This is a genomic window from Pseudomonas sp. GL-B-12 (assembly GCF_019955895.1).
GTDB lineage: Bacteria > Pseudomonadota > Gammaproteobacteria > Pseudomonadales > Pseudomonadaceae > Aquipseudomonas.
In genome coordinates, this window is record NZ_JAHBCX010000077.1 from 114,283 (window position 1) to 170,410 (window position 56,128).

The 56,128-nt window shown below is 59.4% G+C and carries 53 protein-coding genes, 4 tRNA genes and 1 pseudogene (1 of these 58 cut by a window edge); 40 read left to right on the top strand and 18 right to left on the bottom strand.

All coding sequences use genetic code 11. The annotated features are described in order from the left end of the window. Positions 1-304 precede the first annotated feature (304 nt). A complete protein-coding gene (locus tag KGA85_RS29065) occupies positions 305-511 on the bottom strand; it encodes a LuxR C-terminal-related transcriptional regulator (RefSeq protein WP_223456113.1) in 207 nt (68 codons plus the stop codon). 38 nt (positions 512-549) lie between these two features. Further along, a complete protein-coding gene (locus KGA85_RS29070) occupies positions 550-1,830 on the bottom strand; it encodes an HlyD family secretion protein (protein ID WP_223456114.1) in 1,281 nt (426 codons plus the stop codon). Between the two features lie 342 nt (positions 1,831-2,172). Here KGA85_RS29070 and cysM point away from each other — a divergent pair, with 342 nt between their 5' ends. The 6 genes from cysM to KGA85_RS29100 all read left to right on the top strand — a co-directional run bounded on the left by cysM (position 2,173) and on the right by KGA85_RS29100 (position 9,492). Then, on the top strand, positions 2,173-3,075 hold the full coding sequence (gene cysM / locus KGA85_RS29075) for a cysteine synthase CysM (RefSeq protein WP_046043004.1): 903 nt from the start codon (positions 2,173-2,175) through the stop codon (positions 3,073-3,075). Further along, on the top strand, positions 3,075-4,427 hold the full coding sequence (gene rlmD, locus KGA85_RS29080; RefSeq protein WP_223456115.1) for a 23S rRNA (uracil(1939)-C(5))-methyltransferase RlmD: 1,353 nt from the start codon (positions 3,075-3,077) through the stop codon (positions 4,425-4,427). The genes cysM and rlmD overlap by 1 nt, the downstream gene beginning before the upstream one ends. 122 nt (positions 4,428-4,549) lie before the next feature. After that, positions 4,550-6,793: a GTP diphosphokinase gene (gene relA, locus KGA85_RS29085; RefSeq protein ID WP_223543579.1), complete on the top strand. Its 2,244-nt coding sequence runs from the start codon at positions 4,550-4,552 to the stop codon at positions 6,791-6,793. Positions 6,794-6,915: 122 nt separating this feature from the next. Next, entirely contained in the window at positions 6,916-7,752 is an 837-nt protein-coding gene (mazG, locus tag KGA85_RS29090) for a nucleoside triphosphate pyrophosphohydrolase (protein WP_223543580.1), read from the top strand. 28 nt (positions 7,753-7,780) lie between these two features. Beyond that, complete coding sequence (locus KGA85_RS29095) at positions 7,781-8,323, top strand: DUF2058 domain-containing protein (protein WP_223533029.1); 543 nt, start codon at positions 7,781-7,783, stop codon at positions 8,321-8,323. Between the two features lie 221 nt (positions 8,324-8,544). After that, entirely contained in the window at positions 8,545-9,492 is a 948-nt protein-coding gene (locus KGA85_RS29100) for a hypothetical protein (RefSeq protein WP_223533031.1), read from the top strand. 67 nt (positions 9,493-9,559) lie between these two features. Here the strand turns inward: KGA85_RS29100 and KGA85_RS29105 are convergent, their stop codons facing one another. From KGA85_RS29105 to KGA85_RS29130, 6 genes are all read right to left on the bottom strand, one after another. Further along, positions 9,560-9,748, bottom strand: coding sequence for a hypothetical protein (locus tag KGA85_RS29105; protein WP_056728002.1), 189 nt, complete (start codon positions 9,746-9,748; stop codon positions 9,560-9,562). 392 nt (positions 9,749-10,140) lie between these two features. Next, entirely contained in the window at positions 10,141-11,361 is a 1,221-nt protein-coding gene (fabB, locus tag KGA85_RS29110) for a beta-ketoacyl-ACP synthase I (RefSeq protein ID WP_223456120.1), read from the bottom strand. 11 nt (positions 11,362-11,372) lie between these two features. Then, the gene (gene fabA, locus KGA85_RS29115; protein WP_223456121.1) at positions 11,373-11,888 is read right to left on the bottom strand and encodes a 3-hydroxyacyl-[acyl-carrier-protein] dehydratase FabA; all 516 of its coding nucleotides are present in this window, start codon (positions 11,886-11,888) and stop codon (positions 11,373-11,375) included. 247 nt (positions 11,889-12,135) lie between these two features. Next, positions 12,136-14,037 carry an ATP-binding protein gene (locus KGA85_RS29120; protein WP_223543581.1) on the bottom strand — a complete coding sequence of 634 codons (1,902 nt, stop codon included), beginning with the start codon at positions 14,035-14,037 and terminating at the stop codon, positions 12,136-12,138. Then, positions 14,034-14,966: an ABC transporter substrate-binding protein gene (locus KGA85_RS29125; protein ID WP_223456123.1), complete on the bottom strand. Its 933-nt coding sequence runs from the start codon at positions 14,964-14,966 to the stop codon at positions 14,034-14,036. The genes KGA85_RS29120 and KGA85_RS29125 overlap by 4 nt, the downstream gene beginning before the upstream one ends. 1 nt (position 14,967) lies before the next feature. Further along, positions 14,968-17,091 carry a TonB-dependent receptor plug domain-containing protein gene (locus tag KGA85_RS29130; RefSeq protein ID WP_223543582.1) on the bottom strand — a complete coding sequence of 708 codons (2,124 nt, stop codon included), beginning with the start codon at positions 17,089-17,091 and terminating at the stop codon, positions 14,968-14,970. Between the two features lie 195 nt (positions 17,092-17,286). On the opposite strand from KGA85_RS29130, the gene KGA85_RS29135 reads away from it, so the two are divergent. The 10 genes from KGA85_RS29135 (at position 17,287) to KGA85_RS29180 (ending at position 25,904) form a co-directional block, all read left to right on the top strand. Then, positions 17,287-18,312: an NAD(P)H-dependent glycerol-3-phosphate dehydrogenase gene (locus tag KGA85_RS29135; protein ID WP_033063470.1), complete on the top strand. Its 1,026-nt coding sequence runs from the start codon at positions 17,287-17,289 to the stop codon at positions 18,310-18,312. Positions 18,313-18,343: 31 nt separating this feature from the next. Then, entirely contained in the window at positions 18,344-18,691 is a 348-nt protein-coding gene (locus KGA85_RS29140; protein ID WP_007974561.1) for a DUF4389 domain-containing protein, read from the top strand. Next, a complete protein-coding gene (sixA, locus tag KGA85_RS29145) occupies positions 18,688-19,140 on the top strand; it encodes a phosphohistidine phosphatase SixA (RefSeq protein WP_223456125.1) in 453 nt (150 codons plus the stop codon). Before KGA85_RS29140 ends, sixA begins: the two co-directional genes overlap by 4 nt. Before the next feature lie 199 nt (positions 19,141-19,339). After that, entirely contained in the window at positions 19,340-21,007 is a 1,668-nt protein-coding gene (locus KGA85_RS29150) for an AMP-binding protein (protein WP_223456126.1), read from the top strand. A gap of 32 nt (positions 21,008-21,039) precedes the next feature. After that, positions 21,040-21,483, top strand: coding sequence for a hotdog fold thioesterase (locus KGA85_RS29155; protein WP_008003274.1), 444 nt, complete (start codon positions 21,040-21,042; stop codon positions 21,481-21,483). A 113-nt stretch (positions 21,484-21,596) separates the two neighbouring features. After that, positions 21,597-22,403, top strand: coding sequence for an alpha/beta fold hydrolase (locus tag KGA85_RS29160; RefSeq protein ID WP_223456132.1), 807 nt, complete (start codon positions 21,597-21,599; stop codon positions 22,401-22,403). Beyond that, positions 22,400-23,254, top strand: a complete 855-nt coding sequence (locus KGA85_RS29165; RefSeq protein WP_150726143.1) for an alpha/beta hydrolase — start codon at positions 22,400-22,402, stop codon at positions 23,252-23,254. Before KGA85_RS29160 ends, KGA85_RS29165 begins: the two co-directional genes overlap by 4 nt. A 50-nt stretch (positions 23,255-23,304) precedes the next feature. Continuing rightward, positions 23,305-23,964, top strand: coding sequence for a glutathione S-transferase family protein (locus KGA85_RS29170; protein ID WP_223543583.1), 660 nt, complete (start codon positions 23,305-23,307; stop codon positions 23,962-23,964). An 8-nt stretch (positions 23,965-23,972) separates the two neighbouring features. Next, positions 23,973-24,779, top strand: a complete 807-nt coding sequence (locus KGA85_RS29175) for a DUF4892 domain-containing protein (RefSeq protein WP_223456134.1) — start codon at positions 23,973-23,975, stop codon at positions 24,777-24,779. A gap of 69 nt (positions 24,780-24,848) precedes the next feature. Then, a complete protein-coding gene (locus KGA85_RS29180; protein ID WP_223456135.1) occupies positions 24,849-25,904 on the top strand; it encodes an AI-2E family transporter in 1,056 nt (351 codons plus the stop codon). Positions 25,905-26,013: 109 nt separating this feature from the next. Here KGA85_RS29180 and KGA85_RS29185 read toward each other — a convergent pair whose 3' ends face one another. Both KGA85_RS29185 and KGA85_RS29190 read right to left on the bottom strand, forming a co-directional pair. Further along, a complete protein-coding gene (locus KGA85_RS29185) occupies positions 26,014-27,063 on the bottom strand; it encodes a sensor histidine kinase (protein ID WP_223534340.1) in 1,050 nt (349 codons plus the stop codon). Continuing rightward, positions 27,063-27,821 (bottom strand): response regulator, encoded by a 759-nt coding sequence (locus KGA85_RS29190; RefSeq protein ID WP_150754032.1) that lies wholly within the window; start codon positions 27,819-27,821, stop codon positions 27,063-27,065. Before KGA85_RS29190 ends, KGA85_RS29185 begins: the two co-directional genes overlap by 1 nt. 296 nt (positions 27,822-28,117) lie before the next feature. On the opposite strand from KGA85_RS29190, the gene pyrF reads away from it, so the two are divergent. Continuing rightward, on the top strand, positions 28,118-28,816 hold the full coding sequence (gene pyrF, locus KGA85_RS29195) for an orotidine-5'-phosphate decarboxylase (RefSeq protein ID WP_223456137.1): 699 nt from the start codon (positions 28,118-28,120) through the stop codon (positions 28,814-28,816). A gap of 154 nt (positions 28,817-28,970) precedes the next feature. Here the strand turns inward: pyrF and KGA85_RS29200 are convergent, their stop codons facing one another. After that, the gene (locus KGA85_RS29200; protein WP_223533594.1) at positions 28,971-29,975 is read right to left on the bottom strand and encodes an NADP-dependent oxidoreductase; all 1,005 of its coding nucleotides are present in this window, start codon (positions 29,973-29,975) and stop codon (positions 28,971-28,973) included. Between the two features lie 236 nt (positions 29,976-30,211). Between KGA85_RS29200 and KGA85_RS29205 the strand changes: the two genes are divergently transcribed. The 4 genes and pseudogenes from KGA85_RS29205 to KGA85_RS31535 all read left to right on the top strand — a co-directional run bounded on the left by KGA85_RS29205 (position 30,212) and on the right by KGA85_RS31535 (position 34,595). Continuing rightward, positions 30,212-30,973, top strand: a complete 762-nt coding sequence (locus tag KGA85_RS29205) for an SDR family oxidoreductase (protein ID WP_223534344.1) — start codon at positions 30,212-30,214, stop codon at positions 30,971-30,973. A 163-nt stretch (positions 30,974-31,136) separates the two neighbouring features. After that, complete coding sequence (locus tag KGA85_RS29210; protein ID WP_223543584.1) at positions 31,137-32,522, top strand: PLP-dependent aminotransferase family protein; 1,386 nt, start codon at positions 31,137-31,139, stop codon at positions 32,520-32,522. A 987-nt stretch (positions 32,523-33,509) separates the two neighbouring features. Then, a pseudogene (locus KGA85_RS31530) lies at positions 33,510-33,734 on the top strand (HAMP domain-containing protein); the annotation flags it as partial. Continuing rightward, complete coding sequence (locus tag KGA85_RS31535; RefSeq protein WP_411741669.1) at positions 33,732-34,595, top strand: methyl-accepting chemotaxis protein; 864 nt, start codon at positions 33,732-33,734, stop codon at positions 34,593-34,595. The pseudogene KGA85_RS31530 and the gene KGA85_RS31535, both read left to right, overlap by 3 nt. Before the next feature lie 59 nt (positions 34,596-34,654). Here KGA85_RS31535 and KGA85_RS29220 read toward each other — a convergent pair whose 3' ends face one another. Continuing rightward, the gene (locus KGA85_RS29220; protein WP_223534349.1) at positions 34,655-35,413 is read right to left on the bottom strand and encodes a hypothetical protein; all 759 of its coding nucleotides are present in this window, start codon (positions 35,411-35,413) and stop codon (positions 34,655-34,657) included. Between the two features lie 384 nt (positions 35,414-35,797). On the opposite strand from KGA85_RS29220, the gene KGA85_RS29225 reads away from it, so the two are divergent. From KGA85_RS29225 to KGA85_RS29240, 4 genes are all read left to right on the top strand, one after another. Then, a tRNA-Glu gene (locus tag KGA85_RS29225) sits at positions 35,798-35,873 on the top strand. Between the two features lie 2 nt (positions 35,874-35,875). Further along, a tRNA-Gly gene (locus KGA85_RS29230) sits at positions 35,876-35,951 on the top strand. Positions 35,952-36,055: 104 nt separating this feature from the next. After that, positions 36,056-36,131 (top strand) — tRNA-Glu (locus KGA85_RS29235). Positions 36,132-36,134: 3 nt separating this feature from the next. Further along, positions 36,135-36,210: transfer RNA gene (locus KGA85_RS29240), tRNA-Gly, on the top strand. A 58-nt stretch (positions 36,211-36,268) separates the two neighbouring features. Here the strand turns inward: KGA85_RS29240 and KGA85_RS29245 are convergent. Further along, positions 36,269-37,138, bottom strand: coding sequence for an AraC family transcriptional regulator (locus KGA85_RS29245; protein WP_223534350.1), 870 nt, complete (start codon positions 37,136-37,138; stop codon positions 36,269-36,271). Between the two features lie 404 nt (positions 37,139-37,542). On the opposite strand from KGA85_RS29245, the gene KGA85_RS29250 reads away from it, so the two are divergent. From KGA85_RS29250 to KGA85_RS29305, 12 genes are all read left to right on the top strand, one after another. After that, the gene (locus KGA85_RS29250; RefSeq protein ID WP_057400386.1) at positions 37,543-37,737 is read left to right on the top strand and encodes a Flp family type IVb pilin; all 195 of its coding nucleotides are present in this window, start codon (positions 37,543-37,545) and stop codon (positions 37,735-37,737) included. 59 nt (positions 37,738-37,796) lie between these two features. Then, the gene (locus KGA85_RS29255) at positions 37,797-37,991 is read left to right on the top strand and encodes a Flp family type IVb pilin (RefSeq protein WP_223533621.1); all 195 of its coding nucleotides are present in this window, start codon (positions 37,797-37,799) and stop codon (positions 37,989-37,991) included. A gap of 31 nt (positions 37,992-38,022) precedes the next feature. Then, positions 38,023-38,541 carry a prepilin peptidase gene (locus tag KGA85_RS29260; RefSeq protein ID WP_223533599.1) on the top strand — a complete coding sequence of 173 codons (519 nt, stop codon included), beginning with the start codon at positions 38,023-38,025 and terminating at the stop codon, positions 38,539-38,541. A 15-nt stretch (positions 38,542-38,556) separates the two neighbouring features. After that, positions 38,557-39,885, top strand: coding sequence for an AAA family ATPase (locus tag KGA85_RS29265; protein ID WP_223533600.1), 1,329 nt, complete (start codon positions 38,557-38,559; stop codon positions 39,883-39,885). Between the two features lie 15 nt (positions 39,886-39,900). After that, positions 39,901-40,710 (top strand): Flp pilus assembly protein CpaB, encoded by an 810-nt coding sequence (gene cpaB / locus KGA85_RS29270; protein ID WP_223533601.1) that lies wholly within the window; start codon positions 39,901-39,903, stop codon positions 40,708-40,710. 75 nt (positions 40,711-40,785) lie between these two features. Continuing rightward, positions 40,786-42,138: a TadE/TadG family type IV pilus assembly protein gene (locus KGA85_RS29275; protein WP_223533602.1), complete on the top strand. Its 1,353-nt coding sequence runs from the start codon at positions 40,786-40,788 to the stop codon at positions 42,136-42,138. A gap of 8 nt (positions 42,139-42,146) precedes the next feature. Beyond that, complete coding sequence (locus KGA85_RS29280) at positions 42,147-42,626, top strand: TadE/TadG family type IV pilus assembly protein (RefSeq protein WP_223533603.1); 480 nt, start codon at positions 42,147-42,149, stop codon at positions 42,624-42,626. Beyond that, positions 42,626-43,120 carry a TadE/TadG family type IV pilus assembly protein gene (locus KGA85_RS29285; RefSeq protein WP_223533604.1) on the top strand — a complete coding sequence of 165 codons (495 nt, stop codon included), beginning with the start codon at positions 42,626-42,628 and terminating at the stop codon, positions 43,118-43,120. The genes KGA85_RS29280 and KGA85_RS29285 overlap by 1 nt, the downstream gene beginning before the upstream one ends. Next, positions 43,114-44,334, top strand: coding sequence for an AAA family ATPase (locus tag KGA85_RS29290; protein WP_223533605.1), 1,221 nt, complete (start codon positions 43,114-43,116; stop codon positions 44,332-44,334). Before KGA85_RS29285 ends, KGA85_RS29290 begins: the two co-directional genes overlap by 7 nt. A gap of 3 nt (positions 44,335-44,337) precedes the next feature. Continuing rightward, complete coding sequence (locus KGA85_RS29295; RefSeq protein ID WP_223533606.1) at positions 44,338-45,780, top strand: CpaF family protein; 1,443 nt, start codon at positions 44,338-44,340, stop codon at positions 45,778-45,780. Beyond that, positions 45,777-46,763: a type II secretion system F family protein gene (locus tag KGA85_RS29300; protein ID WP_223533607.1), complete on the top strand. Its 987-nt coding sequence runs from the start codon at positions 45,777-45,779 to the stop codon at positions 46,761-46,763. Before KGA85_RS29295 ends, KGA85_RS29300 begins: the two co-directional genes overlap by 4 nt. A 29-nt stretch (positions 46,764-46,792) precedes the next feature. Continuing rightward, positions 46,793-47,758, top strand: a complete 966-nt coding sequence (locus KGA85_RS29305; protein WP_223533608.1) for a type II secretion system F family protein — start codon at positions 46,793-46,795, stop codon at positions 47,756-47,758. Positions 47,759-47,958: 200 nt separating this feature from the next. Here the strand turns inward: KGA85_RS29305 and KGA85_RS29310 are convergent, their stop codons facing one another. From KGA85_RS29310 to KGA85_RS29330, 5 genes are all read right to left on the bottom strand, one after another. Continuing rightward, positions 47,959-48,228: a DUF3613 domain-containing protein gene (locus KGA85_RS29310; RefSeq protein WP_223533609.1), complete on the bottom strand. Its 270-nt coding sequence runs from the start codon at positions 48,226-48,228 to the stop codon at positions 47,959-47,961. Between the two features lie 18 nt (positions 48,229-48,246). After that, the gene (locus KGA85_RS29315) at positions 48,247-48,960 is read right to left on the bottom strand and encodes a tetratricopeptide repeat protein (protein WP_223543586.1); all 714 of its coding nucleotides are present in this window, start codon (positions 48,958-48,960) and stop codon (positions 48,247-48,249) included. A 119-nt stretch (positions 48,961-49,079) separates the two neighbouring features. Further along, positions 49,080-50,303, bottom strand: a complete 1,224-nt coding sequence (locus KGA85_RS29320; RefSeq protein WP_223533611.1) for a type II and III secretion system protein family protein — start codon at positions 50,301-50,303, stop codon at positions 49,080-49,082. A 592-nt stretch (positions 50,304-50,895) separates the two neighbouring features. After that, positions 50,896-51,303 carry a PA2817 family protein gene (locus KGA85_RS29325; RefSeq protein ID WP_150754013.1) on the bottom strand — a complete coding sequence of 136 codons (408 nt, stop codon included), beginning with the start codon at positions 51,301-51,303 and terminating at the stop codon, positions 50,896-50,898. Positions 51,304-51,377: 74 nt separating this feature from the next. Continuing rightward, complete coding sequence (locus KGA85_RS29330; protein ID WP_223456155.1) at positions 51,378-53,825, bottom strand: acyl-CoA dehydrogenase; 2,448 nt, start codon at positions 53,823-53,825, stop codon at positions 51,378-51,380. 204 nt (positions 53,826-54,029) lie between these two features. Between KGA85_RS29330 and KGA85_RS29335 the strand changes: the two genes are divergently transcribed. The 3 genes from KGA85_RS29335 to KGA85_RS29345 form a co-directional block, all read left to right on the top strand. Continuing rightward, on the top strand, positions 54,030-54,689 hold the full coding sequence (locus KGA85_RS29335; RefSeq protein WP_223543587.1) for a transglutaminase-like domain-containing protein: 660 nt from the start codon (positions 54,030-54,032) through the stop codon (positions 54,687-54,689). 43 nt (positions 54,690-54,732) lie between these two features. Beyond that, on the top strand, positions 54,733-55,356 hold the full coding sequence (locus KGA85_RS29340; RefSeq protein ID WP_223533614.1) for a glutathione S-transferase family protein: 624 nt from the start codon (positions 54,733-54,735) through the stop codon (positions 55,354-55,356). 132 nt (positions 55,357-55,488) lie between these two features. Further along, on the top strand, positions 55,489-56,128 hold the 5' portion of the coding sequence (locus KGA85_RS29345) for an ABC transporter ATP-binding protein (RefSeq protein ID WP_223534354.1). 293 nt of this gene lie beyond the right edge of the window; only the first 640 of its 933 coding nucleotides appear in the window; it begins with the start codon at positions 55,489-55,491; the stop codon falls past the right edge of the window.

Consider the following 56,128-nt stretch of genomic DNA (forward strand, 5'->3'; position numbering starts at 1 on the left):
TGCCATAACAGAAAGAGAAAAATAAAATAATTATAATGGCGGAAGTTGTGGCGGTTGATGCGGTGCCTTCTACAAAATGAATGCCCAATACTTCCATGCTCCATCCTTTACTCGATTCATCAAGGTTTTGGTCAGTCATGGAATTATATTCTCTCTGTGTTTTTATTTGCGGCTTGATTGTGTGGTTGTTATTGTTGCTTTTAAGTTTGATATTTTGAGTTGATTATTTTTATTGGTGAGGGGATGAGAAAAATTGGTTCGGGCGGCTGATGGTTGGGATGGTAATTCTCTTGGTGTTGTTTTTTTATCCTATAGATGTAGGGGGTGCCTTTTTTTTGTTTTCCAGTTCTGCTGCGAATAACTCAGTCCTTGAGCTGACTCCTTTCTTGCGAAGTATTGAAGAAACGTGGTCGCGTACTGTGAAGTCACTTATTCCAAGTGAAATGGCGATTTGTTTGTTGGTGCGTCCTTGAAGAAGTGAATGTAGGACTTCTTGTTCCCGTTTTGTCATTTGTTTATCACTTCCTGCTGTTTTTGTTTGGGTTTTGTTTAGTTGAAGTGTTTGCCTGTGAGAGAGTAAATTGGCTCCAGAGCCCATTCATAAAGACGACGTTTGTCCTGGACAATATCAGCTTCCAATAGCATGCCGGCTTGTAGAGGGTGTGAATTACCGTATACGGCGATCGTCTGTGAGTTGAGTGCAACGGTTGCGCGATAGAAAAGTTCAGGAGATAGGGTCGTGTTTTGAACAGCGTTTGCAATATGGGTCGGCAACTCCTGAACCGCGTAGGGGCTTTTCGCCAAGTCTACGATCTGTCCTCGTGCCATGCCGAATTTTTGATAAGGATAGGCAGAGTAACGCATTAATACGGTCTGCCCTGGCTCTATAAACCCCGCTTGGTGAGAAGCAACATACAGGTGAGCGGTAAGATCTGCTCCTAGAGGGATCAGGCTGGCTAGCAGTGAGCCGACCTGGATTTGTTGACCCGTTTGCACGCTCAAGCCAGTTACTGTACCGGCAAGCGGTGCCACGCTTATTTGTCTTCGGCGAACATCATTTTCCGCCTGCTCCTGTCTGATCAGGGAGATATTGTTATCTATCTCAGCAGTCTCTGTACGATGCCGCAATTCAACCTCTTGCCGTTGCGCAAGCAGTTCCATGCGTTCGCGATTGAGACTCGCACGAGCGCGTTGAATACTTTGCTGTTGACCCAGTAGCGCCAGAAGTTCTCCTTCTCCTTTTTGAAGTTGTGCAACTGAAATGAAGTCCTCCGCCGCCAGTTTGTGCTGTCGCTGGTGTTGAGTTTCAGCCAACACTACACGCCTTTTCAGCAGGCGTACTTCTTCCCGAAATTGACTTAGCTCTTGGGTAATTGCGGTAAGACGGCCATCAAGCATGATTAGCTGTCCTGTCCGACGCTCGTTCGCCAAGTTAAGGTTGCGCTCCAGAATCAGAATGCGTTGAGTAAGCTGCTCCGAAATGAGATTTTGTGTACCGCCCGTTGTACTGAAGCGTTCACCGGAAACAACGAACAGTGCTTGGCCGATCCCTACGTCTTGACCTTCCTTAACAAGAACCTCTGTCAGAAACCCTGTGCCTGGAGATGTTAAGCGCAGCATTCCCTGTTCTGGCATAAGCAATCCATTGACAGTTGCTTTGCGGGTGTAGGTACCGAAATAAGCATAGGCCATCAACAGCAGTATCAACGTGCTAGCCAGAATGGCGGCTACACAATATCCCCATGGTTGATGGATCAGCACGCTACCGAAGCGCTGTTCGTTCTTCGCGGTAACAACTTCAGTGCGAAATAAAGTCAAGTTTTCGGACATTGATTTAGAGTCTTCTGGAGGATAGGAGTGCCTCATCCCGATAGGGAGCGTGGAGTGCAATCAAAAGACTATCGATGAAGCCCCTCGCCCAACAGTTCATGCAAACCGCCAAAACCTGCGGGAAATATCCTAGGAAGTCGTCCTGAAAAGTCATCGTGTATTACAGCATCTTCGCGAACAAGCCTTCTTCCTACAGGTCTATTACCCATCCATGTAGGATTCCACTCGGCACAAAGCTCACCCTTATTCCCATAAACCATAAGCACCACACTTTGCGTGATATGGCCTGGCAACGTTTGCCGGTATGATAGGCACCCCCGCAGTCTGGATTGCGAATACGCCATGACCTTGCAGTACCCAACCATCGCCGATTGCGTCGGCAACACTCCGCTGGTCCGTTTGCAGCGCCTGCCCGGCGCCACCAGCAATACCCTATTGCTCAAGCTCGAAGGGAACAACCCGGCGGGTTCGGTCAAGGACCGTCCGGCGCTGTCGATGATCACCCGCGCCGAGCTGCGTGGGCAGATCCACGCCGGCGATACGCTGATCGAGGCGACTTCGGGCAATACCGGGATCGCCTTGGCCATGGCCGCTGCGATCAAGGGTTACAGGATGATCCTGATCATGCCGGACAACTCCAGCGCCGAGCGCAAAGCGGCCATGACCGCCTATGGCGCCGAACTGATTCTGGTCAGCCAGGAACAGGGCATGGAAGGCGCCCGTGACCTGGCGCAGAAAATGGAAGCCGAAGGTCGCGGCAAGGTGCTGGATCAGTTCGCCAACGGTGATAACCCCGAGGCGCACTACACCACCACCGGTCCGGAAATCTGGCGCCAGACCCAGGGCACCATCACCCATTTCGTCAGCTCCATGGGCACCACCGGCACCATCATGGGCGTGTCGCGCTACTTGAAAGAGCAGAACGACAACGTGCAGATCATCGGCCTGCAACCGATGGAAGGCTCGGCGATCCCGGGTATCCGCCGCTGGCCTCAGGAATATCTGCCGAAGATCTACCAGGCCGACCGTGTGGACCGTATCGTCGACATGGCCCAAAGCGAAGCCGAAGACGTGACCCGTCGACTGGCCCGCGAAGAAGGCATTTTCTGTGGCGTGTCCTCGGGCGGTGCCGTGGCAGCGATGCTGCGTCTGTCCAAAGAAGTTGAAAACGCGGTGATCGTCGCGATCATCTGCGACCGTGGCGACCGTTACCTGTCGACCGGCATTTTCGACGCGCCCAACTGATGGCCAAACATGAAAGAGGCCTGCGCTTCCAGCCCACCGGCGGCAGCAAGGCCCCGCAAGTCCCGACCGGCAAAAAGCAGCGCCTGACCATCGAGCGCCTGGCCAATGACGGTCGCGGTATCGCGTTTTTCGAAGGTCGCACCTGGTTCGTCATCGGCGCATTGGCCGGTGAAGAGATCGAGGCGCGGGTGCTCGGTGCCCACGGCAAAGTGGTCGAGGCACGCACTGAACGGGTGTTCAAGGCCAGCGAATTACGCCGCCCGGCACCGTGTGCCCATGCCGGCCGCTGCGGCGGTTGCAGCGTGCAGCATCTGCCCCACAACGAACAGCTTGCCCTGAAACAGCGCATGCTCGCCGAGCAGCTGTCGAGGGTCGCGGGCGTCGAACCCGAAGAGTGGGCGGTGCCATTGAGCGGTGCGGAATTCGCGTACCGGCGTCGCGCCCGCGTGGCGGTGCGCTGGGACATGAAGGCGAAAAAACTCGAAGTCGGTTTCCGTGCCGCCGGCAGCCAGGACATCGTTGGTATCGATGACTGCCCGGTGCTGGTACAGCCCTTGCAACCGATCATGAGCCGTTTGCCGGAGATGCTGCGGCGCTTGAGCAAACCCCAGGCACTCGGGCATGTGGAGTTGTTCAGCGGCTCGACGCTGGCCGTGTTGTTGCGGCACATGGCACCGCTGTCCGACGCCGACCTGACGATCCTCAAGGATTTCTGCGCGTTCCACGAAGCCCAGTTGTGGCTGCATGGCGACGGCGAACCGCAACCGGTCGAGGCCGGTCAGTCGTTGGGTTATCGCCTGGAACAGTGGGATCTGGAACTGGCTTACCGGCCAGGGGATTTCATCCAGGTCAACGCCGCAGTCAACGAAGCGATGGTCGCCCAGGCGCTGGACTGGTTGAAGCCGACAGCGGATGAACGTGTACTCGATCTGTTCTGCGGCCTGGGCAACTTTGCCTTGCCGCTGGCCAAGGCCGCTCGTGAAGTGGTGGCGGTCGAAGGCGTGCAGGTGATGGTCGATCGGGCAGCGGCAAATGCGGCTAGCAACAATTTGCATAACGCGAAGTTTTTTCAGGCCGATTTATCCCAGCCTTTGACGGACGCTGAATGGGCCGCTGAAGGCTTTTGTGCGGTACTCTTGGACCCACCGCGTGACGGTGCTTTCGAGGTCGTGCGCAAGCTCAAGACCCTGGGCGCCGAACGATTGGTGTATGTGTCGTGCAACCCGGCAACGCTGGCGCGCGACACGGCCGAATTGATCAAGCAGGGCTACCGGTTAAAACGTGCCGGGATTCTCGATATGTTTCCTCAAACGGCACATGTCGAGGCCATGGCGTTATTTGAAGCGAGCTAGGATGCTCGTCTGGTCCGACTGGCCCGCCCGTGCAGCCGCGCACCCAGCCCGACGTGGGCGCACGGGCAACGAAGGTCAGCGATTTGACGCATTGAATCTGCGTCGTAGGGAAGGTAAGCAAGATGGTACAGGTGAGAGCACACCAGCCGATCAACACCGACGGCAGTATCAATCTCGAGGCTTGGCTCGATCACGCGGTCAGTGTCGATCTGGCACTGGATCGCGAAGCCTTGAAAGAGGCCTGCGAGTACGCTCGCGAGGCCGAACAACAAGCCAATGCGGCACAGAATCTGTGGTCGGAAGGCAACTCGACTTTCCGTACCGGCCTTGAGATCGCCGAGATTCTCGCCGACCTCAAACTCGATCAGGATTCACTGGTCGCCGCGATCCTGTATCGAGGCGTACGCGAAGGCCAGATCAAGTTGCCGGCGGTCAGCCAGCGCTTCGGTCCGCTGGTGGCCAAGCTCATCGATGGCGTGCAGCGCATGGCCGCGATCAGCGACAGCCTGAGCCCGCGTAAATCCCTGGTGCTGGGCACCCAGGGCCAGGTGGAAAACCTGCGCAAGATGCTGGTGGCCATGGTCGACGACGTTCGCGTCGCCCTGATCAAGCTGGCCGAACGCACTTGCGCAATACGTGCGGTGAAGACCGCCGACGACGAAAAGCGCAACCGCGTGGCTCGTGAAGTCTTCGACATCTACGCGCCTCTGGCCCATCGCCTGGGCATCGGTCACATCAAGTGGGAGCTGGAGGACTTGTCCTTCCGTTACCTGGAGCCGGACCAGTACAAGCAGATCGCCAAGTTGCTCCATGAGCGGCGACTGGATCGCGAGCGTTTCATCAGCGACGTGATGAACCAGCTGAAAAACGAATTGCAGGCCACCGGCGTCGATGCCGACATCAGCGGCCGGGCCAAACACATCTATTCGATCTGGCGCAAAATGCAGCGCAAGGGTCTGGAGTTCAGCCAGATCTACGACGTGCGTGCCGTGCGCGTGCTGGTGCCGGAAATGCGCGATTGCTACACCGCGCTCGGCATCGTCCACACCCTGTGGCGGCACATCCCGAAAGAGTTCGACGACTACATCGCCAACCCCAAGGAAAACGGCTATCGCTCGCTGCACACGGCGGTGATCGGGCCCGAGGGCAAGGTGCTGGAAGTGCAGATCCGTACCCACGCGATGCACGAAGAAGCCGAACTCGGCGTGTGCGCGCACTGGCGCTACAAGGGCACCGACGTCAAGTCCGGTTCCAATCACTACGAAGAGAAAATCTCCTGGCTGCGTCAGGTGCTCGAATGGCACGAAGAGCTGGGCGACATCGGTGGCCTGGCGGAACAATTGCGGGTCGATATCGAGCCGGACCGGGTGTACATCTTCACCCCGGACGGTCACGCCATTGACTTGCCAAAGGGCGCGACACCGCTGGACTTCGCCTACCGCGTACACACCGAAATCGGTCACAACTGCCGTGGCGCCAAGATCAACGGGCGTATCGTACCGCTCAACTACAGCCTGCAAACCGGTGAACAGGTCGAGATCATCACCAGCAAGCATGGCACCCCGAGCCGCGACTGGCTGAACCCGAACCTGGGCTACGTCACCACGTCGCGGGCACGGGCAAAGATCGTTCACTGGTTCAAGCTGCAGGCTCGCGACCAGAACGTCGCGGCCGGTAAAACCCTGCTTGAGCGCGAGCTCAATCGCCTCGGTCTGCCGGCGGTGGATTTCGACAAGCTGGCCGACAAGGCCAACATGAAAACCGCCGAAGACCTGTTCGCCGCCCTCGGCGCTGGGGATTTGCGCCTGGCGCAACTGGTCAACCTGGCGCAGCAACTGGTCGAGCCGGAGCGTGGCAACGAACAGCTTGAACTCATACCGCGCAAGGCCACCGGCTACAAACCGGGCAAGCGCGGCGATATCCAGATCCAGGGCGTCGGCAACCTGATGACCCAAATGGCCGGCTGCTGCCAGCCGCTGCCGGGGGATGCCATCGTCGGTTACATCACCGTGGGTCGCGGCGTGAGCATTCACCGCCAGGACTGCGCCTCGGTGCTGCAACTGAGCGGGCGGGAGCCAGAGCGGATCATCCAGGTCAGCTGGGGCCCGGTGCCGGTGCTCACCTACCCGGTGGACATCGTCATCCGCGCCTACGACCGTTCCGGGTTGCTGCGTGACGTCTCGCAGGTGCTGCTCAACGAGCGGATCAACGTGCTGGCGGTCAACACCCGCTCGAACAAGGAGGACAACACCGCGTTGATGTCCCTGACCATCGAGATTCCGGGGCTGGATGCATTGGGGCGGTTGCTGGGGCGGATTTCCCAGTTGCCGAACATCATCGAAACCCGGCGTAACCGTACGCCTTGATGGTGATTAATGTGGGAGCGAGCCTGCTCGCGAAGAGGTTGTATCAGTCGATATTTTCATTGGCTGACACACCGCTTTCGCGAGCTGGCTCGCTCCCACAGGTTTTTCTGATGGGGGCATGAATGACGTACAGCCTTGAAGATTTATTACACCTGATGAACCGCCTGCGTGACCCGCAGTACGGTTGCCCGTGGGACATCAAGCAAACCTGGGCCACCATCGTCCCGCACACCCTTGAGGAAGCCTACGAAGTCGCCGACGCCATCGAGCGCGGTGACTTCGATCACTTGCAGGGTGAGCTGGGCGATCTGCTGTTCCAGGTGGTGTATTACAGCCAGTTGGCCCGGGAAGAAGGACGCTTCGAGTTCGCCGGCGTGGTCGACAGCATCACCCGCAAGCTGATTCGGCGTCATCCCCATGTGTTCCCCACTGGTGATCTGTATGCGCCAGTGGATGTCCCGCGCCTGAGCGAAGCGCAGGTCAAGCAACGCTGGGAAGAGATCAAGGCCGAGGAGCGCGCGGAGAAATCTTCAGCCCCCGAACAGCTGTCGTTGCTTGATGACGTACCCGCGGCATTGCCGGCGCTGTCACGCTCGGCCAAGTTGCAGAAGCGCGCAGGGCAGGTCGGCTTCGACTGGCCGGACGCCTTGCCGGTGCTCGATAAAGTGCGTGAAGAGCTTGATGAAGTCCTCGAAGCCATGTCGGAAAACGATCCCGAGGCCGTGGCCGACGAGATCGGTGACCTGCTGTTTTCCGTGGTCAATCTGGCGCGGCATCTCAAGGTTGATCCGGAAACCGCACTGCGTGGCGCCAACGGCAAGTTTGAAAGACGCTTTCGTTTTATCGAACAGGCATTGCGCGACACCCGCCGTCCCATGGAAGATTGCACCCTCGAAGAGTTGGACGCCTTGTGGGGCGAAGCCAAACGTCAGGAAAAGAATTTGCCCAGCTGCGGTTGAGCAGTGGCCTAAGTGAGTAATAAGCACCATGAGCATTTCCCTTCGCGACCAGTTGCTCAAAGCAGGGCTGGTCAACCAGAAGCAGGCCAAGCAGGTCAGCAAAGACAAGCAGAAACAGCAACGCCTGGCCCACAAAGGCCAGATCGAGCTGGATGACTCCCAGCAGCGTGCGGCGCAGGAAGCCATGGCCGAGAAGGTCAAGCGCGATCAGGAACTCAACCGCCAGCAACAGGAAAAGGCTGAGGCCAAGGCCCGTGCCGCGCAGGTCAAGCAATTGATCGAAGTCTCGCGCCTGCCGAAACTGACGACCGAGGATTACTACAATTTCGTCGACGACAAAAAGGTCAAGCGCATCTCCGTCAACACCCTGATGCGCAACAAGCTCAGCAGCGGTTCGCTGGCCATCGTGCATCACGCTGGCGGCTACGAAGTGATTCCGCGCGAGGCGGCATTGAAGATTCAAGAGCGCGACCCGCAACGCATCGTGCAGCTGAATGTGCAGACCGAGGAAGTGAGTACTGAGGACGATCCGTACGCCGCCTATAAGATCCCTGATGATCTGATGTGGTAATCGCTCCGCTGATGGTACATGTTTACTAGTACTTTTCCGGATTAATCAATTGAACCCGAAAGATCATGTCGATACGATCTTTCGGGTTTTCTTTTGCTGAAATTAATCTCATCTTGAATGAGCGGTTAAATACCTTTCTGGTGTGCTGTTGTTCGTTTTGAGCGTGTTTATTGTTGAAGGAAAACGAATGGAATGAATTTTAATGGATAAGGATATCTTCAATGCTGGTAAGTATCGCTTCGTTGCGCCAACCCACTTTCACGTCGCCGTTATCACAGCCGCGACAGCCCGATCAAACCATTCACGATTACTTGGACGATGAGCTGGCCGTGCGTGCTGAGCTTGTACGCCGAAAAATAAAGATCGCTGCAAAGGCCGCCCGTGAGGATCATGGCGGGTCCGCTTGTGTGTTCTTTACCCTGCCTGAGTTTTTCTGGAACATTCCCTGGCGCGAAGTCCGCAGTGAGGAGGAACTCCACGAGTTGAACTCTGCCTATCTGCAAAAGGTGCCCGAGTGTGTGGCGTTGTTGATGAGCGATCTGCCAATGGAGCAGTACGGCAAGATCGTATTGCTGGCGGGAAGTTGTGCGACGCTTATCAAAGTGGGAGAGGGGGAGTCGAGTTATTACGATGTTATTAATTATTTGCTGACGGTTACCAATAAGGAATATGAAGTTGATGTGCCGCTGAAGTCGATGTGGCCAAAGCGCCATGTATCACGAATCGATTTCGGAAGACACGTAGGGGTTGAAGGTGAGTACTGGTTATTTAAGTTGTTTGATGAGGTTGTAATAAGAGTTAAAAAGGTCAGTAGTGTACGGGCCGAGCACAGTTACTTTGGTGGTTACGAAGGAACGTTTATCAACAGTCTGGTTCCGGGCTGCCCATTCGGCATCAACTTGTGCCTCGATTATGCGGTGTTGAAAGACGGTGAGCGGGACAAGGAAATTGAACTGGCGGGGGCGAAAATCGATTTTCTGATTGCTTGTGGCATGGACTTCGATTACGGCAAGCGACATCCATCATCGCTCCAGTTTGCCATCCGCAATGACGGCATGGGCGATGGTGAGTGTGAGGTGGTGAAACTTGAGGCGGGCTGGATTGTCGGTGTTGTCACTTCGGTGGAGATCGACGACTCCCTTTATTTAGCGGCCATTCAGATTGCCTGAGTCGGGTGATCCGGTCGCAGCCTGCCCGTGCGGGAAGGGGCAGGCTGCGCGGTGGTGGAGTCTGTCTTTAACCGGTTGCGAGCTCGCGTTTGCGCTCGAGCATTTCCAGTTCGGCCCTGTAGTTTTGCGCGTCGGTCTCGGAATGGAACATCCCGACCAGCAGGTCTTGTTGATGCACGTCCCAGATGCGGATACCGGCGGCTACACCCTCGTGGGATTTATGTGAATCGTCGCGTTCAGTTACTTTTACAGTCATCTGCTAGCTCCAATCTCTGTTATCTGCAGCAAGGCGTGTGCAGGCCTTTGTTATATGTTTTGTTAGTTTGCTAAGTAAATGACTGAGTTTGGTAACGGTTTTTTGCAAAAACGGAAACAGTCCTGCAGCCCGCGGAATCCGCGACATTCAGTCGCAGGGCTTTTGGTTTCATGACAAAAGCTTCATCTTCAGAACGCACCGCAGACCCTTGTAGGAGTGAGCCTGTTCGCGATAGCGGTGGGTCAGTTACCAGTGATGTCGACTGGAATACCTCTATCGCGAGCAGGCTCACTCCTACAGAGGATTTGTGTGTGTCTTGAGGTTTTTCTCAAGGCAAAAAAAACGCCCCGAACCAGTCGGGGCGTTTTCTTGTGCGGCGTTATGGCGGGGTATTACTTACCCTGCCAGCGCTTCAGTACCAGGGTGGCGTTGGTGCCACCGAAACCGAAGCTGTTGCTCATCACGGTGTTGATGGTGGCGTTTTCGCGGGTCTTGGTCAGCACCGGCAGGTCGGCCACTTCAGGGTCGAGCTCGTCGATGTTGGCGGAGCCGGCAATGAAGTTGCCTTCCATCATCAGCATGCAGTAGATCGCTTCGTGAACGCCGGCGGCGCCCAGGGAGTGACCCGACAGGCTCTTGGTGGAGCTGATGGCCGGAGCCTTGTCGCCGAACACTTCACGCACACCTTTCATTTCCGCGACGTCGCCGACCGGGGTCGAAGTGCCGTGGGTGTTCAGGTAGTCGATCGGGGTATCGACGGTGGACAGCGCCTGCTGCATGCAGCGGATCGCGCCTTCGCCGCTCGGGGCGACCATGTCGTAGCCGTCGGAGGTCGCGCCGTAGCCGACGATTTCCGCGTAGATCTTCGCGCCGCGGGCCAGAGCGTGTTCCAGCTCTTCAACCACGACCATGCCGCCACCGCCGGCGATGACGAAACCGTCACGGTCAGCGTCGTAGGCACGGGAGGCTTTTTCCGGGGTGTCGTTGCGCTTGCTGGACAGGGCGCCCATGGCGTCGAACAGGAACGACTGGCTCCAGTGCTCTTCTTCACCGCCGCCGGCGAAGACGATGTCCTGCTTGCCCATCTGGATCTGTTCCATGGCGGAACCGATGCAGTGAGCACTGGTGGCGCAGGCAGAGGCGATGGAGTAGTTCAGGCCCTTGATCTTGAACGGAGTGGCCAGGCAAGCGGAAACGGTGCTGCTCATGGTCCGCGTTACGCGGTATGGGCCGACGCGCTTGACGCCTTTCTCGCGCAGGATGTCCAGCGCTTCCATCTGGTTCAGGGTCGATGCGCCACCGGAACCGGCGATCAGGCCGGTACGCGGGTTGGAAACCTGTTCTTCGGTCAGACCCGAGTCGGTGATGGCGTCTTTCATGGCCAGGTAGGCATAAGCTGCCGCGTGGCCGACGAAGCGATAGATCTTGCGATCGATCAGTTCTTCAAGGTTGAGGTCAATGGAGCCGGAAACCTGGCTACGCAGACCCATTTCGGCATATTCCGGGTTGAACCGGATGCCAGGGCGGCTTGCACGCAGGTTAGCGGAGACGGTCTCTTTGTCATTGCCCAGGCAAGAAACGATGCCCAGACCAGTGATAACGACGCGGCGCATGCGGATAACCCTTAGAAGTTGTCAGTGGAGGTGAATACGCCGACCCGGAGGCCTTCGGCGGTGTAGATTTCGCGACCGTCGACAGTCACCGAACCGTCGGCAATGGCCAGGTTCAGCTTGCCCTTGAGGACGCGCTTGATATGAATGTTATAGGTGACTTTCTTGGCCGTCGGCAGGACCTGGCCGAAGAATTTCACTTCGCCCGAACCCAGCGCACGGCCACGGCCCGGCAGGCCTTGCCAGCCCAGGAAGAAACCGACCAGTTGCCACATGGCGTCGAGGCCCAGGCAGCCCGGCATCACCGGATCGCCTTCGAAATGGCAGGCGAAGAACCACAGGTCCGGATTGATATCCAGCTCGGCGACCAATTCACCTTTGCCGTACTTGCCACCTTCTTCGCTGATCAGGGTGATGCGGTCAACCATCAGCATGTTCGGGGCGGGCAATTGCGCGTTACCAGAGCCGAACAGCTCACCGCGACTGCAGCGCAGCAGGTCTTCCCGGGTAAAGGCGTTTTGTTTGGTCATGCGAGCTCCTCAATAGTCCCATGCGGCAGGTGGGGCAAATCTTCCCGGCCGATCGAAGCGTTCATGCCTCGAACCGGCAGCCTACTCATAGACTATTGCGTTGTGGTGAAAGTCACAGCACCAAGGACATGAATGTACACTTGTGCACTGAAATTATTATTCAAGCCCCTTTTCGGGCTTGTTCGGGTGCCTAAGACTGCCGCACTTTCGCCTTTCACGCCAGTCGCAGATGCTCGAAAGGCCTGTACTACTGCACCCATCGCTGCAGAATTTGCTGCAGATCAGTCCGTTTGAACGGCTTGGCCAGGTAATCGTTCATCCCCGCCGACAGACAGGCTTCGCGATCACCCTGCAAAGCGTTGGCGGTCAGGGCGATGATCGGCAGGTCGGTACACCCGGGTAGCTTGCGGATTTGTCGGGTGGCTGCATAGCCATCGATGATCGGCAAGCGGCAATCCATCAGGATCGCTTCGAAAATCAGGCTCTCGGCACTGCGTACCGCCTGCGCGCCGTCGGCGGCGACACTGACCTTGAAACCCAGGCTGCGCAACATGGCTTCGATGACTGTCTGGTTGACCGGGTTGTCTTCGACCAGCAGCACATTGCGCCCTTCGCCGCTGCTGTTGCCGGTTTGCGTGCGCGGGGGCAACAGTGGCTGCGCCTGCTGGTGCAGCGCCAGGGGAATTTCCAGAGTGAATACCGAACCGCGGCCTTCCTCACTCTGCGCGCGCAAGGTGCCACCCATGCGTTCGGCGAGGGTACGGGCAATCGGCAGGCCCAGCCCCGTGCCGCCGTAGCGCCTTGAAATGGAGCTGTCGGCCTGCTGGAAAGCGTTGAACATCAATTCCAGGCTTTGCGCCGGGATACCGATGCCACTGTCGCGCACGGTGCAGGTGAACCACAGCAACTCGTGGTCCAGCGACTGCCACTGCGCCTCGATGGTGACGCGGCCATGTTCGGTGAACTTCAGCGCATTGCCGATCAGGTTGACCAGTATCTGCCGGATACGCGTCGGGTCGCCCTTGACCTGCAGTCCGCGCATGTCATCGGGGATCATCAGTTGCAGGTCGAGACCGCGTTGTGCGGCGCTGTGCTGGAATGACTGGGCGCAACTGCCGATCAGTTCGACGAGGTTGAACGCAATGTGCTCCAGTTCCAGCTCCGAACGTTCGATCCGCGAGAAATCCAGGATGTCGTTGATGACCTTGAGCAAGTGCTCGGTGGATTCCGAGGCCAGCGCCGCGTACTCCAACTGTTCCTCGGTCATGTCGGTGGTTTCCAGCAACTGCAGCATGCCCAGTACGCCATTCATTGGCGTGCGCAGTTCATGGCTCATCATGGCGAGGAAGTCGGATTTGGCATTGTTGGCCTTTTCCGCTTCTTCGCGGGTCTGGATCAACTGCGCCATGGCCTGATGCTGTTCGCGGCTGGCCTGCTCGAGACCGCTGGCGAGGTTGTTGATGTGTTGCGACAGCGCCCCCAGCTCGGTGTCGTCAACAATCGGCAGCGGTGTTTTGTAGTCGCCGTTCTGGATCGCCTTGACCGCATTGCCGATATCACGGATCGGTCGCGACAGGCTGCCCGCCAGACGCCGGGCCACGAAGAAGGTAAACAGCAGGGCAAACAGTGCCAGAATGGCGGCTTTGAGCACGATTTCCTGCTGGCGCCGGCTGAAGGCATCGTTGGACAGCCCGACGATCACCCGGCCGAGATAGTCTTCGGTGGGGGCCGCGCTGGCGGTTTTGCTGCTCTGGAAAAAATCGTTGTGCAACGCGATGCGCTGGAGCCGTATCGGTGCCTGGAACACTTCGAGCTGTTGCGCGCGATTGTGGTGTTCGCTCGGTTGTTCGACGTACACCAGAACCCGGCTGGCACTGTCCTGGATTTCCAGAAAGCTCACGTTGGGCGTGGCCAGCGTGGCCTTGAGCAAAGTTTCGAGCACTTCGATGTTGCCCGAAATCACTCCGTACTCGGTGGCCGGAGCCAGTTGATTGGCGATCAATTGGCCGGTGTGGGTGATTTCCTGGCGCAGATCCTGGATGCGCACGAACGTGAAGAAGCTGATCAGCAACAAGGTCAGCAGCAGAGCAGGGCCGAGGCTGATGAGTTGGGTGCGAGTGTTGATGTCCCAGCGACGGCGCAGGTTCATGGGCGGCGTTCTCCTTCTGCCAGCAGTGTGGCGACTGACGCGTCGTTTATCTCTTCGATACCCAATGAACGCGCCACCTGCGGATTGCTCGCGACTTTGAATCGATGGGGATAGTGCGTGCGCGGCCAGGTGGCCGGTGGCCGGTCGAGCAATTCGTCGAGGATCGCCAGCCAGTCGCTCTGATCGCTGTAGGTGCTAGCCAGGCTTCCGGCCTTGACGAAACCTGCGTTGGGTCCGATCAGCGCCATTTGCCGTGAGTAGCTGCTCAGCAGCAGGTTCTTTGCGGTTTGCGGGTTGTACAGGTCGGCATCGTCCAGGCCCAGCAACACGTCGCTGTTATTCAGCAGGGCCTGTAATGGACGACTGTCATGAATGTTGTCCCAGCGCTGGGTGACCACTTCCAGACCCAAGGGGAGGGCGGCCTGACGCAGCTCATTCAAGAGGAATTCACTGTGGGTGTCGTAGAGCACGCCGATGCGTTTGGCTTGGGGCAACAGGGTGCGGGTCAGGCGCAATTGGCGGTCCAGTGGTGGATCGCTCCATAGCAGGGAAAGACGCGCAGGCAGGGTGTTGTTCAAGCGATGCCGGGCTTGCAGGCGGCTGATGCGCAACACCAGTGTCGCCGGGCCCTGGGCGTTTTGCAGGCGCCAGTCGAGGCTGGGCAGGTCGAGGAGTATCAAGCGGATGTTTTCTGGCAGTTTGTCCGGTATCGGCAAACTGGCCAGTGTCTGGAATCGTACGGTATCGCGCGGGCGCAACTCGCTCAGGGCCTGGGTAAACGCCCGCACACCGGGGCTGTCTTCGGCCCCCGTGAGCAAAATGTCGGCCGCGTTACTCGCCAGGCTGCCCAGCAGGCCGCTTAGCAACAGGCAAAGTCCTGCCAGCAGCCGGCCCAGGGTCGGCATTCTGCAGGCTGGACGATACGGCATCTTAAAGCTCCAGCTCTGTGCTGAAATACATCACGCGGCGCTGGTCATAATTATTGTCGATGAAGGTGGTTGGCTGATTGTCCAGCCGTTGCTGGAGCACTCCGGCCAGTTCCAGGCTGGCCTTGCCCAAGGCGATACGTTTGGCGAGGCGCGCATCGACCCGTTCGAAGCGGTAGCCGTTGAGTGTGTCATCGCCATAATAGAAAAGCGCACTGTTCCAGCCTTGGCCCCAATCCCGCAGCCATCCGGCCGAACCACTGTTGCTTGCAGTCTGTCTGGCATCCAGCGGGTTGCTGGCGTCGGCATCGACGTAGGCATAGATCAATCGCAGGCGATCGAGGCTGCCGACACGCCAGTCGAGTTGGGTTTCGGCTCCCGTAAAACGCGCTTTGTTGGCGTTGCTGGCGATGTACTGATTGTTGCGCAGGGGTTCACTGATCATGCCGGTGATTTCGTCGTCGAACAGCTTCACGTCGAGCGCCAGCCCAGGTTCGGGAAAATAACCGTTGTAGCCCAGCTCCCGGGAGCGCATGCGCTCTTGATCGAGGTCGCCGGGGCCACGGGTCTTGACGAAATAGCGGGCGCTGGACTGGCCAAAGGCACCGGGTCTGAGGTTGGTGACCTGATAACTCCAGTTGACGTTGTTCTCGAACATGTCCGGCGAACGGATGGCCTCGGAGTAAACCGCACGCAGGCCGTGGCGCGGATTGATCAGGTAGTTGACCGCCATGCGGGGTGTCAGCGAGCTGCCGGTCAACCGGCTGTCCTCGAACATGGCACCGCCTTGCAGCAGCCAGTGTTCGGTGGCACGCCACTCGAACTGGCCGAACGCCCGCCAGATCGTGTCATCTAGAGTGCCATTGAAGTAGGTCTCGGAATCCGCCCGGTCGTAACGATAGTTCATCCCGCTGACCAGCCGCAGGTTATCGGCAAGGCTCAGGGTGTCCTGCAGTTCGAGGTCGTAGCGCGATTCCCGGGTGCTCTGGTCGATGTCGCCGCAAACGGTCTGGCTCGCGCCGTTGCGCCATTGATCGAGCACCTGGTTGGCCAGCGTCTGCTCGGCGGGTGTGCCGGCCGGCGCACCAGGACCGATGAAACGCGTGATGTTGCGGGCCAGGCGCTCGGTGTAGTTCGGGTTCAATTGCCAGAGTTCGGTCAGTTGCGGGCTGAACGAAATTTCTGCGTCGCAGGCGCGCCAGGTTTGCTGGCGATCCCAGTGTTGCGCCGAACCCTGGATATAAAGGCTGTGGTCGGGATTGACGTCCAGATTCCAGCGCAATGACCCGGCGTAGTCCTTGGCGGTGACGTCAGAATTGTCACCCGCACGGGTAATCCCCGAGAACACCGGGCGGTAGGTATAGGGTCGCTGGTTGGTGCCGTCCTTGGCATTCAATTGCCAATCGAGGCTTTGCCGTTCGTCAAGGCTCTGGCTGACGGCGAGGTTAAAGCGATCGAGGCGACGACTGTCATGGTAGTCCGCGCCGGTTCGGTCGGTGTCGAAGCCATCGTCTTGCTGGCCAGACAGGGACAGGCGCAAGTCACCATCCTCCCAGCCCGTGCCCTGGCTGGCGTAAAAGTCGTTGATGCCGCGCTGGCCCTGGGTGACCTTCACGCGCGTACCGTGACTGTCGGCCGGCCGCAGGGTAATGATGTTGACCACCGCCATCAGGGCATTGGCGCCGTAGCTGACAGTATTCGGCCCGCGAAAGACTTCGATGCGCTCGATGTCTTCCATGGCCACCGGAATGTCGCTCCAGTCGACGGTGGCCAGGCCGGCGCGATACACCGAGCGCCCGTCGATCAGCACTTGCATGCGCCGCGCTTGCGTCGCGTTGGTGCCGTGGTAGTTCACCGCCGCCTGGTTGCCACTGATGTTGCCAACCATCATCCCCGGCACCAGGCGCAGCAGTTCGCTGATGTCGCGGGCACCGCTGGCATGGATCAGGGCGCTGTCGATCACCGTCATGCTTCCCGGCACGGCCGCCGGCGACTGCTTCAGGCGCGTGGCGGTGAGCACTTGCGGCAGCGGTTCGCTGTCCAGGAACAAGTCGTCGGCCAGCACTGGCGAGCTGAAAATCAGCGCCAGTACCAGAGGCGAATGCGGTGAAGGGGAGCCCGGAGACACAACACATCCCTGTCAGTGATTGATGGCGCGCATGTTAACCGAGCTGAGTGACTTTTCCATTCACGATGTCTGCATTTTCCTCGGTTTTATTGGTCTTCTTCCTACGGGTGCAGGTATTTGATGCCGGGGCTGGCCGCCGATGGGCTGCCCCGTATAATGCTGACATCGCCACTGGTATGGATTAACGGATTGCATATGACTGAACAGCGCCCGATTGCGGTCCTGGGAGGCGGAAGTTTTGGAACCGCCGTGGCTAATCTGCTGGCCGAGAACGGGCATCAGGTTCTTCAGTGGATGCGTGACCCCGAACAGGCCGAGGCCATTCGGGTCAATCGCGAGAACCCGCGTTACCTCAAAGGCATCAAGATTCTGCCCGGCGTCACGCCGGTCACCGACCTGCAAGCCACCCTGGACGCCTGCGACCTGTGTTTCGTCGCATTGCCCTCCAGCGCGCTGCGCTCGGTGCTGGTGCCGCACGCAGAACGCTTGACCGGCAAATTGCTGGTCAGCCTGACCAAAGGCATCGAAGCCCACACGTTCAAGTTGATGAGCGAGATCCTCGAAGAGATCGCCCCGCAGGCGCGCATCGGCGTCCTGTCCGGGCCTAACCTTGCCCGTGAAATCGCCGAACATGCACTGACTGCCACGGTGGTTGCCAGTGAAGACGAAGAGCTCTGCCAGCAGGTTCAGGCCGCACTGCACGGCCGTACCTTTCGTGTGTACGCCAGCGCCGACCGTTTCGGCGTGGAGTTGGGCGGGGCGTTGAAAAACGTCTACGCGATCATCGCCGGCATGGCGGTGGCGCTGGGCATGGGCGAAAATACCAAGAGCATGCTGATCACCCGGGCATTGGCGGAAATGACCCGCTTTGCGGTGAATCAGGGCGCCAACCCGATGACCTTCCTGGGGCTGGCGGGCGTGGGCGATCTGATCGTGACCTGTTCGTCACCCAAGAGCCGCAACTATCAGGTCGGCTTCGCCCTCGGCCAGGGCCTGAGCCTGGACGAGGCCGTCACACGCCTGGGCGAAGTCGCCGAAGGGGTCAACACCCTTAAGGTGCTCAAGGCCAAGGCTCAGGAGGTTGGCGTGTACATGCCGCTGGTCGCCGGGCTGCACGCGATCCTGTTCGAAGGCCGCACGCTGGAGCAGGTCATCGCTCTGTTAATGCGTGGCGAGCCGAAAACCGACGTCGACTTTATTTCCACCAGTGGTTTCAACTAATCACGCTTACCAGAAAAGCAGGGAGTTGCGCATGAACGATCCAAAAGTAGAAGCCAAGTACGAGTCCATCCTGCTGCGGGTGCTGTGGATGATCGTCTTCGTGCTGGTGTGGCAAGTGGCGCAGTTCATCCTCGGCGCTGTCGTGCTGGTGCAGTTGATCTATCGTTTGTTCTATGGCGCCCCAAGCGCCAGCTTGATGAATTTCGGCGACAGCCTGAGCCAGTTTCTGGCGCAGATCGGTCGTTTCGGCAGCTTTCACAGCGACCAGAAGCCCTGGCCGTTCGCCGACTGGCCGACGCCGCGTACACCGGAAGGTGAGGCGCCGCATGTCGTGGCACCGGCACCGCATCCGGCCCGAGATGAGGAACCCAAGCTATGAAACTCTGGGTATTGCGTCATGGTGAAGCCGAGCCTTACGGCACGCGACCCGATTCCGAACGGGCACTGACCGACCACGGCCGCAAGGAGGTGTTGAGCAGCGCGGCGCGGTTGATGGGCCAGCCGCTGACGGCGATCTATGCCAGCCCCTACCTGCGTGCACAGCAGACGGCGCAACTGGTCCGCGAGGCGTTGGGCTTCGAGCCCGAGATCCGCACCGTAGATTGGCTGACCCCGGAAACCGACCCGGACAAAGTGGCCGAGCAACTGGTATCGGTGAGCAACGTCCTTTTGGTCAGCCACAACCCGCTGGTAGGGCATTTGTTGAGTTACCTGCAACATGGTGCCGGGCATCCGCCGGAAAAAGTCAGCACCGCCGGGTTGGCCGAACTCAAGGGCGATGAGTTGCTGATCGGGTCGATGAAGCTCGACAGCATCAAGCACCCTTAACACCGCTTTTCTGTGGGCGCGTGGCTTGCCCGCGAAGGCGTCGACTCGGTTTACCTGATAAACCGCGGCGCCTGCATCGCGGGCAAGCCACGCTCCCACAGGTACGTCATAAACCGAAAAGTTTTGTATGAAATAGTCAACCAAGCACTTGCTTGGTTGGCTACGCTTGCTCCAGACCAAAATCACAGGAGCGAGTCGCATGTCTGCTGCTTTTCGTTTGCCACTGGACGTTTTCTACGAGCGTGAGGCCCGTCATCCCCGTCAGCGCTTTCTGGTCCAGCCTGTCGGAGGCGGCCAGGTCGAGACCTTGACCTGGGCGGACGTCGGCCACCAGGCCCGTTGCGCGGCCCATTGGTTGCGAGCGCGGGAACTGCCGCAGGGCAGCCATATCGCCCTGATCTCGAAGAACTGTGCGCACTGGATCATTGCCGACCTGGCGATCTGGATGGCCGGGCATGTGTCGGTGCCGTTATACCCCAACCTCACCGCCGAGACCGTTGCCCAGGTACTCGAACATTCGGAAGCGGCGCTGGCATTCATCGGCAAGCTCGACGACTGGCCGGGCATGTCCCGTGGCATCAGCCCTGACCTGCCGACCATCAGCCTGCCGCTGCATCCGTCGGGTACGTTCGATTTCAGCTGGGCCGACTTGCAACTCAGCTCGCCGATCCAGGACGATCCGAAACCTGCCGCCGATCAACTGGCGACCATCATTTACACGTCCGGCACCACGGGCATGCCAAAGGGCGTAATGCACAGCTTCGGCAATCTGGGGTTCGCCACCACACGCGGCACTGCGTTGTTCGGCCTCAACGAGTCGGACCGGTTGTTGTCCTACCTGCCTCTGTGCCACGTTGCCGAGCGGATGTTCGTCGAACTGGCGTCGATCTATACCGGCCAAACGGTGTTTTTCGCCGAGAGCCTGGATACCTTCCTCACCGATCTGCAGCGTGCGCGCCCGACCGCACTGTTTGGCGTGCCGCGTATCTGGACCAAATTCCAGATGGGTGTGTACAGCAAGATCCCGGCAAAACGTCTCGACTTTCTGCTCGGCCTGCCGATCATCGGCAAACGGGTCGGGCATAAAGTCCTCGCCGGGTTGGGGCTGGATGCGTTGCGCATCGCGTTGTCCGGCGCAGCTCCGGTGCCGCAGACCTTGTTGCAGTGGTACCGCAAACTGGGACTGGATGTGCTGGAGGTCTATGGCATGACCGAGAGTTGCGGTTACTCCCACATTTGCACACCGGGCCAGAACAAACCGGGCTGGATTGGCAAACCGTGCCCGGAAGTCGAAGTGCGGATCGCCGAGACGGGGGAGGTCATGGTGCGCAGTGGTGCGACCATGCTCGGGTATTACAAGGAACCGCAAAAAACCGCCGACACCATTACCGAGGACGGCTTCCTGCGCACCGGCGACAAGGGCGAGGAGGACGCCGAAGGCAATCTGCGCCTGACCGGGCGCCTGAAGGAAATCTTCAAGACCAGCAAAGGCAAATACGTGGCTCCGGCACCGATTGAAAATCGCCTGGCCGTGCATTCGCGCATCGAACAGGTCTGCGTGGTGGGCGATGGCTTGAGTGCGCCGCTGGGTTTGTGCGTGTTGTCGGCGGTCGGCCAGCAGGATGCCGGCGGGGCCGCGCGCGCCGGCCTGCATTCGAGCCTGGAAAAACTGCTGGAAGAGGTCAATGCTGCCCTCGACAAACATGAACAACTGCGGCGCCTGGTGGTGGTCAAGGACAGTTGGGCCGTGGAAAACGGCTTTCTCACCCCGACCCTGAAGATCAAGCGCAACGTGATCGAAGCGGCCTACGGTGAGCGCTTTGAGGAATGGAGCGAGCGCAGCGAAGCGGTGCTGTGGCAGGATTGATTCAGCAACAAAACCAACAAGGAAACCCTGCGATGAGCCTGTGGCGCACCACTCCCAACATCGAGCAGTTGAACGCAATCCAGAAAAACACCATTGGCGAAGTGCTGGACATCCGTTTCGAAGCCTTCGACGACGAGTCCCTGACCGCCAGCATGGTCGTCGATCACCGCACCCATCAGCCCTACGGCTTGCTGCATGGCGGTGCCTCGGTGGTGCTGGCCGAATCGGTCGGCTCAATGGCCAGCTACCTGTGCATCGATGCCAGCAAGTTCTATTGCGTGGGCCTGGAAATCAACGCCAACCATTTGCGCGGCCTGCGCAGCGGGCGGGTGACGGCGGTGGCCAAGCCGATCCACATCGGCCGCACGACCCATGTCTGGGACATTCGGCTGACCAGCGATGAAGGCAAGGCCAGTTGCGTGTCGCGACTGACCATGGCGGTGGTGCCGTTGGGGGAGAATCCGCCGGCACGTTGAACCAAAGCCATAGCTTTGACCGGACTGTCATCATTCCTGTCAGTTACGGTCATTGCTGTAGGACGCGGTCTTGCGGACAATCAACGCCTGTTCACGCTCATGGAATTGCAGGTATGTCGCAACAGATCTTTTTCGCCCACGCCAATGGTTTTCCTTCGGGAACCTACGGCAAGTTGTTTGCGGCGCTGGCACCCGAGTTTCAGGTGACACATCTGGAGCAGCACGCCCACGATCCGCGTTTCCCGGCGGACGACAACTGGTACAACCTGGTGGATGAGCTGATCCATCACCTGCAACAACAGGCTGAGCCTGTGTGGGGCGTCGGTCATTCCTTCGGTGGCGTGTTGCACCTGCATGCGGCCCTGCGCTGCCCCGAGTTGTATCGCGGGGTGGTGATGCTCGACTCGCCTGTACTGACTCGAACCGACCAATGGGTCATACGGGCGGCCAAACGCTTCGGTTTCATCGACCGCTTGACGCCGGCCGGGCGTACTTTGGGCCGCCGTGAAGAGTTCGCCGACCAGGAAAGCGCCCGAAAGTATTTCGCCGGCAAAACCCTGTTTCGCGGCTTCGACCCGGAATGCTTCGATGCCTACCTGCAACATGGCTTGCATCAGGTCGGCGACAAGCTGCGCCTGCGGTTCGACCCGGCCACGGAAATCAGCATCTATCGCGGCGTGCCGCACACCAGCCCGGGCAGCACCCGGCAGTTGCAAGTACCGCTGGCGGTGGTTCGCGGTCACAACAGCCGCGTTGTGATGCGCCATCACGCCAGTTCGGTCGACCGCCTGCCGCTGGGCGAGTCGTTGACCATGCCCGGCGGCCACATGTTTCCGCTCGAACGCCCCCTTGATACCGCTGACATGCTCAAAGGCCTGTTCTACCGCTGGGACGGCCGTCGTCAACAGGATTGCGCATGAACCACGTCGTCGAAGAGGTCCGCCTGAGCCTGCCGCACATCGAACTGGCGGCGCACCTGTTCGGTCCCGAAGACGGTTTGCCGGTGATTGCCCTGCATGGCTGGCTGGACAACGCCAACAGCTTTGCCCGTCTGGCACCCAAACTCAAAGGCCTGCGCATCATCGCACTGGACATGGCCGGTCACGGTCATTCCGGGCATCGCCCGCCGGGAGCCGGTTACGCCATGTGGGACTATGCCCACGATGTGCTGCAAGTCGCCGAACAGCTTGGACTGCGCAAATTTGCGTTGATGGGGCATTCGATGGGCGCCATTGCTTCGTTGATCATCGCCGGGTCGATGCCCGAACGGGTCACCCACCTGGCGTTGATCGACGGCATCATTCCTCCTACAGACAAAGGTGAAAACGCTGCCGAGCGCATGGGCATGGCCCTGCAAGCGCAACTGGATCTGCGGGAAAAGCGCAAACCGGTCTACGACACCCTCGACCGTGCCATCGAAGCGCGAATGAAGGGCCTGGTGGCGGTCAGCCGCGAGGCCGCTGAACTGCTGGCACAGCGTGGTCTGATGCCGGTGCCGGGCGGTTACACCTGGCGCACCGACAATCGACTCACACTGCCATCGCCGCTACGTCTTACAACTGAACAGGCCATGGCCTTCGTCCAGCGGATCAAGTGTCCTGCAACACTGGTGGTTGCCGCCGACGGCATGCTCGCCAAACACCCGGAATTGCTGGAGCGTCTACCCTTTAGCCGGGAACAGCTGCCAGGCGGCCACCATTTGCACCTGAATGACGAGTCCGGTGCCGATCTTGTCGCAGACTGTTTCAATCGGTTTTTCGCCATTCCTTGACTTGCGCCGGGCAACTGTCGAGGCTTGGTGGGTTGAAAAGGGAGACAACCATGATAGATCTCTACACCGCTGCGACCCCGAATGGCCACAAGGTCTCTATCGTGCTCGAGGAACTCGGCCTGCCTTACACGGTGCATGCCTTGAGTTTCGACAAAAAGGAGCAGAAGTCCGCGGACTTCCTCAAGATCAACCCCAATGGCCGGATTCCGGCGATTGTCGACCGCGCCAACGGCGATTTCGCCGTGTTCGAATCTGGCGCCATCCTGATTTACCTCGCTGAACAGACCGGCAAACTGATGCCTTCCGATCCGAAGGGACGTTCGCTGGTATTGCAGTGGCTGATGTTCCAGATGGGGGGCATCGGCCCGATGCAGGGTCAGGCCAACGTGTTCTTCCGCTACTTTCCGGAAAAACTCCAGGGCGCCATCGACCGCTACCAGCATGAAACCCGCCGCCTCTACGAAGTGCTCGACACTCGGTTGCAAAGCGTGGAGTTCCTCGCCGATCAGTACAGCATTGCCGACATCGCCACCTTTCCCTGGGTGCGCGGTTATGAGTGGTCGGGCGTCTCGGTGGAGGGCTTGACGGCGCTGCAACGCTGGATGGCAACCCTGGAGGTCCGGCCGGCTGTGCAGCGTGGTCTGCAGGTACCGATACGCGCCGATGAAGCCAGTATTATCAAGGGCGCCCAGGCCATGCTGATCCGATGAGTCTATCCATGCGTTCATTCAGTTTGCTGGTGCTGTGCAGTTTCAGTCCCTTGTTATTCGCCGCTGATATTCCGGGCAGTCAGGACCTGCCGATAGTGCCGCGCATGACCGACGCCCAGATTGTCGACTATCGCCCCGCCGTCGAGCTGGAGCGGATCTACCCGTTGGGCTCGATCCGTAAAATCAGTGGCCAGTTACGTTTCGACGGCCAGGTCAGTGCGCGCGGCAACGTCACTTCGGTGACCTACGAGTTGCCACCGGAGCATTCATCCATCGAGGCGTTCACCGCTGCCCGCGAGGCCTTGCAGCAGCAGGACGCCGGGTTGCTCTTTTGGTGCCAGGCGCGCGATTGCGGCGAAAGCAGCCTCTGGGCCAATGAAGTCTTCGGTAACGCCAAGCTGTACGGCGCCGACGATCAACAAGCCTATTTGCTGCTGCGACTTGCCGCTCCACGGGACAACACGCTGGTAGCGCTGTACAGCATCACCCGGGGTAATCGCAAAGCCTACTTGCATGTCGAGCAGTTCGACGCTTCGGCACCGCTGGGCGAGTTGTTGCCGACCTCCGCGACCTTGCTGCGTGAACTCAAGAGCACCGGCGAGCTCGATTTTCCCACGTTGAACAGCGCACCTGACGAGACCTGGCTACGCCTGATTTCTCGCGGACTGAATCTGGACACCACCTTGAGGGTCAGCATTTCCGGAGCTAACGCCGAAGCCTGGCGTCAGGCACTGATTAGCCAGGGCGTGCGTGCCGCGCGGATGGAAACCGGCAGTGCCGAGGGCTCTGGCCTGCACATCGAGCTATTGCGCTAGGCTGTACCGGGCGAACGTGCATGCTGCGTTCGCCTACTCTTTTGCTGACTGACTTTTTCGAGACTTTTGATGATCAATAACGATCGCCTGTTGGTGCAGATCCTGCTCGTGGTGTTGTTCGGCGCGAGCTTCTGGGTGATGGCGCCGTTCTGGTCGGCGATGTTCTGGGGCGCGGTCCTGGCATTTGCCAGTTGGCCGCTGATGCGCTTGTTGACCCGTTGGCTCAATGGTCGTGAGTCGCTGGCGGCGGCATTGCTGACGCTGGGCTGGATGGTGCTGGTAGCGGCACCGCTGGTGTGGCTGGGTTTCAACCTTGCCGATCATGTGCGCGATGCCACGGCATTCATCAAGGATGCGCAGGTCGAGGGGCTACCCGAAGCACCGGTGTGGCTGGGTTCGATTCCTTTTGTGGGCGAGCGGCTGGTAGGCATCTGGAACAGCATCGATGAGCAGGGCGCGGCGATGATGGTGTCGCTCAAGCCTTACCTGGGACAGGTGGGTAACTGGTTGCTGGCGCGCAGCGCGCAGATCGGCGGCGGTATTCTCGAGCTGACCCTGAGCATCGTCTTCGTGTTCTTTTTCTATCGTGACGGGCCGCGTCTGGCGGCGTTTGTACACACGTTGCTGGAGCGGCTGATCGGTCAGCGGGCCGGCTACTACATTGAACTGGTAGCGGGCACGGTACAGCGGGTGGTGAACGGTGTGATCGGCACGGCGGCGGCCCAGGCGATCCTGGCGCTGATCGGGTTCCTGATTGCCGGCGTACCGGGTGCGCTGGTGCTTGGCATCGTGACGTTCATGCTCAGCCTGATCCCGATGGGCCCGCCGCTGGTGTGGATTCCGGCGACCGCGTGGCTGGCCTGGAAAGGCGAGTACGGGATGGCCATATTCCTCGGCATCTGGGGCACATTCGTCATCAGCGGTGTCGACAACGTGCTCAAGCCGTACCTGATCAGCCGCGGCGGTAATCTGCCGCTGGTCATTGTGCTGCTTGGGGTGTTTGGCGGGTTGATTGCCTTTGGCTTTATCGGCCTGTTCATTGGCCCGACATTGCTGGCGGTGGCCTACAGCCTGTTGATCGACTGGAGCAAGACTCAGGCGCGGGTTGAAGATCGCCGGCCCTGAAGTTCCAGTGTCCGTAGCCCACTGAACCCCTGAGGGTCAGTGGGCTTTTTGTTGCGGCACAGGGCCTCATCGCTAGCAGGCTCACTCCCACAAAGGGCTGGTGTGGCTTTCAGGTGCGCGGCAGGCGAATCACCGCCGTCAGGCCGCCGCCCGGGGTTTCTTCCAGTGTCAGTTGCCCGCCCATTCGTTGCGCGGCCTCGCGGGCAATGGTCATGCCCAGGCCAACGCCGCCGGAATTGCGATTGCGCGAGCCTTCAAGGCGAAAGAAGGGTTCGAACACCGCTTCGCGTTGTTCAGCGGCGATGCCCGGGCCATGATCGATGACCCGAATCACCAGTTGTTCACGATGGTCTTGCAGGGTAATCAGCGCCTGTCCGGCGTAGCGCAGGGCATTGTCCATCAGGTTGTTGATGCAAGAGCGCAAGGCCATCGGCTGCACCTGCAAGGGAGCGCAGTGACCGCTGGCCTGGACGTTCGCACCCTGGTCCTGGGCATTTTCACTCAGGGACTCCACCAACGCCTGCACGTCCATCCACTGCGGGGCTTCGCTGGTGCGCTGTTCATGCAGGTAGGTGAGGGTGGCGTCGAGCATGCTGATCATGTCGTCGAGATCCTGGCGCATCTGGCCTTGCAGCTTGTCGTCGTCGATTTTCTCCAGCCGCAGCTTGAGCCGCGACAGCGGCGTGCGCAGGTCGTGGGACACGGCGCCGAGCATGCGCGAGCGCTGCTTGACCTGTTCCAGGATGCGGCGCTGCATTTTGTTGAACGTGTGCGCCGCTTGCCGCGCTTCCCGTGGTCCCGACTCATCCAGTGGCGGGCTGTCGAGGTCTTCGCTCAAGCGCTCGGCCGCGTCGCTCAGGCGCTGGATCGGCCGGCTCAGCAGCTTGGCGCCGTACCAGGCGGCAATGATCAGCGAGACCAATTGAAACGTCAGGGGCACCAACGGACCGCCAAACCACGGTCGAGGCGGCCGTTTCTCGAAACGTGGGTCTAGTGGCGGGTGTGGCCCGTCCAGGCCTTCGGAAAACTCCGGTGGAGGCGGCGGTGGCGGCGGGCCGTAATGGTGAAACCAGGCAAAGGCCAGCAGGTGCGCGAGGATAATCGCCAGCAACAGCACGCCAAACAGGCGGCCGAACAGCGTATCGAAGCGCCCGCGCATCAGCCTATGTCTCGGGCATCGAACAGGTAACCCTCACCGCGAACGGTCTTGATCAACTGCGGAGCCTTGGGGTCGTCGCCGAGCTTCTGGCGCAGGCGCGACACCAGCAGGTCGATGCTGCGGTCAAAGGCTTCGATCGAGCGACCGCGAGCGGCGTCCAGCAGTTGTTCCCGGCTGAGCACGCGGCGCGGACGTTCGATAAACACCCAGAGCAGGCGGAATTCGGCGTTGGACAGCGGCACCACCAGGCCATCGTCAGCAATCAGTTGCCGCAGCACGCTGTTCAGGCGCCAATTGTCGAAACGAATGTTCGCCCGCTGTTCGCTGCGGTCATCGCGTACCCGACGCAGGATGGTCTGGATCCGCGCTACCAGTTCGCGGGGCTCGAACGGCTTGGCCATGTAGTCGTCGGCGCCGAGTTCGAGGCCGATGATCCGGTCGGTGGGTTCGCAACGGGCGGTGAGCATCAGGATCGGGATGTCCGACTCGGCGCGCAGCCAGCGGCACAGCGACAGACCGTCTTCACCGGGCAGCATCAGGTCGAGCACCACCACGTCGAAATGCTCCGCCTGCATCGCCAGGCGCATCGCGGCGCCATCGGTGACGCCGCTGGCGTGGATGTTGAACCGGGCCAGGTAGTCGATCATCAATTCGCGGATCGGGACGTCATCGTCGACGATCAGGGCGCGAATGCTCCAGCGTTTGTCGTCACCAGGCGTTTTTTGGTCATCGTTCACGGGTGCTTGGGTGTTGTGCATGCGTGCGTTCATCTGCCAGGTAGGCTGCCAACCACAAAGATAGGCTGCGAGGTTGTGGTTCCAGCATAGGCGTCCGGCCCGGAGGCGGGAAGTGCTGTTGTAGGGACCTGTTGCGGTTGCCGAGGGTAGCGGGCCAGGGTGTTGCGGGCGTGTCGTGTGTGTATCGAACTCGACACAATGGCCTCAAGGGCTAGTCTTGCCTGAGCCGTCGCGACGATTTACCGATCATCGGGTCCCGCAGCGGCGCTGGTTCCGCTACAATGCGCGCCGATTTCGACTTGCCTGAGAGCCCACTCATGTCCGCCTGCCAGACTCCTATCATCGTCGCCCTGGATTTCCCTACCCGTGACGCCGCACTGAAGCTGGCCGATCAGTTGGACCCGAAGCTGTGCCGGGTCAAAGTCGGCAAGGAACTGTTCACCAGCTGCGCCTCGGAAATCGTCGGCACTCTGCGCGATAAGGGTTTCGAAGTGTTCCTGGACCTCAAGTTCCACGACATCCCGAACACCACCGCGATGGCCGTCAAGGCGGCTGCGGAAATGGGCGTGTGGATGGTCAACGTGCATTGCTCCGGCGGCCTGCGCATGATGGCTGCGTGCCGTGAAGTGCTGGATCAGCGCACTGGTCCTAAACCACTGCTGATCGGCGTGACCGTGCTTACCAGCATGGAGCGTGAAGATCTGGCAGGCATCGGTCTGGACATCGAGCCCCAGGAGCAGGTGCTGCGCCTGGCCGCCCTGGCGGAAAAAGCCGGGATGGATGGCCTGGTGTGCTCGGCCCTGGAAGCCCAGGCGCTGAAAGCGGCGCACCCGTCGCTGCAACTGGTGACCCCGGGGATTCGTCCGGCGGGCAGCGCCCAGGACGATCAGCGCCGCATTCTGACGCCGCGTCAGGCGCTGGATGCCGGTTCCGACTATCTGGTGATCGGCCGTCCGATCAGCCAGGCGGCGGATCCGGCGAAAGCGCTGGCCGACGTCGTGGCCGAACTCGCCTGATCAAACACCACACAACCCAATGTGGGAGCGGGCTTGCTCGCGAAGAGGGCGTGTCAGTCGACGAAGATGTTGTCTGGCACACCGCATTCGCGAGCAAGTCGGATCGCCGCACCGCCGCTCCCACAGTTGTTTTGGGGGGGGTTCAAATAACGGGTCAGACCTTCAACACCAACTTCCCGAAATTCTCGCCGCTGAACAATTTCATCAGCGTCTCCGGGAAGGTCTCCAGTCCTTCGACGATGTCTTCCTTGCTCTTGAGCTGCCCCTTGGCCATCCAGCCGGCCATTTCCTGGGCGGCGCTGGCGTATTGGGCGGCGTAGTCCATCACCACAAAACCTTCCATGCGCGCACGGTTGACCAGCAGTGACAGGTAGTTGGCCGGCCCCTTGACCGCTTCCTTGTTGTTGTACTGGCTGATGGCACCGCAAATCACCACCCGTGCCTTCATGTTCAGGCGGCTCAACACCGCGTCGAGAATGTCGCCACCCACGTTATCGAAATACACGTCGACGCCTTTCGGGCACTCGCGCTTGAGACCAGCGAGGACGTCTTCGCTCTTGTAGTCGATAGCACCATCGAAACCCAGTTCATCGATCAGGAACTTGCACTTGTCGGCGCCGCCGGCGATGCCAACCACCCTGCAGCCTTTGATCTTGGCGATCTGCCCGGCAATGCTGCCCACGGCGCCGGCTGCGCCCGACAGCACCACGGTGTCACCGGCCTTCGGAGCGCCGACGTCGAGCAGGGCGAAGTACGCCGTCATCCCGGTCATGCCCAGTGCGGACAAGTAACGTGGCAGCGGTGCCAGTTTCGGATCGACCTTGTAGAAGCCTCGCGGCTCGCCGAGGAAGAAATCCTGCACGCCCAGGGCGCCGTTGACGTAATCCCCGACCGCGAACCCCGGGTTGTTCGACGCAATGACTTTGCCCACACCCAAGGCGCGCATGACTTCACCGAGCCCGACCGGCGGGATGTAGGACTTGCCCTCGTTCATCCAGCCACGCATGGCCGGGTCCAGGGACAGGTATTCGTTTTGAACCAGGATCTGACCCGCCGCCGGTTCGCCGACCGGTATTTCCTGGTAGGTGAATGTCTCACGGGTCGCCGCGCCAACCGGACGTTTGGCGAGCAGGAATTGGCGATTGGTCTGGGAGGTCATGGCAGGCACTCAAGATGAATGAAGCTTTGTTGATAGCCGGTCAGCGACGATGCCGCAAGTTCGGCTGATGCGGCGAATGCAGGTTGATCCAGTGCAGTGATAGTTGGTACGAGAGTTCCATCACTGCAACTCATGGGCGCCCAACCGGAGCCTTGATAGTGCTGCCGTGTTCAAGACCTCCATGGCTAGACTGGCCCTACGCGATTCCCCGCTTTCTTCTCTTCGAGGACATAACAATGAGCATGACGTTTTCCGGCCAGGTAGTTGTGGTGACGGGCGGGGCGGCCGGTATTGGCCGCGCGACCGCCCAGGCATTTGCCGCCGAGGGCCTGAAGGTAGTGGTGGCCGATATGAACGTGGCGGGCGGCGAGGGCACGGTGGCGCTGATTCGTACCGCCGGTGGCGAAGCGACCTTCGTGCGCTGCAACGTTACCCTGGAAAGCGAGGTAAAAAATCTGATGGAGGAGGTGATCAATACTTACGGTCGCCTCGACTATGCCTTCAACAATGCTGGCATCGAAATCGAGAAAGGCAAACTGGCCGAAGGCACGCTCGACGAGTTCGACGCGATCATGGGCGTCAACGTCAAAGGTGTCTGGCTGTGCATGAAATACCAGTTGCCGCTGCTGCTGGCGCAAGGGGGCGGCGCGATCGTCAATACGGCATCGGTGGCCGGCCTCGGGGCCGCGCCGAAAATGAGCATCTACGCAGCCTCTAAACATGCGGTGATCGGCCTGACCAAGTCGGCGGCCATTGAATACGCCAAGAAGAAGATCCGGGTCAACGCCGTGTGCCCGGCGGTGATCGACACGGATATGTTCCGTCGCGCTTATGAGGCCGACCCGAAAAAAGGCGAGTTCGCCAACGCCATGCATCCGGTTGGTCGCATCGGCAAGGTTGAAGAGATCGCCAGCGCGGTGCTGTACCTGTGCAGCGATGGCGCGGCGTTCACTACGGGGCACTCATTGGCCGTGGACGGTGGCGTCACCGCGTTTTAAAACGACGCACCGCCGCTCCCACAGGTTTTTTGGTTCCACAAAGGGACCGGGCAATGTGTTTCAAATGATTAGAACAAAGGGTTTTAGCGGCGTTGTCGCACATGTCTTCGAACACTCCTGTGATTAACTGCTTCTCGCAAAATCAACAGGAGTTTGCTTGCTCATGGAATTGAGAATCGACCGACAGGCGCTGGTGCCCGTCGTACAGCAAATTGTTGACGCGCTGACCTGCTGGCTTCATTCCAGCGGGGTATCGCCCGGTACGCGCCTGCCCTCGGTGCGACAGATCGCGCGGATCAATTTGCTCAGTCAGTTAAGTGTCGCTCAGGCCTGCGAACGCCTGGTGACGCAGGGGATGCTGGTGTCAGGCAATGGGGCCGGCTATACGGTTGCCGACCCGGCCTTGGCCGCGGGTGCAAAGCATGAACCGGCGTGGTTCGAGGGTGCTGAGCCCGAGTACGGGCCCTGTTCTAGTGAGTTGAGGCTGGGCTGTGGCGGGCTGCCTGAAAGCTGGCGCGAGACCGACGATCTGATTTACGCGATTCGGCAAGTCAGTCGTACCGATACGGCCAGCCTGTTCAACTACAGCACGCCGCTGGGTTTGCCGGCCTTGCGACAACAGATACTCAAGCGCCTCAGGCAACTGGATATCCCGGTGCAGGACAACCGGATCATGACCACGGCGGGTGCCAGTCAGGGGCTCGACCTGATTGTGCGGACACTGTTCAAGGCCGGTGATTGTGTGGTCGTGGAGAGTCCCGGTTATCCGGTACTGTTCGATCTGCTCAGGCTGCACGGCATCCACATGGTCGAGGTGCCGCGAACACCGCGCGGGCCGGACGTTGAAGTGCTCGAATCGGTGCTGGTCAAACACCGGCCTCAAGGGCTGCTCATCAATAGCTTTTATCACAACCCGACCGGCAGCAGCCTTGCACCGGTGGTGGCGCGCCGCGTGCTGCAACTGGCCAGGACCTTTGGCGTGCAGGTGATCGAAGACGACGTTTATGCGGATCTGCACAGCGGTTCCGGTATGCGACTGGCTGCGCTGGACGACAACGTGATCTACGTGGGCAGCTACTCCAAGACCCTCAGCAGTTCCTTGCGGGTCGGTTTCGTAGTGGCCGGTTCCGAGGTCATTACGCGTCTGGCCGAGGTCAAAATGATCAGTGGCATAGGCGCCTCACGATTTTGCGAGTCGGTGCTGGCCTGCCTGTTGGCTAACGGTGCCTACGGCAAACTGGTGCAGCGTCAGCGCCAACGCTTGAACAGCGGCCGGCTGGCGGTGTTGCAATGGCTCGAAGATGCGGAATGGGAGGTTTTCGGCAAGCCGACGGGGGGCCTGTTCATCTGGGCGCGATCACCAATGTCCGACTTCGATCAGGTGCGGACCCAGGCACGGCGTCTGGGTGTACTGCTGTCATCGAAGACTGCCTTCAACCCCTCGGGTGAGACCAGTGACTGGCAGCGTATCAACGTGGCTTATGCCTGCGACCCGCGGGCCCGTGCGCTCTTTCAGGCCACTGCCCGGGATCGACCTCAAGCGTTCTGAAAACGACGTTGGTGTAGCTTTTTGCCATTATTCAGGCGCCAGAGCCTTGTGTTGCTACTGGCCCGTTGCGAGTCTTCGTCTACAGACTTTGGCAGGGGACTAAGTGCAATGAATTCGGCCGTGCAAGGACGTTTTGCCAACCTCGGTATGGCGAAAAAACTGGGTATCGGGTTTGTCCTGGTGTTGTTGTTGACGGCGCTGGTGGCGGGGATTGGCGTTTGGTCCCTGCAAACCATCAGCCAGCGCTTCGACGGGCTCAAGCAAATGTCATCGCTCAACAGCGGTTTGCTCAAGGTGCGGCTACTGGAGCAGGAATACGCCTTGCACGGCAATCCGAAAACCGTCGATGCCCTGCACGAGGGCGTCGATGGCCTGATCGCTCTGGCCGGCCAGCTCAAGGCCGCGTCTGCGGCCAACGTGCCGGTGATGAACGATGTCGAACAGTCCCTGGGGGCCTATCGCAAGGCCTTCGACGAGTTTGTCTCGCTCACCCAGGCCAAGGACCTGGCGCTGGAAATGGCCAGTTGGTCGGTGTCCAGCGTGGCCAATAATCTTGATGTATTGCAATCCGGGCTCGCCGATGACGGCGCCTATACGCTGAAAGATTCCGAAGGCAAGGACGGTGCGCAATTCATCGAGCAGGCCAGTCAGGTCAGTCAGGTTTCACGCTTGATGCTGCAAGCCATGAATGAAGCACGCGTGCGTCTGGATCAAAGCCGCAAAGGCGACGACAGCGCGGGGCAGGGCAAGATCGAACAGGCCAGCCAGGCACTGGCCCAGGCCGAGCAGCTCAAGACCACGGTCAAGGATGAGGGTTACCAGACCGTCCTCAATGAGGTGATGGGCCATATCGCCAGTTTCAGTGACAAGCTCACCGAGTACACCGGCCTGCTGGAGCAGGAAAAAACCGTCTATCAACAATTGCATCAACGTGCTGCCCAAGTGGTCGAGCGGGTGGATCAGGCTTATGGCGCTGAAGACCAGGCGATGCAGGCTGAACTGAAAAAGAACTCGCTGTTGATCATTGGCTCCTCGGCCCTGGCCTTGCTGGTTGGGCTGGTTGCCGCGTGGTTCATCACCCGGTTGATCGTGGCACCGCTGCGTAGCGTGATTCAGGTAGCGCAGCAGATTGCCTCGGGGGATTTGAGTGCGACCATTGACGTGACCCGCCGTGACGAAATCGGCCAGTTGATGCAGGCAATGCAGCAAATGGGCGCGGGACTCAGCCATATCGTCAGCGGCTTGCAGTCGGGTATCGAGCAGTTGGCGACTTCCGCCCAATCGCTGTCGGCGGTGACTGAACAGACTAACCTCGAAGTCAGCACACAGAAAGAGGAAACCGAACAGGTCGCCACCGCAATGAATCAGATGACGGCCACGGTGCATGATGTCGCGCGCAATGCGGAAGAAGCGGCCCAGGCCGCGCAAACGGCTGACGGCAAGGTTGAAAACGGTCAGCAGGTGGTGCGCCAGAGCATGGCGCGGATCGAGCAGTTGGCGGACTCGGCCACCTCGGCCAGTTCGAGTATCGAAAGCCTGAGCGCGGAAATCCAGAACATCGGCACGGTGTTGAGTGTGATCAAAAGCGTGGCGGAGCAAACCAACCTGCTGGCATTGAACGCGGCGATCGAGGCGGCCCGGGCCGGTGAGCAGGGCAGGGGCTTTGCCGTGGTGGCCGATGAAGTGCGTGCGTTGGCCAAGCGAACCCAGCAATCGACCGAGGAAATCGAACGCCTGGTCAGCGCCTTGCGCTTGGCGGCGCAGTCGTCGGTGCAGCAGATCCAGAGCAGTGGCGAGTTGGTGAAGCTGGCGGTTAGCGATGCCTTGCAGACCGAGAGTGCGCTGGGGAGCATTGCCGCGGCGGTATCCTTGATCCAGCAGATGAACCAGCAGATAGCCGCGGCAGCCGAGGAACAGAGCTCGGTGGCCGAGGAGATCAACCGCAGTGTCACCAGTATTCGCGCCAGTGCCGATCAGTCATCGCTGGCGATGCAGGGGAATGCCGCGTCCAGTGTCCAGTTGGCGCAACTGGGGGTTGAACTGAAGGGGATGGTGGGGCATTTCAGGCTTTGAAATGATCATCGGGCAGACCAAAAAAAGCCACCTCTCGGTGGCTTTTCTGTTTTCGCTGATCAGTCGTAGATCACTTTTTTCTTCCAGTCCGCATCGGCCTCGACGTCCTTAAGGCCTTCGGTCAACTGGTTGACCTCGCCTTCGACCGGCGCGATGCGATCCATGACCTGGTCGTTGGCGCGGGCCAGGAGTTTTTCCAGGTATTCCAGTTGCTCGGCGTAGACCTGTGGTTCCTGTTGTTTGCGCAGGTATTGCACGCCGCGCTCGAATGCCAGGCGAGCCTGCCCGGGCTGGTTCTGTTGCAGGGAATGCTGGCCGAGGTTGTTGAAGAACTCGATGTGCAGCAGCACGAGGATGTGGCGCACTTCACGAATCCAGCGTTTGGCTTCGTTGGGTGGCAAGAAGCCGTCCTGTGCCGCGCGGGTAATCTGGCCGTGCAGGGCTTCGAGCAGGAAGCGTACATCCTTGGCCTTGGCTTCGGTCTGGATCGGTGCTGGCGGATTGTTGACCGGGATGGATTCACCCTGGCCGACAAGGGCCTCCAGTTCGGCGATCCGAGCCTTGAGGTTGGCGCTGGATTTTTCCAGGTTAAGCAGGCGCTGGCAGACGTTCAGTTCCAGGCGGGCCAACAGCAGCTTGATTGCCGGGGTCATCAGTTGGCCGGGGAACGTCTCGGTGATTTCGCCGCAGCGTCGCAGGCGATCATTGAGCTCAATCTTGGTACGGGCCTTTTCCAGCTTGTTGTTTTCCACCACATGGTTCATGTAGCCAATGGCGATCAACAGGGCGATCCCGGCTACGACTAGCAGGGTGATCATGAGTGGCGTCACCGGTAAGACCTCTTTATAGGTTACGCATGCGAGTCTGGTTGCTTGGCATTTGAGCGCCCAGGCCCGCACGACGGGTTGGATCGGACATGCTTGTGCTTATATCGGCCGCAGCCCCGTTTCTATGAATGATGGCACTCGATGCGCAGATGGCCATCATTGGGTGGACTATAACGTCTTGGCGGGTGCCAGAATATAAGCGTCAAACGCTGGGCAGCGGAAAACCGCAACGGCTCCCAAAAGCAGGGTGAAGTCATTGATTTAAATAAATTTATATCAGGGGGTTGACGACCTCTCAATCCATCCATAGAATGCGCGCCACTTGCAGCGTAAAGCACACAGCGAAACGAAGCAGGGAGTGAATGTAGTATGTGTGTCCCCTTCGTCTAGTGGCCTAGGACACCGCCCTTTCACGGCGGTAACAGGGGTTCGAGTCCCCTAGGGGACGCCAATGCGGGAATAGCTCAGTTGGTAGAGCACGACCTTGCCAAGGTCGGGGTCGCGAGTTCGAGTCTCGTTTCCCGCTCCAATTTTAAACAGCGTTGCTTTCGGGCAGGGCTGAGTGAAACCAGAACCAAGTCTTCGGATGCGGCTCTGGGCACCGAAACACACACCATGTGTTCCGGGTAGCGTGTCCCCTTCGTCTAGTGGCCTAGGACACCGCCCTTTCACGGCGGTAACAGGGGTTCGAGTCCCCTAGGGGACGCCATTTGCGGGAATAGCTCAGTTGGTAGAGCACGACCTTGCCAAGGTCGGGGTCGCGAGTTCGAGTCTCGTTTCCCGCTCCATATTTAACGAAAACGCCGCTCATTGAGCGGCGTTTTTGTGTGCGCGTAAAAAACCGGATCAACTGCTGAGGCTTTGGACCAGGCTTTCGAGCGCTTCAATGGTTTTTTCATCCTGCACCGGTTGTGTAGCGGCAGCCGCTTTGAGCTGGCGTGCCAGGCGGTATTCGCTGGGCGTGCAGTTGGCGAACTGCTTGAAGGCACGAGCGAAGTAGGACGGATCCTTGAAGCCGGCCTCATAGCCGATGCTGGTAATCGGCATCTGGCTGTTGTCGAGCAGTTCCTTGGCGAAATTCATGCGCTTGTCCAGAATGTAATCCGTGAAGCCAAGCCCATTGGCTTCCTTGAACAGGCGGCTGAAGCGAAATGTCGTCATGCCGCAGCGTTGTGCCAATTCCCTCTGATCGATGCTGTCACGAAAGTGCTGTTCGATGTACAGCATCACATTGCTCAGCGCTTGGTGTTTTTGGTGTCCTGAGGTCCGCCGGATGCTGTCCGGCAGGGTCGGGGAGTGGTCGATTTGCGATGACTTGCCCCGGCCGTTGGCATTTCGGCGCAGCTCGCAGAGCTGCACCACCGCCGTCAGGTAGCGATTCTTCTCGGTGGTCGATAGCGGGAGCACCATGTATTCCCAGACGCTGGAGCGCATGGCCCATACAGCCAGTTCCTCCGAGTGCTGCACGGTGAACATGGTGATTGGGATGCTGGGGGTGGTGCGTTTGATCTCCAGCAATAGCCGCAAGCCTGGAGTGTCGGGGCGATCAAAATGAATGCAGATCATGTCTGCCGGTTCCCCGATGGGCAACACGGAGTTTTTCGCCAGTCTGCAGTCGCAGGTACCCTCGAACTGCGCGACGAGTTCTTTCGTGGACCGATCATGAGTCAGATCGAACCACAGGAGCGATGGCCTTTTGGTCAAGTTGGACGTCATGTCTCTACTCTGGGGTTCTTGGTGACTCACTTCGCTAGTATTGCCAATGTGCTATCACCCTGCAGATTTAATCCCGATAGGAAAGACGGTTTTTAGTTCTATTCGCTCTATGGGTTGCCTGGAAGGCAGCCCCGGGCGAGCGTTTGTTGGTGTGTTTTCGACAAACCGCGTTTAACCGCTTGTCGCTTGTGAATCAATGACAATTGCCTTTGCGTTTCAATGCCTTGTTTACCCCCTCCGTTACTTCTGCAAAGGCCAATGCTGCGTATTTGGCCGCCCCGCAAAAAAGTCCTAACGATGTGCAAAATCCTCCTAACGCCTATGCCTGCACCCTGACTAGGGTTGCATCAGGCAGCACAGAACGTACTGCCTCCGGAAAACAACTTTCGAGTGAGGTGGGCAAAATGATCATGCAAACAATCAAGGCTTCGGTAGTGAAGTTCGTCAAAGACGAAGATGGCCTGACCATTGTGGAATATGCGGTGGCCGGCGGGCTAATAACCCTGGCGGTTGCCACTGCGTTTACCTCCTTGGGCACCGCCATTTCCAAACAGCTCGGTTTACTAGCTACTTGTATGGCCGGTGGGGCGTGCAAGTAAGTCTATTCCCTGTGAGAGAGATGCAGCAGAAAAAACAACATTCGAGTGAGGTGGGCAAAATGATCATGCAAACGATCAAGGCTTCGCTAGTGAAGTTCGTCAAAGACGAAGATGGCCTGACCATTGTGGAATATGCGGTGGCCGGCGGGCTAATAACCCTGGCGGTTGCCACTGCGTTTACCACCTTGGGCGGCGCCATTACCACGCAGCTCGGTAGGCTAGCTACTTGTATGGTCTCCGGCGGGGCGTGCTAGTAAGTCTATTTCCAGTGGGAGGGATGCGGCGATGCCTATTGAGCAGATGTTTACATCAATTGTTCTGTTAGGGCTGCTAGGTATTGCGGTGGTGAGCGACCTTCGTCGCCACCGCATCCCCAACCTGCTGGTTCTTTTAGGACTTGTTTTGGGTTTGACCAGTCAGGCTTACGCCAGTGGAATTGAGGGGCTTGGTAATGCTGCGCTGGCCATGCTGATCGGCTTTGCAGTGTTTCTACCCATGTACGCCCTGGGCGGTATGGCCGCCGGGGACGTTAAGTTGATGGCCATGGTCGGATGTTTTTTTACACCGTATGACGCGTTGTGGACGGCGCTTTTCAGTCTGATGGCCGGTGGTTTGTGCGGTTTTTTGATCATCCTTTTTCGTGGCCAGCTGCCGCAAACCTTAGTGCGCTACTGGTTGATATTAAGGGCGCGAACCTACTTGGTTCCGGCGGCAGATGAAGTGGCCGGAAAGCCTTTCCCATACTCCGTTGCAATTTTGCTCGGAACCCTGGCCAGTGGCTATTGGCTGTTGATCGGCCCATAGCCCAGGAGGCTAGTCATGCACGTCATCGTCGAAAGTGATGCCTACCCCAGCGATCGGAGCGCGGTGCAACGCCTGGCTCCTCAGCCCTGCACTATCCGCGAAACTGGCCTGACCGACAGTTTTCTCGGAGAGTTGGTGTGCAAGCATTTGTTTGATGCCGGCGTGCTGGACATGTCGCGGCTGGTGGACCGTCTGGCGCTGACCGGCGCGGTACTTGAAGAGGTCCTGGCGTTTCTGCGCAAGGATGGCCGTGTCGAAGTGCTGGGCCAGGGGAGTCAAACGGGCGGGCAGATGCTGCGTTATGGCCTGACCGAACGTGGTCGCAGTGCCGCCCGCGATGCCCTGTCGCGCAGTGGCTATATCGGTGCGGCCCCCTTCCCGGTGAGTACCTACCGGTCTCTGATCAAACTGCAGACCATTCACCATGGTCGCATCAACGCCAACGATATGCACAATGCCCTGGCTGGCGTAGTGCTCACGGAGGAGATGCTCGATCAGTTGGGTGTGGCGATGAACTCCGGGCGCGCGATCATGATTTATGGCCCCGCGGGTACCGGCAAGACCTATGTCAGCAGTCGGCTGATCCGTCTGTTCGCCGAGGCCATCTGGGTGCCTTATGCCATCGTCATCAACGAGTCGGTGATCGAGATCTATGACCCGCAGGTGCATCAGCGGCTCGATGATAACGTTCAACAGAACAATCTGATGCTCAACGAAGGGATCGACCGTCGACTGCTGCGCTGCAAACGCCCGATCGTCATCACGGGCGGTGAGTTGAGCATGGAGCAACTGGACGTTCGCTATGACCCCTTCACCCGTCAATACCAGGCCGCCTTGCAGCTCAAGGCCAGCAATGGCCTGTTCATCATCGACGACATGGGGCGCCAGCGCATGGCACCCGCCGAGCTGTTCAATCGCTGGATCGTCCCGATGGAAGAGAAACGCGATTTCCTCAACCTGGGCGGCGGTCGGCATTGCGAGCTGCCGTTCGATCTGATTCTGGTGTTTTCCACCAACCTCAATCCCCTGGAACTGGCCGATGAGGCCTTCCTGCGCCGGATTGGCTACAAGCTGCAGTTCGGTTACCTGAAGCCCGAGCAGTACGAAAAGATCTGGCGTATGGAAAGCGAGCGCCTGGGCATTTCCTATGACCCGCTGCTGGTGCGTTATGCGCTGCAAAGGCTTTATGCAAGTGAAGGCATGCCCCTGGTGCCCTGCCATCCCCGCGATCTCCTGAACATGGCGCTCGATCGCCAGCGTTATATCGGCGGTTCCGGACCACTGTCACCGAAAGAGTTGGAATGGGCCTGGCACAACTACTTCGTCCAGCTCGACTTTCTTTGATACGGAGATACTGACATGAGCTCTCGTACGCTTACCCTGATAGGCGTTTCTCTGGCCATGGGCCTTGGGGCTGCATGGATGGCCGATTCCTGGCTGAGCGCGCGGCTCAATGCCAGCCCGGATGACCACCTGCGAAGCGTGGTGGTCGCCACGGTAGAGATTCCATTCGGGCAGATGGTCGAGGCCCAGCAGCTCACGACCGTACGCATGCCCATGGATACGATCCCGGACGATGCCTTCGATGCCAGCGAAAAAGCCGTGGGCAAGATCGCAACGTTCGACATTCTGCGGGGCGACATCGTGCGCGGTGCGCGTCTGAGCGAGCACCTGGGGGGCAGCACCCTGGCCTCTTTGATTGCGCCTGACAAACGCGCCATATCGGTACGCGTGGACGATGTGGTCGGCGTCGGCGGATTCCTGTTGCCGGGTAACCGGGTCGATGTACTGGCGACCAAAACCACCAATGCCGGCAGTAACAGCGCCTCCTCCAGGACCATCCTCGAGAACTTGCGGGTGTTGGCGGTAGATCAGACCGCGGGTACCGACAAGACCCAACCGGTCGTGGTGCGCGCAGTGACGCTGGAGATGTCGGCGGCTGAAGCGGAAACCCTGGTCACGGCGCAGACGGAAGGCAAGTTGCAACTGGCGCTGCGTAACCCACTGAACCTCGAGAAGAAAACCGCAGCCGTTGCGCTTGCCGCACCGGCCATGGCGGTGGCTACCGCCACAGAGCCAAAGCGCGTAGTGCCACGTGGTAATGGAGAGGGTGGCAGAGCCGTCACCATTATCCGCGGGATCGAGGCCAATGTAGTCAAAATTCGCTGACAGGGTACAACACGTGCCTGGGCACCACGGTATTGGCGGAGTCGATCCGGATCGGTATCGGCAATCGAGGGCTTGATGATGAATCTTCGTATTCAGCGGCCGTTCACTTCGACGCCAAGGCGCCAGGAAGGATCGGTGAGTGTATTGATGGTGATCGCGTTGGCGGCGATGGCCATGATGGCGGCGTTGGCTTTGGACGGCGGGCATATGATGCTGAACAAAACGCGCTTGCAGAATGTGGTGGACGCCGCCGCCCTGAGTGGCGCCAAAACCCTGAGTCAGGTGGAGGGTGGTATCAACAGTGTTACCGCGGCTAACGCAACACGCACCGCCGCGCTCAATACGCTGATACAAAATGCCAATGCCACGGGCAACAACGAATTGGCCACAGCGGTCGGCGGCAACGCCGGTGCATTTGCAGTGGTGGAACTGGCAAGCAGCGTCTATGGCCCGTTCGCCTTTCCCGGGCCGACGGATGCCAAGTACGTTCGGGTATCGGTACCGAGCTATAACCTGACGGGATTTTTCTGGAACTTCGCCCAGGCATTCGGCCCTGGTGGCCTGGGAACCAAAGCGGTGGCGGCGATTGCCACCGCAGGCCCCAGCCCTACCAACCCCTGCGATCTCGCGCCTCTGATGGTCTGTGGCGACCCGACTCAATACAACCCGGGCGCCGGCATGTTCTGGGGCTTCCAGTTTGGTGATTTGCAGGTATTGAAGACGGCTGCCGGCAATTCGTCTCCCCTTGAGTCTGGCAACTTTCAGTTGATCGATTTTGGCTCGGGCGGCAGTCAGGTCAAGGAGGATCTGGCCGGAGGTGGCAAGGTCTGTCGCGATGTGGGGCAAAATGTCCAGACCGCCCCTGGCAACAAGGTCGGCCCTACCTCTCAAGGCCTGAATACGCGCTTCGGCATCTATCAGGGGCAGGTCAGTGCCTCGGCCTATCCGCCGGATCTGGTGACGACGTCCAGCACCCCCGCGATCACTTATGACGACTCAGTCACCCCTCCACAAAAGATGTACCAGGGGCAAGCCGTCACCTCGAGCAACGGCAATCTCACGGCGGGCAGCAACTCGATACTGGACTACAACGACTGGCGTGCGAGCGTTGCCGCGTGTGTGGCGGGGGGGAGTGGTTGTCAGGGCAATGGGGTGTTCGAGCGCCGGATGCTGAAAGTCGTGGTGGGCAACTGCACCGGCAAACAGGGCGGTTCAACCTCGGTCCCCGTCCTCGGTTTTGGTTGCTATTTCGTGGTGCAACCCATGGATGGCGGCGGCACGGATTCGCAGATCTTCGGTCAGTTCGTGAAGACGTGCGAAGGCGACAACGTGGCCGGCCCCTCACCGTCAACCTCTTCCGGCCCGCAGATCATTCAGCTCTACAAAACCTATCTCAACGGCAGCGGCACTCCGAGCACTGACTCGTAGGAGGCGTCATGAGACTTCACGGATTTAAACATCGGCAGCGCCAGCAAGGCCTGGCCATTGTGGAATTCACCCTGGTCCTGCCGGTGTTGCTGCTGCTGTTGCTGGCCTTCGGTGAGTTCGGCCGCATGCTCTATCAGTACAACCTGCTGCTGCAGGCCAGCCGCGATGCCGACCGTTTCGTCGCCAGTCAGGCCTGGGACTCGACGCTTGGCAAGGTCGCTCTAAGCCCTACGCTGCAGGCCCAGACGAAAAACGTTGCGGTGTTTGGCGTGCCTGTCGACACCGGGGTTGCTGTGGTGTCAGACCTGACAATTGGCAACGTGGACGTCGCCGCAGTGGGCATCGACCATGTGCGGGTCACCATCACTTACACGTTCTGCCCGGTGATTGGCGGTGGCAAATGCGCCGGATCGATTCCCGGCTTTTTTGGTAATCAGATTGCGCTGAGCATTCCGCTGGTCGCCACTACCGTGATGAGGGCCCTGTGATGAACAGAAAAAACATGCATGGCACCTATACGGTGGAGTTCGCCTTCATTGGTCTGCTGGTGTTCACGCTGTTGTTCGGCGTGGTGGAAATAGGCCGCCTGTACTTCACGGTGAATGCGCTGGATGAAGCCGTGCGCCGCGGTACGCGCCTGGCGGCGGTGTGCAATATCAGTGATCCGGTGGTGTTGCGGCGGGCTATCTTCAATGCTGCGACCGACGCAGGTAATAGCCAGCTGATCGGCGATCTGGCCACCACCCACCTGACGTTGACCTATCTGGACGTGAACGGTGCGCTGGTGGCCAACCCCTCTGACTTGGTCAGCGTCAATGGTTTTCGTGCCATCCGCTATGTCCGGTTGAGTCTGCAGAACTTCGTTTTCAATCTGTTCATTCCCGGGATCGGCGTGCCCATTACCTTGCCTACATTCAGGGCAACGTTGCCACGCGAAAGCCTCGGGCGTCATTCCGATTCCGGGGAGATCACGCCATGCTGAACACCAAGGACACTCCACTCTCCAGTTCGACCGGCAAGGCCGGGCTCAGGTTGCTGATCAGCAGCCGTGATGCCACGTCGTTGCGCGACCTGCAGAGCGTCTGCCAACGCATGCCCAGCCTGGAGGTGAGTACTCGGCTGGTGAGCAACGGGCATGTCGACCCGCTCTACGGCCTGGACCGGATGCCCGATCTGTTGCTGTTGCGCGTCAGCCACCTGTGGCGCGAGGAGCTGGCGGCCCTGTTGCAGCGCCCGGCCCATGAGCGTCCGCCGATGTTGGTGTGCGGGCTGCTGAGCGAACAGGAAGCCATGCGCCTGGCGATGCAGGCCGGCGCCCGTGACGTGCTGCCGGAGCCCGTCGCCGAGACAGAACTGGTCGCCGCCTTGAATCGGCTGATCATGGAGGTTCGGACCGGCAGTGGGACAGAAGGGAAATTGATCGCCGTGATGAACGCCAAGGGCGGTTCCGGTGGAACCTTGCTGGCCTGCAACCTGGCTCAGCAGCTCAGCATGAAGGGTGGCAGTACCCTGTTGCTGGACATGGACCTGCAATTTGGCAGCGTGACGCATTACCTGGATGTGGCGCTGGCGCACAGCCATCTGGAGGTGTTGCATCAGATCGACGGCATGGACAGCGTCGCGTTACGCGGTTTTTGCAGCCACTACAGTCCGACCTTGCATGTGCTGGGTGGCCGGGCCGGTGAGCTGTGTCTGCCGCAGGATGCTCAACCCGAGCAACTTGACACCCTGTTGCAGTTGGCCCGCGCCAGCTATGACTGGGTAGTGATCGATCTGCCGCGGCAAATCGACCACCTCACCGGCTCCGTGCTGGAACAGGTGGATCGGGTGTACGTGGTGGTGCAGCAGAGCGTCAGCCATCTGCGCGATGCCAGCTCCCTGGTGCGGATGCTTCGCGAAGACCTGGGTGTGCGTGGGGATCAACTGCAGATAGTGGTCAACCGCTATGACAAGTCGGCGGCGGTCAGCCTCAAAGATATCGGCGAAGCGCTGCGCTGCACGAACCTGGCGAAATTACCCAACGACTTCAACGTGGTCAGCCAGAGTCAGAACACTGGCGTGCCGTTGGGTCTGCATGCGCCGAAGGCGGCGATCACCGCTGCCCTGCGCAACGTTGCCGATGACCTGGTCGGCAACCAGGTGGCTGGAAAAAAAAGCGTGCTCAAACGCGCCTTCAACCGTTTTTTCGGGGGGTGACCCATGATCAGCGACTTTCGTAACCGCTTGCGCAAACAGGCCGGTAAATCCGCTCCATCGCAGGCTAACCAGCCGGGTGACGACCAGCTGGATCCGGCAGAGGAAGTAATGGCGTGGGAACGTGCAACGCCGGACGTTCTTTACGAAACCAAAAGTCAGGTCACCCCGGTGGAGGCCGAATGGCGAGAAAGGATTTACCAGCAGTTGCTCAAGGTCATGGACCTGTCCTTGCTGGACTCCCTTGAACAGGCTGAGGCTACGCGACAGATTCGCGATATTTGCCAGCGCCTGCTCGATGAGCACTCGGCACCGGTGAGTACTTCCAGCCGCCAGTTGATCATCAAGCAGATCACCGACGAGGTGCTCGGTCTGGGGCCTCTGGAACCGCTGCTGGCCGATCACAGTGTGTCCGACATTTTGGTCAACCGGCATGACTCAGTGTATGTCGAGCGCTTCGGCAAGCTGCAACGCACCGATGTGCGTTTTCGCGATGATCGGCATTTGTTGAACATCATTGACCGCATCGTTTCCAGCCTGGGTCGGCGTATCGACGAGTCTTCGCCGTTGGTGGATGCGCGGCTCAAGGACGGTTCGCGGGTCAACGCGATTATTCCGCCGCTGGCCATCGACGGCCCTAGCATGTCGATCCGGCGCTTTGCCGTGGACCTGCTCAATACCGACAGCCTGATCCAGGTGGGGGCGTTGACCCCGGCCATTGCCCTGCTGCTCAAGGCGATTGTCCGTGGGCGCTTGAACGTGCTGATTTCCGGCGGTACCGGTAGCGGCAAGACCACCATGCTCAATGTGCTGTCCAGTTTCATCCCGCACAACGAGCGGATCGTTACCATCGAAGACTCAGCCGAACTGCAGTTGCAACAGCCCCACGTGGTACGCCTGGAAACCCGGCCTTCGAATATCGAGGGGCGTGGCGAGGTGAGCCAGCGGGAGTTGGTGCGCAACAGCTTGCGGATGCGTCCGGACCGCATTGTGATCGGCGAAGTGCGCGGCGCCGAGGCGCTGGACATGCTGACTGCGATGAACACCGGTCACGACGGCTCGCTGACCACGATCCACGCCAACACCGCACGCGATGCATTGGGGCGAATCGAGAACATGGTGTCGATGACCGGGGCGACCTTTCCGATCAAGGCCATGCGCCAACAGATCGCTTCGGCCATCGGAGTGGTCATCCAGCTGGAACGCCAGGAGGACGGCAAGCGCCGCCTGGTCAGCGTGCAGGAGATCAACGGCATGGAGGGCGAGATCATCACCATGACCGAAATCTTCTCCTTCGTGCGCCATGGCATGGGCGAAAACGGCGAAGTACTCGGTGATTTTCGGCCCAGCGGCATGATCCCCGCCTTCCGCGATGTGCTGGCCAAGCGCGGTATCGAGTTGCCGCTGACGATGTTCAGGCCTGAGTGGATGGAGGCTCGGCAGTCATGAACCAGGTTCCTGGTGAATACATTCTGATGTTCCTCGGCATGGTGTTTATCGCCGTCTTCCTCCTGTCCCAAGGCGTGGCGGTGCCGGTATTCGGCGAGGCTGGCAAGATGCGCAAGCGCATCCGCGGCCGCCTGCACGTAATGGAGAAAGCCAATAATTTGCCCAATATGCAAACGGTATTGCGGCAGAAGTACCTGACGCGCTTGTCGCCCCTGGAGGCCAGGCTTGAGCAGCTGCCCTTTATGGAATCACTGACGCAAATGATTGAGCAGTCCGGGCACGAATACCGGGCCTATCGGGTATTGCTGCTCGGGCTGGTGCTGGGTGTCTGGGCGGGTATCTTGATCTGGATGGTTTGGTCAGTCTGGTGGATGGCGCTGGTGGCGGGTGTCGCGCTCTTCTGGTTACCCATACTGAAAATCTCTCGCGACCGTGGCAAGCGTTTCGCGGCGTTCGAGGAAGGCCTGCCGGATGCGCTGGATGCCATGTGCCGCGCTTTGCGCGCCGGGCACCCATTCAACGAAACCCTGCGTTTGGTGGCCGAGGAGCACAAGGGGCCGGTGGCTCATGAGTTTGGCCTGACCTTCTCCGATATCAACTATGGCAACGATGTGCGCCGGGCCATGCTCGGTCTGCTGGAGAGGATGCCGAGCATGACGGTGATGATGCTGGTGACCTCGATCCTGATCCATCGCGAGACCGGCGGCAATCTGACCGAGGTGCTGGAGCGTCTGAGTCGGCTGATTCGCGGGCGCTTCCGCTTTCAGCGCAAAGTCAAAACCCTGTCGGCGGAAGGGCGCATGTCGGCCTGGGTACTGGTGGCGATTCCCTTCGTGCTGGCGATCGCGATCATAGTCACCAGCCCCAAATACCTGCCTGTGCTGATTAATGATCCCCTAGGCCACAAGCTGATCATCGGGGCGTTCTGCGCCATGTTGATCGGGATTTTCTGGATACGCAAAATCATCCGGATTCAGGTTTGAGCAGTATTCGCTACCGGGAGGTACAGGTCATGGATTTTTTGCTCGGGTTGTTCAGTCGGGTCACGGGGAACGAGGAGATGGCGCGCCTGTTGTTCCTTGGTGCGATCGGTTTGAGTACGGGGCTTGTGGTCGTCGCCGTGATATTGCTGATGCAGGGTCTTCAGGACCCGGTGCAGCGTCGTCTGGCGCTGATCAAGCGTGGTCATTTAGGCAACACGACCGGGCAGGAAGCCCCGGGTAACCTGCAAATGTTGCTGGAGCGGGTCGGCCAGCGCTTTGCCTCAGCCGAATCGGCTCAGACTTCCGTCACGCAGACCCTGTTGATGCATGCGGGGTACCGTTCCTCGTCGGCGGTGCAGATGTACTGGGCAGTGCGCTTGATGTTGCCGCTGTTATTGATCGGTATTGCGTTGCTGTTGTTGCCGATGATTCCCAAGGTTTCCCTGATCATGGGGCTGCTGTTGGTGGTCTTGGTGGCCGGTATCGGATGGTTGCTGCCAGCACTGTATGTCGCCAAGCGCAAGCAGTTGCGACAAGGTCGGCTGCGTGCCGCGTTTCCGGATGCGCTGGATCTGATGGTGGTGTGCGTGGAGTCGGGCCTGGCCCTGCCCACGACCATTGAACGGGTGGCTGAGGAGATGTCGGTCAGTCAGGTCGAACTCGCTGAAGAACTGGCCCTGGTCAATGCGCAAATCCGCGCGGGCATTTCCAGTACCGAGGCGCTCAAGCAACTGGCCGTACGCACTGGCCTGGATGACGTACAAGGGCTGGTCAGCCTGTTGGCGCAGAGTATCCGCTTTGGTACCAGCGTGGCCGACACCTTGCGCATCTATGCCGATGAGTTCCGTGACCGACGTACGCAGGCCGCCGAAGAGCTGGGGGCGAAAGTCGGCACCAAGCTGATATTCCCGCTGATTTTCTGTCTATGGCCGAGCTTCTTTCTGGTCGCTATCGGCCCGGCCCTGATCGGGGTATTCAGAGTATTCGGTAAGTGAACAGGAGTGGCTTGCTGTCGAACAGGATTGCTGTACTGCATAAGAGCGGGGGTGGAGCAGACGAACGGAGTGCATTCACTCCAATCGATTGCTCCACCTTGTAGTATCTGGACTGTATTTTCCTGCACACGTGATTGAGCCTGGCTTTTTAGCCAGGCCACTCTCGACTAAGCCAGAGGCTGATCACCCATCGACTTGCCTCAGTTGCCGATGGTCATTTGTCCCGCTGTATCCTGGTCAAAATATTGCGGAATCGGGTAGTTGAAGCTATTCAGCCAGCGCTGCATGGCCAGGTCACGTTCGGTGGCTGAAGCGGTTTGCAGTTTAGTGGAGGCAACCACACCGCGTATCTGCAGCTGCAACCACTGTTCGGTGCCTTGTTGATACGGCGAGGAGGGGCCCGGCTCAATGGCCCAGGCAGTGGTGGACAGGCAAGCCATGCACACGATCAACAGCCTTTTGGTATTCATCTCGACTCCTCGTACGTTCTACTTGTTCGCACTGGTAGAGGCATCGGCTACCTCAGCCTTGCGATTGCCATCGGTAGCCACCACTTTTTTGGCGGAGGCCTTGAGTTTTTCCGCGCGGGTTTGAGCCTCTACGACTTGCTTGGGGCTCAAGTCGGCGCGGGTCACGAGGTCGGCAGCCGCCTTCCAGTTATCCTGGTAGATCAGCAGCGTCACCATATTGAGTGCCGCCAGTGTGTTTGCCTGCTTGAGTTCCATGGCGGTCATGAATTCAAAGCGTGCTTCAGGGATCCGTTGCTGATTGAGGTAGACGACCCCCAGGTCATTGCGCATCCTTTCGTCAGTGGGGGCCATCTTCACCGCACGCTCAAGGTGAGTGGCGGCGGTGGCGTTATCATTTCTGGCGGCGGCCAACTGGCCCAGGCCATGTTCCCCTTCAGCCGCCAGGCAGGTGCCGAGCAAGCTTTCGTACAACGGCTGCGCGTCGCCGCTACGCCCCATCAGGCGCAGCACCCGAGCCTTGCGCAGGCGAACCTGGACCAGGTTATCGGGCAATCCTTCCAGATTCGCCAGGCTGGCATACAAACGGCCTTCTTCGGCCATGCTGTCGGCCAGGTTCAGGGACAGTTCTTGCTCCGAACCGGGCTTGGCACAGCTGGCCGGTCGCGAAGACAGGCCATTGCTGGCACAACCTGCGAGCATTAGTGTCGCCGCTATTGCAATGACTGCTTTCATCGAAGGTCCCCTGGCGACAACACGTTGAACGCCTGGCCAATGGCAATACAGCTGGCCCGGCAAGCGTTCAAAGTCACCGTTACGCGTGAGAGCGAGAAAAGTCTGGTTCAGGCTTCGGTTCATTGCGAGAGCCCACTGCGACTGTCGAAGTCGCCATTTTCCAGGAAAAACATGCGGTAGAAGTTCGGGTCGTAATTGCGCAGCTGCTCGCCAGGCAATGACGGTAGTTGTGCATTGGCCGCCAGTGGCTGGACCAGATGCGGGGTGACGATCATCAGCAGTTCGCGCTCTTCACGGTTGATGGTGTTGTCGCGGAAAAACGCGCCCAGAACCGGGATATCGCCCAGCCCCGGAAACTTGTTCACCTGGGAATCGTTGTGGGAGCTGATCAGGCCGCTGATGACGAAGCTTTCGCCGTCGGCCAGGGAGATGCTGGTATCGGTACGGCGCACGGTCAGGGCCGGGACTACCGTGCCGGCGATGCTCACGGCGTTGGTGAAGTCCAGTTCACTGACTTCCGGCGCCACTTTCAGCGCGATACGGTTTTTCCCGACGATGGTCGGTGTCAGGGTCAGGCGGATACCGAATTCCTTGTACTCGATGAACACGTTATCGCTGCCTGAACTGGGCACCGGAATCGGTATTTCGCCGCCGGCCAGGAAGCTCGCACTCTGCCCGCTGAGCGCTACCAGGCTTGGCCGCGCCAGGGTGTAGGCGAAACCGCTGCCTTCCAGCGCGTTGAGCGCCACCAGGGTATTGCCGGTAGCAAAAGTGAGGTTGAAGTTGTTGTTGTTCACCGGTACCACCGGCGTGACAATGCCGCCGATGGTGGGCAAGGTTCTCGGCGAGCCGAACAGGAAGTTGCCGCGGATGCCGAAAATCGAGGCGGAGGCTTCCTTGAGCTTGGTCCGGCTGACTTCAACGAAGCGGATATCGGTCTGCACCTGGCTCGGCAGCAGCGGGTCGTCGGAAGGCACCGACGGCACGCTGGTCAGCGCTGCTGTGGCTTTACCCTTGACGAACACCATGCTTTGGCGCGGTGTTTTCGAACAGGCGGTCCAGACCATCAGGCTGGTGGTCCCTGGTGCAAGGCCCGTGAGTATGAACGCGTTGCTGCCGCTGGGTTGCACGTCGGCAATTTTCGGGTCACCCACCGCCAGTTGCGTTACCGGAACGGGGCTGCGTAGTTCACTCTGCAGCCCCTGACCGACCTCGTACGTTGTCGGCCAATTGTCCAGTTGCGGGCAATTGGCCGGCGCGGCCTGAGCCGCATCCACGCTGAGGCCCATCCAGAACAGGCCATGGAAAATTCGCTTGAAAGCGGGCACGGTACGAAGGCTCATTAAGTACATCCTCACTGGATAGACCGTCTTTAGGCGGACTGAGTTGTCTCGGATCACTTCACGGGGATCGGGCTATCCCCCCCAATGCGCCAGACCACTCATCCATGGCCCTGACGTTATTCCTTGCGTGCTACACACGAGCGGGCGCACTTCGCTGATCTGGCGGGACCGCGAGCGACCTTTGCTGAAACGGTTTTTAGTGATCCGGTTACCTGGACTGCCCGACTGAGCGATACTCGTACCTATGGGCCGACCTGGTCCCCCCGGAAAGTCATCGGCAATGAAGGTACAGAGCCGAAAAACGCCTGCCAGGATCATGGTGAGGTAACTCCTTTTGCCAATCCGCTATCTGATCACTGAAGCTGACGTGGAAAATCGAGCCGTCATGACTTCTTATTGTTTGAAGGTAGTTCAATCAAACCAAAGTGCCATGAATTTAAACAAAACCATTGGTGCAAAGGCTGGAGATAGGCGGGTGGGCAGGGTCGCAGCACAGTGCGGTTGCCTGAAATTGACGGGTTGCGTTGAACGCAATAAATAAAAAAGGCCCGCATGCTCAAGCATGCGGGCCTTTGGCATCACTGATTGCTGGTCAGTGCTTGCTGTCCTGGTTCGACAGCGCCAGCAGCTGCTTTTCCTGGTTCCAGTCGAAAGGTTCGTCGTTCTGTTCGGCTTCGAAGCGGCGCTCTTCCAGTGCCTGATACAGGTCGATTTCATCATCGGGCATGTAATGCAGGCAGTCACCGGCGAAATACCACAGCAGGTCGCGCGGGACCAGGTGAGCGATTTGCGGATAGCGCGTGATGACCTGGCACAGGATGTCCTGGCCCAGGTACTGGCTTTCGATCGGGTCGATCGGCAGCGATGCAAGCAGTTCGTCGAAGCGCTCAAGGAACAAGGCATGACTTTCGTCGGGAACCTGCTCGGCCTCACCTACGGCGACCAGGATGCTGCGCAGGTGGTCGAGTAAAACGAGATGATCGGCAACGATGTTGGACACGAGATAAGTCCTCAAGAGCAAAACGGGCGCGGGAGTATAAAGCGCCAGCGCCCGTTTTTACATGCTTGAAGGGATCAGCGGACTTTTCCCTTGGCCAGTGCCAAAGCCTTTTGGTCAAAGTCATCGACATCGATCACCTTGCGCCGGGCCGCTTCGGCTTCACGCAGGGTTTGGGCTTCCACCGGTTGCAACACACCAGCCTCGAGGGCGGCATCGATCACCGACTCGCCGGCCAGCTGTTTGACCTGGCCACTCTTGAGTGCCACGTTCAGCTTTTTGTGCAACGGCTGTGCGGCGCTCAATAGATTGCAGGCGTGTTGCAATGCCCCGACCGGATCGTCGCTCGCTTGTGGGCGATAGCAACCCAGGAGCAATTCCTCCAGGGCTGGGTCGCCCTTGGCGCGGCCAATCAACCCAGCGACTTCGGCTCCGAGTTTGTCAGATGGCCCTTTGTGCCGGCGACCGAACGGGAACACGATCACCCGCAACAGGCAGCCGACGACTTTGTTCGGGAAGTTGTTCAACAGCTCATCCATGGCCCGTTCCGCCTGGCCCAGGCTTTCCTCCATGGCCCAGGCCAGCAGCGGTGTCATGTACTGCGGTGAGTCGAGATCGTTGTAGCGTTTGAGCGCGGCGGAGGCCAGGTAGAGGTTGCTCAGCACGTCGCCTAGCCGTGCGGACAGACGTTCGCGGCGTTTCAGTGCGCCGCCCAGCAACATCATGCTGAGGTCGGCGAGCATGGCGAAAGCAGCGGCCTGACGGTTGAGGGCGCGGAAATAACCCTGGCTGAGTTTGTCGCCCGGGGTGTGTTCGAGGTGCCCGAAACCGAGATTGAGCACCAGTGTGCTGGCTGCATTGCTCACGGCAAAGCCGATGTGCTTGAGCAGCAGGCCATCGAACTCTGTGAGCGCCTGATCCTTGTCTTCACGGCCGGCGAGGTCCATTTCCTTGAGCACGAAGGGATGGCAGCGAATCGCGCCCTGGCCGAAGATCATCAAGTTGCGCGAGAGAATGTTTGCGCCTTCGACGGTGATGAAAATCGGCGCGCAGTTCCATTTGCGGCCGAGGTAATTGTTCGGTCCCATGATGATTGCCTTGCCGCCGTGCACATCCATCGCATCGTTGATGCAGTCGCGGCCGCGCTCGGTCAGGTGGTACTTGAGAATCGCCGACAGCACCGACGGTTTCTCGCCCAGGTCGACCGCGTTGGCGGTCAGCATGCGGGCGGCGTCCATCATCCAGGTGTTGCCGCCAATGCGCGCCATGGCCTCCTGAATGCCTTCGAAAGCGGCAATCGGCACATTGAACTGCTCGCGAACCTGAGCGTATTGGCCCGTCACCAGGCTGGTGAACTTGGCCATGCCGGTGCCCACCGCAGGCAGGGAAATCGAACGCCCGACCGACAGGCAATTCATCAGCATCATCCAGCCTTTGCCGAGCATCTCCTGGCCGCCGATAAGGAACTCCAGGGGGACGAACACGTCCTTGCCTGAGTTCGGGCCATTCATGAAGGCGGCGCCCAACGGCAGGTGCCGGCGGCCGATCTCGACGCCGGCGATGTCGGTCGGAATCAGTGCCAGGCTGATACCCAGGTCTTCCTTGTCGCCCAAAAGATGATCCGGGTCGTAGGCCTTGAAGGCCAGGCCGAGGAGGGTGGCCACCGGGCCGAGGGTGATGTAGCGCTTTTCCCAGTTCAGGCGCAGGCCGAGGACTTCCTGACCCTGCCATTCACCTTTGCAGATCACTCCGGAGTCCGGCATGCCGCCGGCGTCGGAGCCGGCCAGCGGACCGGTCAGGGCAAAACACGGGATGTCGTCGCCGCGTGCCAGGCGTGGCAGGTAATGATTGCGTTGTTCGTCGGTGCCGTAATGCAGCAACAGTTCGGCCGGGCCGAGGGAGTTGGGGACCATCACGGTGGTTGCGAGGTCGCCACTGTGGCTCGCCAGTTTCATCGCCACTTGCGAGTGGGCATAGGCGGAGAAGCCCTTGCCGCCAAACTCCTTGGGGATGATCAGGGCGAAAAAGCCGTTGTCCTTGATGAACGTCCAGACTTCGGGTGGCAGGTCCATGGTTTGACTGAGCTGCCATTCATTGACCATGCTGCAGAGTGCATCGGTTGGCCCGTCGATGAACGCCTGTTCCTCTTCATTCAACTGCGCTTTGGGATAGGACAGCAGCTTGTTCCAGTCTGGACGGCCGCTGAACAGTTCGCCGTCCCACCAGACCGTGCCGGCGTCAATGGCATCGCGCTCGGTTTGCGACATCGGCGGCAGGGTTTTCTGGAACCAGTTGAACATCGGCGCGCTGAACAATTTGCGGCGCAGGTCGGGCAGCAGCAAGGGTGCGGCGACGGCGGCGATCAATACCCAGTAAACCAGCAACAGCCAACCCGGCGCGCGGCTGAAAGCGCCCATTGCCACGACATAGACGGCCACGATGCTCAGGGCGGGCAGTGGGGCGATGCGGCGGTGGGCCAAATAAGCAATCCCGACCAGCAGAACCAGTATCCACAACAGCAGCATATTCATTCCTCCGTGAAACCAGGGCGAACCAGCCCACAGAGCTTAGACGGCATCCGCGAAACAGGCTGGTTGGAGCGATGTGTTTGGAATAGTGGGAAAAGCGTTCATTGAACGAGCGGCAAAGCGCCCATGTTTGGCCGAAACGTCGTTATCTCTGTGCTGAAGCTCTCGCTAGACTCGGGGCTTCCCCAGGAGATTATTCTCATGCACGAGTATCTGAGTCCCGGCCGCTTCATCGATAGTGACCATCCGTCCGTCGTGGAGTTCGCCGAACAACACCGTGGCGTCAGTCGCGATCCGCTAGAGCAGGCGATCAGCCTCTATTACGCCGTGCGCGAAGCGGTGCGCTACAACCCGTACACATTCAGTCGCGATCCGCAGACCCTGCGCGGCAGTTATGCGCTGGCGGCCGGGGAGAGTTACTGCGTGCCCAAGGCCACGCTGCTGGCAGGTGCAGCGCGGCATTGCGGGATTCCCGCACGGATCGGCCTGGCGGATGTGCGCAATCATTTGTCGACGCCACGGCTGCTTGAATTGCTCAAGAGCGACATGTTCGCCATGCACGGCTACACCGAATTTTATTTGCAGGATCGCTGGGTCAAAGCGACGCCAGCGTTCAACCGCAAACTCTGCGACCTGTTCAATGTGGCGCCGCTGGAATTCGACGGGATCAACGACAGCGTTTTTCATCCCTTCAACCGCGATGGCGCAAAGCTGATGGAGTACCTCGTCGATCACGGCCAGTTCGCCGACGTACCTGAAGCGTTCTTTTTCGAACACCTGGAAAAATGCTATCCGCACCTGTTCGGCGAGCGACAGCAAGCGCTGCTGGGTGACATGCAGAGCGATTTGAGTCGCGCCTGATCCGGCGTATGCTGCCTGCCCACTTACCGAAAAAGAGGCGGTCATGCTGAAGATCTGGGGTCGGAAAAACTCGTCGAATGTCAGAAAACCATTGTGGGCCGCCGAAGAACTGGGGCTGGCCTACGAGGCTATCGATGCCGGTGGCGCCTTTGGTGTCGTCGATACACCCGAATACCGCGCGATGAATCCCAATGGTCGCGTGCCTGTCATTGAAGACGACGGTTTTGTGTTGTGGGAATCCAACGCCATCGTGCGTTACCTGATGGCCTTGCATGCCGACGGCACGGCCTGGTACCCGAACAATCTTAAGGCCCGTGCCACTGCCGACAAGTGGATGGACTGGACCACCTCAAGCTTTGCCGGCCCGTTCCGCACCGTGTTCTGGGGCGTGCTGCGTACCCCGGCAGACCAGCAGGACTGGCCCGCCATCAAGGCGGCGATCAAGGAATGCGACACGCTGCTGGCGATGGCCGATCAGGCGTTGGCGAACAAGCCCTACCTGTCCGGAGACGAGATCGGCATGGGCGATATTCCCCTGGGCAGTTTCATTTATGCCTGGTTCGAGATGCCGATCGAGCGCGCGCCACAACCGCATCTGGAGGCCTGGTACGCACGGTTGAAACAGCGTCCGGCGTATCAAAAGGCGGTCATGACCGCGTTGACTTAATACTCACTATCGACACGCTTGACTGTACTTGTGTGGCGGCGACAAGCACCATTGTGCCAGTTCGCTGCGGTTGTATTGTTCGCCGCCGCCCCTACTTATCCCTTTCTTCCCTTCTTGGTGCGTAAATCAGATATGAGTTCCGCTCTGTCCATCCGGCAGCTAACCAAAACCTACGGCAACGGTTTCCAGGCCCTGAGTGGTATCGATCTGGATGTCGCCGAAGGTGACTTTTTCGCCTTACTCGGCCCGAACGGCGCCGGCAAGTCCACGACCATCGGCATTCTCTCGACCCTGGTGAACAAGACCAGCGGCACGGTGAATATCTTCGGTCACGACCTGGACAGGAATCCTGCGCAGCTCAAGCGCTCCATCGGCGTGGTGCCTCAGGAATTCAACTTCAACCAGTTCGAAAAGACCTTCGACATCGTCGTGACCCAGGCCGGCTACTACGGCATCCCGGCGAAAATCGCCAAGGAGCGCGCCGAACAGTACCTGACCCAGCTGGGCCTGTGGGACAAGAAGGACGTGCCGTCGCGCTCGCTGTCCGGCGGCATGAAGCGTCGCCTGATGATCGCCCGCGCGCTGGTTCATGAACCGCGCCTGCTGATCCTCGACGAACCGACTGCCGGGGTGGACATCGAACTGCGTCGCTCGATGTGGAGCTTCCTCACCGAGCTGAACCAGAAAGGCATCACCATCATCCTCACCACCCACTACCTGGAAGAGGCTGAACAGTTGTGCCGCAACATCGGCATCATCGACCACGGCACCA

Coding starts and splice junctions, on each gene's coding strand:
- KGA85_RS29065 (WP_223456113.1), bottom strand. CDS start 511: ATGACAAAACGGGAACAAGAAGTCCTACATTCACTTCTTCAAGGACGC.
- KGA85_RS29070 (WP_223456114.1), bottom strand. CDS start 1,830: ATGTCCGAAAACTTGACTTTATTTCGCACTGAAGTTGTTACCGCGAAG.
- cysM (WP_046043004.1), top strand. CDS start 2,173: ATGACCTTGCAGTACCCAACCATCGCCGATTGCGTCGGCAACACTCCG.
- rlmD (WP_223456115.1), top strand. CDS start 3,075: ATGGCCAAACATGAAAGAGGCCTGCGCTTCCAGCCCACCGGCGGCAGC.
- relA (WP_223543579.1), top strand. CDS start 4,550: ATGGTACAGGTGAGAGCACACCAGCCGATCAACACCGACGGCAGTATC.
- mazG (WP_223543580.1), top strand. CDS start 6,916: ATGACGTACAGCCTTGAAGATTTATTACACCTGATGAACCGCCTGCGT.
- KGA85_RS29095 (WP_223533029.1), top strand. CDS start 7,781: ATGAGCATTTCCCTTCGCGACCAGTTGCTCAAAGCAGGGCTGGTCAAC.
- KGA85_RS29100 (WP_223533031.1), top strand. CDS start 8,545: ATGCTGGTAAGTATCGCTTCGTTGCGCCAACCCACTTTCACGTCGCCG.
- KGA85_RS29105 (WP_056728002.1), bottom strand. CDS start 9,748: ATGACTGTAAAAGTAACTGAACGCGACGATTCACATAAATCCCACGAG.
- fabB (WP_223456120.1), bottom strand. CDS start 11,361: ATGCGCCGCGTCGTTATCACTGGTCTGGGCATCGTTTCTTGCCTGGGC.
- fabA (WP_223456121.1), bottom strand. CDS start 11,888: ATGACCAAACAAAACGCCTTTACCCGGGAAGACCTGCTGCGCTGCAGT.
- KGA85_RS29120 (WP_223543581.1), bottom strand. CDS start 14,037: ATGAACCTGCGCCGTCGCTGGGACATCAACACTCGCACCCAACTCATC.
- KGA85_RS29125 (WP_223456123.1), bottom strand. CDS start 14,966: ATGCCGTATCGTCCAGCCTGCAGAATGCCGACCCTGGGCCGGCTGCTG.
- KGA85_RS29135 (WP_033063470.1), top strand. CDS start 17,287: ATGACTGAACAGCGCCCGATTGCGGTCCTGGGAGGCGGAAGTTTTGGA.
- KGA85_RS29140 (WP_007974561.1), top strand. CDS start 18,344: ATGAACGATCCAAAAGTAGAAGCCAAGTACGAGTCCATCCTGCTGCGG.
- sixA (WP_223456125.1), top strand. CDS start 18,688: ATGAAACTCTGGGTATTGCGTCATGGTGAAGCCGAGCCTTACGGCACG.
- KGA85_RS29150 (WP_223456126.1), top strand. CDS start 19,340: ATGTCTGCTGCTTTTCGTTTGCCACTGGACGTTTTCTACGAGCGTGAG.
- KGA85_RS29155 (WP_008003274.1), top strand. CDS start 21,040: ATGAGCCTGTGGCGCACCACTCCCAACATCGAGCAGTTGAACGCAATC.
- KGA85_RS29160 (WP_223456132.1), top strand. CDS start 21,597: ATGTCGCAACAGATCTTTTTCGCCCACGCCAATGGTTTTCCTTCGGGA.
- KGA85_RS29165 (WP_150726143.1), top strand. CDS start 22,400: ATGAACCACGTCGTCGAAGAGGTCCGCCTGAGCCTGCCGCACATCGAA.
- KGA85_RS29170 (WP_223543583.1), top strand. CDS start 23,305: ATGATAGATCTCTACACCGCTGCGACCCCGAATGGCCACAAGGTCTCT.
- KGA85_RS29175 (WP_223456134.1), top strand. CDS start 23,973: ATGCGTTCATTCAGTTTGCTGGTGCTGTGCAGTTTCAGTCCCTTGTTA.
- KGA85_RS29180 (WP_223456135.1), top strand. CDS start 24,849: ATGATCAATAACGATCGCCTGTTGGTGCAGATCCTGCTCGTGGTGTTG.
- KGA85_RS29185 (WP_223534340.1), bottom strand. CDS start 27,063: ATGCGCGGGCGCTTCGATACGCTGTTCGGCCGCCTGTTTGGCGTGCTG.
- KGA85_RS29190 (WP_150754032.1), bottom strand. CDS start 27,821: ATGCACAACACCCAAGCACCCGTGAACGATGACCAAAAAACGCCTGGT.
- pyrF (WP_223456137.1), top strand. CDS start 28,118: ATGTCCGCCTGCCAGACTCCTATCATCGTCGCCCTGGATTTCCCTACC.
- KGA85_RS29200 (WP_223533594.1), bottom strand. CDS start 29,975: ATGACCTCCCAGACCAATCGCCAATTCCTGCTCGCCAAACGTCCGGTT.
- KGA85_RS29205 (WP_223534344.1), top strand. CDS start 30,212: ATGAGCATGACGTTTTCCGGCCAGGTAGTTGTGGTGACGGGCGGGGCG.
- KGA85_RS29210 (WP_223543584.1), top strand. CDS start 31,137: ATGGAATTGAGAATCGACCGACAGGCGCTGGTGCCCGTCGTACAGCAA.
- KGA85_RS31535 (WP_411741669.1), top strand. CDS start 33,732: ATGGGCGCGGGACTCAGCCATATCGTCAGCGGCTTGCAGTCGGGTATC.
- KGA85_RS29220 (WP_223534349.1), bottom strand. CDS start 35,413: ATGATCACCCTGCTAGTCGTAGCCGGGATCGCCCTGTTGATCGCCATT.
- KGA85_RS29245 (WP_223534350.1), bottom strand. CDS start 37,138: ATGACGTCCAACTTGACCAAAAGGCCATCGCTCCTGTGGTTCGATCTG.
- KGA85_RS29250 (WP_057400386.1), top strand. CDS start 37,543: ATGATCATGCAAACAATCAAGGCTTCGGTAGTGAAGTTCGTCAAAGAC.
- KGA85_RS29255 (WP_223533621.1), top strand. CDS start 37,797: ATGATCATGCAAACGATCAAGGCTTCGCTAGTGAAGTTCGTCAAAGAC.
- KGA85_RS29260 (WP_223533599.1), top strand. CDS start 38,023: ATGCCTATTGAGCAGATGTTTACATCAATTGTTCTGTTAGGGCTGCTA.
- KGA85_RS29265 (WP_223533600.1), top strand. CDS start 38,557: ATGCACGTCATCGTCGAAAGTGATGCCTACCCCAGCGATCGGAGCGCG.
- cpaB (WP_223533601.1), top strand. CDS start 39,901: ATGAGCTCTCGTACGCTTACCCTGATAGGCGTTTCTCTGGCCATGGGC.
- KGA85_RS29275 (WP_223533602.1), top strand. CDS start 40,786: ATGATGAATCTTCGTATTCAGCGGCCGTTCACTTCGACGCCAAGGCGC.
- KGA85_RS29280 (WP_223533603.1), top strand. CDS start 42,147: ATGAGACTTCACGGATTTAAACATCGGCAGCGCCAGCAAGGCCTGGCC.
- KGA85_RS29285 (WP_223533604.1), top strand. CDS start 42,626: ATGAACAGAAAAAACATGCATGGCACCTATACGGTGGAGTTCGCCTTC.
- KGA85_RS29290 (WP_223533605.1), top strand. CDS start 43,114: ATGCTGAACACCAAGGACACTCCACTCTCCAGTTCGACCGGCAAGGCC.
- KGA85_RS29295 (WP_223533606.1), top strand. CDS start 44,338: ATGATCAGCGACTTTCGTAACCGCTTGCGCAAACAGGCCGGTAAATCC.
- KGA85_RS29300 (WP_223533607.1), top strand. CDS start 45,777: ATGAACCAGGTTCCTGGTGAATACATTCTGATGTTCCTCGGCATGGTG.
- KGA85_RS29305 (WP_223533608.1), top strand. CDS start 46,793: ATGGATTTTTTGCTCGGGTTGTTCAGTCGGGTCACGGGGAACGAGGAG.
- KGA85_RS29310 (WP_223533609.1), bottom strand. CDS start 48,228: ATGAATACCAAAAGGCTGTTGATCGTGTGCATGGCTTGCCTGTCCACC.
- KGA85_RS29315 (WP_223543586.1), bottom strand. CDS start 48,960: ATGAAAGCAGTCATTGCAATAGCGGCGACACTAATGCTCGCAGGTTGT.
- KGA85_RS29320 (WP_223533611.1), bottom strand. CDS start 50,303: ATGAGCCTTCGTACCGTGCCCGCTTTCAAGCGAATTTTCCATGGCCTG.
- KGA85_RS29330 (WP_223456155.1), bottom strand. CDS start 53,825: ATGCTGCTGTTGTGGATACTGGTTCTGCTGGTCGGGATTGCTTATTTG.
- KGA85_RS29335 (WP_223543587.1), top strand. CDS start 54,030: ATGCACGAGTATCTGAGTCCCGGCCGCTTCATCGATAGTGACCATCCG.
- KGA85_RS29340 (WP_223533614.1), top strand. CDS start 54,733: ATGCTGAAGATCTGGGGTCGGAAAAACTCGTCGAATGTCAGAAAACCA.